47 protein-coding genes (1 of these 47 running past the window's edge) are annotated in these 57,671 nt (G+C 47.4%); 41 read left to right on the top strand and 6 right to left on the bottom strand.

Features of this window, described 5'->3' with window-relative positions; translation table 11 throughout:
• The 12 genes from ACKX2L_RS07910 to ACKX2L_RS07855 form a co-directional block, all read left to right on the top strand.
• A protein-coding gene (locus ACKX2L_RS07910; RefSeq protein WP_497550115.1) for an aminopeptidase crosses the window boundary here: on the top strand, positions 1–1,471 show its 3' portion. The gene continues 647 nt to the left of window position 1, outside the view; the window shows 1,471 of its 2,118 coding nt (coding positions 648–2,118); its start codon lies beyond the left edge, outside the window; the stop codon is at positions 1,469–1,471.
• Between the two features lie 72 nt (positions 1,472–1,543).
• Positions 1,544–2,062 carry a 5-(carboxyamino)imidazole ribonucleotide mutase gene (purE, locus tag ACKX2L_RS07905; RefSeq protein WP_497550114.1) on the top strand — a complete coding sequence of 173 codons (519 nt, stop codon included), beginning with the start codon at positions 1,544–1,546 and terminating at the stop codon, positions 2,060–2,062.
• Positions 2,063–2,142: 80 nt separating this feature from the next.
• Complete coding sequence (gene purM, locus ACKX2L_RS07900) at positions 2,143–3,168, top strand: phosphoribosylformylglycinamidine cyclo-ligase (RefSeq protein WP_497550113.1); 1,026 nt, start codon at positions 2,143–2,145, stop codon at positions 3,166–3,168.
• A complete protein-coding gene (gene purN, locus ACKX2L_RS07895; RefSeq protein WP_497550112.1) occupies positions 3,162–3,794 on the top strand; it encodes a phosphoribosylglycinamide formyltransferase in 633 nt (210 codons plus the stop codon). The genes purM and purN overlap by 7 nt, the downstream gene beginning before the upstream one ends.
• Before the next feature lie 13 nt (positions 3,795–3,807).
• A complete protein-coding gene (gene purD, locus ACKX2L_RS07890) occupies positions 3,808–5,079 on the top strand; it encodes a phosphoribosylamine--glycine ligase (RefSeq protein ID WP_497550111.1) in 1,272 nt (423 codons plus the stop codon).
• A 216-nt stretch (positions 5,080–5,295) separates the two neighbouring features.
• Positions 5,296–6,087 (top strand): uridine phosphorylase, encoded by a 792-nt coding sequence (udp, locus tag ACKX2L_RS07885; protein WP_497550110.1) that lies wholly within the window; start codon positions 5,296–5,298, stop codon positions 6,085–6,087.
• On the top strand, positions 6,080–6,514 hold the full coding sequence (locus ACKX2L_RS07880; RefSeq protein ID WP_497550109.1) for a cytidine deaminase: 435 nt from the start codon (positions 6,080–6,082) through the stop codon (positions 6,512–6,514). Before udp ends, ACKX2L_RS07880 begins: the two co-directional genes overlap by 8 nt.
• Before the next feature lie 66 nt (positions 6,515–6,580).
• Positions 6,581–7,771: a phosphopentomutase gene (locus tag ACKX2L_RS07875; RefSeq protein WP_497550108.1), complete on the top strand. Its 1,191-nt coding sequence runs from the start codon at positions 6,581–6,583 to the stop codon at positions 7,769–7,771.
• 13 nt (positions 7,772–7,784) lie between these two features.
• Positions 7,785–8,597 carry a purine-nucleoside phosphorylase gene (locus ACKX2L_RS07870; protein WP_497550107.1) on the top strand — a complete coding sequence of 271 codons (813 nt, stop codon included), beginning with the start codon at positions 7,785–7,787 and terminating at the stop codon, positions 8,595–8,597.
• Positions 8,598–9,037: 440 nt separating this feature from the next.
• A complete protein-coding gene (gene nrdD / locus ACKX2L_RS07865; protein ID WP_497550106.1) occupies positions 9,038–11,359 on the top strand; it encodes an anaerobic ribonucleoside-triphosphate reductase in 2,322 nt (773 codons plus the stop codon).
• 221 nt (positions 11,360–11,580) lie between these two features.
• Complete coding sequence (gene nrdG, locus ACKX2L_RS07860) at positions 11,581–12,138, top strand: anaerobic ribonucleoside-triphosphate reductase activating protein (RefSeq protein ID WP_497553011.1); 558 nt, start codon at positions 11,581–11,583, stop codon at positions 12,136–12,138.
• Between the two features lie 10 nt (positions 12,139–12,148).
• Complete coding sequence (locus tag ACKX2L_RS07855) at positions 12,149–13,285, top strand: cation diffusion facilitator family transporter (protein ID WP_497553010.1); 1,137 nt, start codon at positions 12,149–12,151, stop codon at positions 13,283–13,285.
• Positions 13,286–13,346: 61 nt separating this feature from the next.
• Here ACKX2L_RS07855 and tsaA read toward each other — a convergent pair whose 3' ends face one another.
• Entirely contained in the window at positions 13,347–14,153 is an 807-nt protein-coding gene (gene tsaA / locus ACKX2L_RS07850; RefSeq protein WP_497553009.1) for a tRNA (N6-threonylcarbamoyladenosine(37)-N6)-methyltransferase TrmO, read from the bottom strand.
• 428 nt (positions 14,154–14,581) lie between these two features.
• On the opposite strand from tsaA, the gene pta reads away from it, so the two are divergent.
• The 4 genes from pta to ACKX2L_RS07830 all read left to right on the top strand — a co-directional run bounded on the left by pta (position 14,582) and on the right by ACKX2L_RS07830 (position 20,003).
• On the top strand, positions 14,582–15,571 hold the full coding sequence (gene pta, locus ACKX2L_RS07845) for a phosphate acetyltransferase (RefSeq protein ID WP_497550102.1): 990 nt from the start codon (positions 14,582–14,584) through the stop codon (positions 15,569–15,571).
• Between the two features lie 170 nt (positions 15,572–15,741).
• Positions 15,742–16,869 (top strand): alpha/beta hydrolase family protein, encoded by a 1,128-nt coding sequence (locus tag ACKX2L_RS07840; RefSeq protein WP_497553008.1) that lies wholly within the window; start codon positions 15,742–15,744, stop codon positions 16,867–16,869.
• A 117-nt stretch (positions 16,870–16,986) separates the two neighbouring features.
• A complete protein-coding gene (recJ, locus tag ACKX2L_RS07835) occupies positions 16,987–18,777 on the top strand; it encodes a single-stranded-DNA-specific exonuclease RecJ (protein ID WP_497553007.1) in 1,791 nt (596 codons plus the stop codon).
• A 275-nt stretch (positions 18,778–19,052) separates the two neighbouring features.
• A complete protein-coding gene (locus tag ACKX2L_RS07830; RefSeq protein WP_497553006.1) occupies positions 19,053–20,003 on the top strand; it encodes an alpha/beta fold hydrolase in 951 nt (316 codons plus the stop codon).
• A gap of 149 nt (positions 20,004–20,152) precedes the next feature.
• Here the strand turns inward: ACKX2L_RS07830 and ACKX2L_RS07825 are convergent, their stop codons facing one another.
• Positions 20,153–21,196 carry a DUF6709 family protein gene (locus tag ACKX2L_RS07825; protein WP_497553005.1) on the bottom strand — a complete coding sequence of 348 codons (1,044 nt, stop codon included), beginning with the start codon at positions 21,194–21,196 and terminating at the stop codon, positions 20,153–20,155.
• A 235-nt stretch (positions 21,197–21,431) separates the two neighbouring features.
• On the opposite strand from ACKX2L_RS07825, the gene ACKX2L_RS07820 reads away from it, so the two are divergent.
• A complete protein-coding gene (locus ACKX2L_RS07820) occupies positions 21,432–21,740 on the top strand; it encodes a hypothetical protein (RefSeq protein WP_497553004.1) in 309 nt (102 codons plus the stop codon).
• A gap of 640 nt (positions 21,741–22,380) precedes the next feature.
• Positions 22,381–24,297 carry an NAD(+) synthase gene (locus ACKX2L_RS07815; RefSeq protein ID WP_497553053.1) on the top strand — a complete coding sequence of 639 codons (1,917 nt, stop codon included), beginning with the start codon at positions 22,381–22,383 and terminating at the stop codon, positions 24,295–24,297.
• 153 nt (positions 24,298–24,450) lie between these two features.
• Here ACKX2L_RS07815 and ACKX2L_RS07810 read toward each other — a convergent pair whose 3' ends face one another.
• Positions 24,451–25,173, bottom strand: coding sequence for a phosphatase PAP2 family protein (locus ACKX2L_RS07810; RefSeq protein ID WP_497553003.1), 723 nt, complete (start codon positions 25,171–25,173; stop codon positions 24,451–24,453).
• Between the two features lie 191 nt (positions 25,174–25,364).
• Here ACKX2L_RS07810 and ACKX2L_RS07805 point away from each other — a divergent pair, with 191 nt between their 5' ends.
• The 3 genes from ACKX2L_RS07805 (at position 25,365) to ACKX2L_RS07795 (ending at position 28,017) form a co-directional block, all read left to right on the top strand.
• Positions 25,365–27,122: a L,D-transpeptidase family protein gene (locus ACKX2L_RS07805; protein ID WP_497553002.1), complete on the top strand. Its 1,758-nt coding sequence runs from the start codon at positions 25,365–25,367 to the stop codon at positions 27,120–27,122.
• A gap of 83 nt (positions 27,123–27,205) precedes the next feature.
• Entirely contained in the window at positions 27,206–27,706 is a 501-nt protein-coding gene (locus ACKX2L_RS07800) for a COG2426 family protein (RefSeq protein WP_497550092.1), read from the top strand.
• A 116-nt stretch (positions 27,707–27,822) separates the two neighbouring features.
• Positions 27,823–28,017 carry a DUF6472 family protein gene (locus tag ACKX2L_RS07795; protein WP_497550091.1) on the top strand — a complete coding sequence of 65 codons (195 nt, stop codon included), beginning with the start codon at positions 27,823–27,825 and terminating at the stop codon, positions 28,015–28,017.
• Between the two features lie 106 nt (positions 28,018–28,123).
• Here the strand turns inward: ACKX2L_RS07795 and treR are convergent, their stop codons facing one another.
• Entirely contained in the window at positions 28,124–28,864 is a 741-nt protein-coding gene (treR, locus tag ACKX2L_RS07790) for a trehalose operon repressor (protein ID WP_497553001.1), read from the bottom strand.
• A gap of 887 nt (positions 28,865–29,751) precedes the next feature.
• Between treR and treP the strand changes: the two genes are divergently transcribed.
• The 9 genes from treP (at position 29,752) to ACKX2L_RS07745 (ending at position 41,996) form a co-directional block, all read left to right on the top strand.
• A complete protein-coding gene (treP, locus tag ACKX2L_RS07785) occupies positions 29,752–31,788 on the top strand; it encodes a PTS system trehalose-specific EIIBC component (protein WP_497553000.1) in 2,037 nt (678 codons plus the stop codon).
• Between the two features lie 34 nt (positions 31,789–31,822).
• Positions 31,823–33,643 carry an alpha,alpha-phosphotrehalase gene (locus ACKX2L_RS07780; protein ID WP_497552999.1) on the top strand — a complete coding sequence of 607 codons (1,821 nt, stop codon included), beginning with the start codon at positions 31,823–31,825 and terminating at the stop codon, positions 33,641–33,643.
• A 164-nt stretch (positions 33,644–33,807) separates the two neighbouring features.
• A complete protein-coding gene (locus ACKX2L_RS07775; protein WP_497552998.1) occupies positions 33,808–34,719 on the top strand; it encodes a LysR family transcriptional regulator in 912 nt (303 codons plus the stop codon).
• Positions 34,720–35,485: 766 nt separating this feature from the next.
• Complete coding sequence (gene cysK / locus ACKX2L_RS07770; protein ID WP_497551367.1) at positions 35,486–36,424, top strand: cysteine synthase A; 939 nt, start codon at positions 35,486–35,488, stop codon at positions 36,422–36,424.
• A 259-nt stretch (positions 36,425–36,683) separates the two neighbouring features.
• Entirely contained in the window at positions 36,684–37,127 is a 444-nt protein-coding gene (locus ACKX2L_RS07765) for an RrF2 family transcriptional regulator (RefSeq protein WP_497551368.1), read from the top strand.
• Positions 37,128–37,428: 301 nt separating this feature from the next.
• Positions 37,429–38,667, top strand: a complete 1,239-nt coding sequence (locus ACKX2L_RS07760; protein ID WP_497552997.1) for an IS256 family transposase — start codon at positions 37,429–37,431, stop codon at positions 38,665–38,667.
• 198 nt (positions 38,668–38,865) lie between these two features.
• Positions 38,866–39,165 (top strand): hypothetical protein, encoded by a 300-nt coding sequence (locus ACKX2L_RS07755; protein ID WP_497552996.1) that lies wholly within the window; start codon positions 38,866–38,868, stop codon positions 39,163–39,165.
• On the top strand, positions 39,149–40,453 hold the full coding sequence (locus tag ACKX2L_RS07750; protein WP_497552995.1) for an O-acetylhomoserine aminocarboxypropyltransferase/cysteine synthase family protein: 1,305 nt from the start codon (positions 39,149–39,151) through the stop codon (positions 40,451–40,453). Before ACKX2L_RS07755 ends, ACKX2L_RS07750 begins: the two co-directional genes overlap by 17 nt.
• A 238-nt stretch (positions 40,454–40,691) precedes the next feature.
• Positions 40,692–41,996 (top strand): PP-loop family protein, encoded by a 1,305-nt coding sequence (locus ACKX2L_RS07745; protein WP_497552994.1) that lies wholly within the window; start codon positions 40,692–40,694, stop codon positions 41,994–41,996.
• 22 nt (positions 41,997–42,018) lie between these two features.
• On the opposite strand, the gene ACKX2L_RS07740 is transcribed toward ACKX2L_RS07745, so the two are convergent.
• Together ACKX2L_RS07740 and ACKX2L_RS07735 are read right to left on the bottom strand one after the other, a co-directional pair.
• Positions 42,019–43,251, bottom strand: coding sequence for a DUF4317 domain-containing protein (locus ACKX2L_RS07740; RefSeq protein ID WP_497552993.1), 1,233 nt, complete (start codon positions 43,249–43,251; stop codon positions 42,019–42,021).
• Between the two features lie 100 nt (positions 43,252–43,351).
• Positions 43,352–43,876, bottom strand: coding sequence for a hypothetical protein (locus ACKX2L_RS07735; protein WP_497552992.1), 525 nt, complete (start codon positions 43,874–43,876; stop codon positions 43,352–43,354).
• Positions 43,877–44,193: 317 nt separating this feature from the next.
• Between ACKX2L_RS07735 and hcp the strand changes: the two genes are divergently transcribed.
• The 11 genes from hcp to ACKX2L_RS07680 all read left to right on the top strand — a co-directional run bounded on the left by hcp (position 44,194) and on the right by ACKX2L_RS07680 (position 57,339).
• Positions 44,194–45,837: a hydroxylamine reductase gene (gene hcp, locus ACKX2L_RS07730; RefSeq protein ID WP_497552991.1), complete on the top strand. Its 1,644-nt coding sequence runs from the start codon at positions 44,194–44,196 to the stop codon at positions 45,835–45,837.
• Positions 45,838–46,125: 288 nt separating this feature from the next.
• Positions 46,126–47,517 carry an asparagine--tRNA ligase gene (gene asnS / locus ACKX2L_RS07725; protein ID WP_497552990.1) on the top strand — a complete coding sequence of 464 codons (1,392 nt, stop codon included), beginning with the start codon at positions 46,126–46,128 and terminating at the stop codon, positions 47,515–47,517.
• 68 nt (positions 47,518–47,585) lie between these two features.
• Entirely contained in the window at positions 47,586–48,596 is a 1,011-nt protein-coding gene (gene asnA, locus ACKX2L_RS07720; protein ID WP_497551375.1) for an aspartate--ammonia ligase, read from the top strand.
• A 125-nt stretch (positions 48,597–48,721) separates the two neighbouring features.
• A complete protein-coding gene (locus ACKX2L_RS07715) occupies positions 48,722–49,015 on the top strand; it encodes a YerC/YecD family TrpR-related protein (protein WP_497551377.1) in 294 nt (97 codons plus the stop codon).
• A complete protein-coding gene (gene pcrA / locus ACKX2L_RS07710; RefSeq protein ID WP_497552989.1) occupies positions 49,012–51,309 on the top strand; it encodes a DNA helicase PcrA in 2,298 nt (765 codons plus the stop codon). The genes ACKX2L_RS07715 and pcrA overlap by 4 nt, the downstream gene beginning before the upstream one ends.
• 98 nt (positions 51,310–51,407) lie before the next feature.
• Positions 51,408–51,623, top strand: a complete 216-nt coding sequence (locus tag ACKX2L_RS07705) for a hypothetical protein (protein WP_497551379.1) — start codon at positions 51,408–51,410, stop codon at positions 51,621–51,623.
• A gap of 88 nt (positions 51,624–51,711) precedes the next feature.
• The gene (locus ACKX2L_RS07700) at positions 51,712–53,283 is read left to right on the top strand and encodes a class I SAM-dependent RNA methyltransferase (RefSeq protein WP_497551380.1); all 1,572 of its coding nucleotides are present in this window, start codon (positions 51,712–51,714) and stop codon (positions 53,281–53,283) included.
• Complete coding sequence (locus ACKX2L_RS07695; RefSeq protein WP_497551381.1) at positions 53,276–53,602, top strand: helix-turn-helix transcriptional regulator; 327 nt, start codon at positions 53,276–53,278, stop codon at positions 53,600–53,602. The genes ACKX2L_RS07700 and ACKX2L_RS07695 overlap by 8 nt, the downstream gene beginning before the upstream one ends.
• 78 nt (positions 53,603–53,680) lie before the next feature.
• On the top strand, positions 53,681–54,436 hold the full coding sequence (locus ACKX2L_RS07690) for a hypothetical protein (protein ID WP_497551382.1): 756 nt from the start codon (positions 53,681–53,683) through the stop codon (positions 54,434–54,436).
• Position 54,437: 1 nt separating this feature from the next.
• Positions 54,438–55,301 (top strand): KilA-N domain-containing protein, encoded by an 864-nt coding sequence (locus ACKX2L_RS07685; protein ID WP_497551383.1) that lies wholly within the window; start codon positions 54,438–54,440, stop codon positions 55,299–55,301.
• Between the two features lie 655 nt (positions 55,302–55,956).
• Positions 55,957–57,339: a replication-associated recombination protein A gene (locus tag ACKX2L_RS07680; RefSeq protein ID WP_497552988.1), complete on the top strand. Its 1,383-nt coding sequence runs from the start codon at positions 55,957–55,959 to the stop codon at positions 57,337–57,339.
• Positions 57,340–57,671 lie beyond the last annotated feature (332 nt).

Below are 57,671 nucleotides of genomic sequence, written 5' to 3'. Positions count from 1 at the left end.
CAAGGTCGGCTGGAATGAGATCCGGCTCTGGGAATACTTAAAAGATCTGTCCGAGGAAGAGATCCATTCCATGGCAGAGACCTATGTCAAGGGTTACATCGACGGATTTGCCATCACGGGCAGAGACATTTCCATTAAGAAAAGCGTCTCCATCGAGTTCCCGATCGGCTTAGAGCGGGTCATGCGGGAGGCCGTTCTCCTTTTTGAAGATGCCGGCCTGTCCGTCACTCTTCAGAGAGACGGTCTTCTTTCCTGTCAGCGCCGGGGCAGCCGTCGAAATCTCTATACGAATTCCATGAATATGCAGGCCTATTATGACCATAAGGACGATAAGGGATATTATTACGACAAGGCCTATGTCGGCCGGAAACTCGAGGTCGTGAAAACGGTCTATGAAAAGAACCGGAAGCTGGCCCATGAGTATGGCGGCCCGGCAGTCGTAGAGACTTTCGGCGAAGAAAAATTCACACCGATCAATAAAAAGGCGGCTGATCCCTTAACCAAGGCGCAGAGGAAGGCTTACGAAGAGCTGTCGGTTTATGATATGTCCGAACAGGGTCAGATCGTAAATGAATATATCCCGGGCGATGAGAGAAGTTTTACCATTATTTCCTATCCGCTGCCTTCGATCGGAGAAAAGTTCCGGGACATCTTCCGGGAGACGGTTTTAGTGAATACCCTGGACTCCGATCATTATCGGACCATGCAGCAGCATATGATTGATCTTTTAGACCAGGGATATGCGGTTCATGTCAGCGGTCGAAATGGAAACCGGACCGACATCACCGTTTCTCTGCATCCCCTGACCGATCCGTCGAAGGAAACGATCTTCGAAAACTGCGCAGCGGATGTCAATATCCCGGTCGGCGAGGTCTTCACCTCTCCTCAATTAGAGGGCACCAATGGCATTTTAAATGTAGGCCATGTCTATCTGGAGGGCTATTCCTTTCAGAATCTGACCTTGAAATTTGAAAATGGTATGGTGGTCGAAGCATCCTGCGACAATTTCGATTCTGAGGAAGAGAATAAGAATCTGATCGATGATCATATTCTATTTCATCACAAGACCCTGCCCTTAGGTGAATTTGCCATCGGCACCAATACGACGGCATATCGGATGGGAAGAAAATTTCATATTGAGGAAGCGCTTCCGATTCTGATCGCAGAAAAGACCGGTCCGCATTTCGCCGTAGGCGATACCTGTTATTCCCATGCCGAAGATGTGCCCATGCACAATCCGGATGGGAAGGAAGTCGTGGCCAGGGATAATTCTATTGTCCGTGCTTTCCGAGAGACAGATCCTTCCAAGGCTTATTTCAACTGCCATACGGATATCACCATTCCCTATGATGAGTTAGGAGCTATTACGGTCTTGAAAAAGGACGGAAGCGAAACCGATATCATAAGAGACGGCCGTTTTGTCGTTCCCGGGACGGAAGAATTGAATGATCCCCTGGATGAGATGGCGTAAAAGCCGGGAATAAATATATCCCTTGGATATATTTGTGATAGATAGAAGCATCAAAAAGAAGGAGAGCGTACTATGTCTGAAAAGAAACAAGTTGGCATCATTATGGGTTCGGACTCGGATCTTTCGGTTATGAGCCAGGCCATGAAGCTTTTGGATGAATTCGGCATCACTTATGATGTAGATGTGATCTCAGCCCACAGAGAACCGGCAGAACTCTTTGCCTGGGGAAAGGAAGCAGAAGAGAAGGGCTATCAGGTCATCATCGCCGGCGCCGGCAAGGCTGCCGCCCTTCCGGGCATGTGCGCTGCTCTCGTTCCGGTGCCTGTGATCGGTATTCCCATGAAGACTTCGGATCTGGGCGGCCAGGACTCTCTTTTTTCTATCGTTCAGATGCCGAGCGGCATTCCGGTTGCAACCGTTGCCATTAACGGGGCCAAGAATGCAGCCATTCTGGCAGCGAAAATCCTTGCGGTCGGGGATGAGAAGATCCGTCAGGAAGTGAAAGAATACGGTGAGAAACTGAAGGAAGAAGTGAAGACCAAAAATCAGAAACTTCACGAGATCGGCTGGAAAGCTTATCTGGACCAGTAAAGTACTTTTGATTTGCAGAAACGAAACGATTATTCAAGCATTCAATCAAGAAAACAAGCAAGAACAGCAGGAGGAGAAAAATGGATTACAAGAGTTCCGGTGTGGATATCGAGGCAGGCTACCGTTCCGTGGAGCTTATGAAACAATATGTCAAGGGAACCATGCGCCCCGAAGTTCTGGGCGGTCTGGGCGGATTTTCCGGTGCCTTTTCCCTGGCGAAGATCAAGGAAATGGAAGACCCGGTCCTTCTGTCCGGTACAGACGGTGTCGGAACCAAGATCAAGCTGGCTTTTCTTTTGGACCGTCATGATACCATCGGCATCGATGCCGTTGCTATGTGTGTCAATGATGTCGCATGTGCAGGCGGCGAACCTCTTTTCTTCCTGGACTATATCGCCTGCGGCAAGAATGTTCCGGAGAAGATTGCAAGCATCGTAAAGGGCGTTGCAGAGGGATGCAGGCAGTCCGACTGCGCCCTGATCGGCGGTGAGACGGCAGAACATCCGGGTCTGATGCCGGAAGAGGAATATGATGTTGCCGGATTTTCGGTTGGTGTTGTTGACAGAAAAGACATTATTGACGGCCATGAGATCGAAGACGGAGACCTTTTGATCGGCATGGCATCGACCGGTGTCCATTCCAATGGCTTCTCCCTGGTTCGAAAGATCTTCCCTATGACCAGAGAATCCCTGGAGACCTATTATGACGAGCTGGGTGAGACCTTGGGTGAGACCCTGCTTCGTCCGACCCGGATCTATGTTCATGCTTTGAAGGCTTTGAAAGAAACCGGTATCCGTGTCAGAGGCTGCAGCCATATCACAGGTGGCGGTTTCTATGAGAATGTACCGAGAATGCTTCCGGACGGAAAGAGAGCCATCATCGAGAAGAATTCCTATCCGATTCCGCCCATCTTCAAACTCATGGCAGAAAAGGGCCAGGTGGAAGAAAAGATGATGTATAACACTTATAATATGGGAATCGGCATGGTTCTGGCCATTCGTCCGGAGGACAAGGATGCGGCGATCGCTGCCATTACTGCCACCGGCGATACGCCTTATGTCATCGGTCATATTGAAAACGGAGAAAAGGGAGTGACCTTATGCTGAATGTAACGGTTCTGGTTTCCGGCGGAGGAACGAATCTTCAGGCCATTCTGGATGCGATCGATGCGGGAACGATAGAAAATGCAAAAGTCACTCATGTTCTTTCCAATAATCCCAATGCTTATGCCTTGGAAAGAGCAAGAAAGCATGGAGATATAGAAACAGAGGTCCTTTCCCCGAAGAGCTTCCCCTCTCGGGCGGACTTTAATCATGCCTTCTGTCAGAGATTGCAGGAAATTCAGCCGGATCTGATTGTCCTGGCTGGTTTTCTGGTGGTGATCCCGGAGGAAGTCGTCCGTGCCTTCCCGCATAAGATCATCAATATCCATCCCTCTCTGATCCCTTCTTTCTGCGGCAAGGGATATTTCGGTCTTCATGTCCATGAGAAGGCCCTGGCCCGTGGTGTCAAGGTGACGGGCGCCACCGTTCATTTTGTAGATGAAGGAACAGATACCGGCCCGATCATTCTTCAGAAGGCGGTCTCCATCCGGGAAGGAGATACGCCGGAAGTCCTGCAGAGAAGAGTCATGGAGGAAGCTGAGTGGAAGATCCTTCCCATGGCCATAAATTACATTGCTGCCGGTCGTGTTTCGGTCGGAGAGGATCGTATTGTCCATATTGCAAAATAAGGAGGTCTGAGTCATGAAAGTATTACTTGTTGGCGGCGGCGGAAGAGAGCATGCCATGCTCCATGCCATCCACAGAAGTCCGCGTGTAGATAAGATCTATGTGGCACCGGGCAATGCCGGTATGGCAGATATGGCGGAGCTTGTGCCGATCGGTGTCATGGAATTCGATAAGCTGATTGCTTTTGCCAAAGAGAAGGAGATCGATCTTACGGTCTGCTCCCAGGACGATCCCTTGTGCGCCGGCATTGTCGATGCCTTTGAGGCGGCTGGTCTGAAGATCTTCGGGACCAGAAAAAATGCGGCCATCATCGAGGGCAGTAAGGCTTTTTCCAAGGATCTGATGAAGAAATATGGGATCCCGACTGCCCGTTATGAAGTCTTTACCGATCCGGCAGAGGCCATTTCCTATTTGGAAACGCAGCCCATGCCAATCGTTCTGAAGGCTGACGGTCTTGCCCTGGGCAAGGGCGTTTTGATCTGTCAGACTCTGGAAGAAGCTAAGGCCGGAGTCAAGACCATCATGGAGGATAAGAAGTTCGGCAATGCCGGAAACGAGCTTGTCATCGAAGAGTTCATGACCGGCCGTGAAGTTTCTGCATTAGCCTTTGTGGATGGCAGTCATTATGCCCTGATGACATCATCTCAGGATCATAAGAGAGCAGGAGACGGCGATACCGGTCTTAATACCGGCGGTATGGGAACCTTCTCCCCCAGTCCTTTCTTTACGGAAGAGATCCGTAAGATCTGCGATAAAGAGATCTTCCAGCCTACGGTCGATGCCATGAAGAAGGAAGGCCGGGAATTCCGTGGTGTTCTGTATTTCGGCCTCATGCTGACGAAGGAAGGACCGAAAGTCGTGGAATATAATACCCGTTTCGGTGATCCGGAGACCCAGGTGGTCCTGCCCCGGATGAAGACGGATATCATTGATGTTTTCGAGGCCTGCATGAATGGAAGCTTAGATAAGATCCATCTGGAATTTTCCGACAATGCAGCCGTCTGCGTGGTTCTGGCATCGAAGGGATATCCCGTTTCCTATGAGAAGGGCTTTCCGATCAGCGGTCTGGACCGCTTTGACAATCAGAATTATTTCTGCTTCCATGCGGGAACCAAATTCGATGATCAAGGACAGATCGTCACCAATGGCGGCCGGGTTCTTGGCGTGACGGCTCTCGGAAAAGATCTGAAGGAAGCCCGCGCCAATGCCTATCAGGCGACGGAATGGGTGAATTTCGCCAATAAATATATGCGGCATGATATCGGAAAGGCCATTGATGAGGTCTGAAGTATGATAAAACCGGAAAAAGAGGCTCGAAAGAGCCTCTTTTTTTATGATAGAAACAATCAAAAAAATAAAATTTTCTCTTGCTGCTTTGGACATATTACATAAAATTGATTTGATATTATTGTTAAAATTGGATAAAATAACAAATATAACAAATAATAATTCGAAATGCTTTTGCTTGGTCTAATATGCGCATCATTCAGAAAGGATACAGCTATGATAGATTACACAGAAGGATCAGGAAAGGAATATCACCTCGGTGTCGGCAAGGGCGATGTAGGAAGATATGTCATTCTTCCGGGAGATCCGAAGCGATGCGAGAAGATCGCACAGTACTTTGCTGATCCGCATTTTGTCGCTGATAACAGGGAGTTTACGACCTATACGGGAACCCTTTTGGGAGAAAAGGTAAGTGTCACTTCGACAGGAATCGGCGGACCATCGGCGTCCATCGCTATGGAGGAACTGGTTCACTGCGGTGCGGATACTTTTATCCGTGTTGGCACCTGCGGTGGAATGCAGCGTGACGTTCAGGGCGGAGATCTTGTCATAGCGACCGGTGCGATCCGGATGGAAGGAACAAGTAAGGAATATGCTCCAATCGAGTTCCCTGCTGTAGCCGATTATCAAATTGTAGAGGCGCTTAAGAAGGCAGCAGATACTATGGACATGAGGAATCATGTCGGTGTTGTGGAAAGCAAGGATTCCTTTTATGGGCAGCATGAACCGGAAAAAAAGCCTGTCGGATATGAGCTCCTGAACAAATGGGATGCATGGCTGAAGCTTGGAACGCTGGCTTCTGAAATGGAGTCCGCAGCACTCTTTGTTGTGGCGGCTTCTCTTGGCGTCAGAGTGGGAGCTTGCTTCCTTACCCTGGCAAATCAGGAAAGAGCTAAGGCAGGGCTTGATAACAGGCAAAGTCATGATACGGATGGAGCGATCAGAACAGCAATTTCCGCGATCAAACTTTTGATCGAGGCTGATAGAAAAAGGGGCAGGAATGGTTAATCAAAAGTTAATGCAGAAGCTTGCAAAAATGGCTCTGAATATGAGAAAAATGGCCTATGTTCCATATTCTCATCACAGAGTTGGAGCGGCACTTCTCTGCAAAGATGGAAGGATCTATACAGGCTGTAATATCGAGAATGCAGCCTATACTCCTTCGAATTGTGCGGAACGAACTGCTTTCTTTAAAGCAGTCAGCGAAGGAGAGAAGGACTTTGTCTGCATAGCAATTGCCGGCGGATTAGAAGACAGAGAGGAACTGGACTACTGTCCGCCATGTGGAGTTTGCAGACAGGTGATGAGAGAATTTTGCTCACCAGGGGAATTTGATATTATTCTGGTGAAAGATATGGAACATATGAAAACCATGAAGCTTTCCGAACTGCTGCCGGAAAGCTTTGGACCGGAATTCTTGCAGGAGAAATCATAAAATCATATTAGATCACAAACTTTTCGATCATACACTTCTTAAGGCTTTTTCAGGAAAGGAACGACAATGGGAAAGTATAAAAGAATTTTCGTCGTAGTGCTGGATTCTTTTGGAATCGGGGCTATGCCGGATGCAGAAAGATTTGGGGATCGTGGAGTTGATACCTATGGGCATATCGTTGAAAAGATGCCTTATATCAATATTCCGCATTTAAGAGAACTTGGACTTGCAAATCTCCATCCGACAGATGCAGTCAAGCCGGTCGAACATCCGCTTGGGAAATTTATGGCTGTAAAAGAGGCATCAAACGGGAAAGACACGATGACAGGCCATTGGGAAATGATGGGCATCAAGACCGAAAAGCCCTTTAAGACATTTACCGAACATGGTTTTCCGCCGGAATTAATTGCAGAACTTGAAAAGAGATGTGGCAAGAAAGTTATCGGCAATAAGGCGGCAAGCGGTACAGCGATTCTGGATGAACTTGGGGAAGAAGAGATTCGTGATGGATCAATGATCGTATATACATCGGCAGATTCTGTCCTTCAGATCGCTGGAAATGAGGAAAGCTTTGATTTGAAGAATCTTTATCGCTGCTGCGAGATCGCAAGAGAACTCACCATGAAAGAAGAATGGCGCGTTGGCCGTGTGATAGCAAGACCATATATCGGAACAAAGAAGGGCCATTTTATCCGGACAGCGAACAGGCATGACTATGCCCTGAAGCCGACTGGCCTGACCGCTCTGAATGCGCTGAAGGACAGCGGCTTTGATGTTCTTTCGGTTGGTAAGATCAATGATATCTTCGTGGGAGAGGGAATCACGGAGTTTGTGCGTTCCAAGACTTCTGTTCATGGCATGGACCAGACCGTGGATTATGCAAAACGTCACGACTGGACAGGACTTTGCTTTACAAATCTGGTGGATTTTGATGCGCAATGGGGCCACAGAAGAAATCCGGTTGGATATGGTCAGGAACTGGAAAAATTCGATGTTGGTCTTGAAAATATGATGAGAGTTATGAAGGATGATGACCTTCTCATTCTTACAGCAGATCACGGAAACGACCCGACTTACACAGGAACGGATCATACCAGAGAAAAAGTTCCATTTATTGCGTGGTCTCCTTCTTACAAAGAGGGAGGAAGGCTTCCGGATGAAGATACTTTTGCCGTGATCGGAGCTAGTGTCTGTGATAATTTTGGCGTAAAGATGCCTGAGAATACAATTGGCCATTCGATTTTGGAAAAATTGTAGAAAGAGGAAGCGGATGTATGAAAAGCTTTTAAAAAGTCGTGCCTGCATCAGGCGTGTGACCGATTTTGAACCGGATATTGCAATCACTTTAGGCTCAGGACTGGGCGGATTGAAGGAAAAAGTGAAAGCTGTTGCTGAGGTAAGCTATCGTGATATCGATCATTTTCCTGTTTCAACGGTAGCGGGCCATGAGGGGAAGTTCATATTCGGGGAACTCGCAGGAAGAAAAGTCGTTGTGATGAGCGGGAGAGTTCATTACTATGAGGGGTATGATATGACTGATGTTGTTCTGCCCGTCCGGCTCATGGGATTGCTTGGTGCAAAAAAAGTTCTTCTGACCAATGCGGCAGGAGGAATCAACCCGGATTTCAAGCCGGGTGATCTTATGATGATCAAGGATCATATCTCCACATTTGTGAGGAGCCCTCTGATCGGAAGGAACATTGACGAACTTGGAAGCAGATTTCCTGACATGAGTCATGTATACAATGAAGAACTTCAGGAGAAAATAAGAGAGTCGGCAAAGCGGACGGGGGTCGCTATCCGGGAAGGAGTCTATGTCCAGCTGACCGGCCCCAATTATGAAACCCCTGCAGAGATCAGGATGTTAAGAATGCTTGGCGGAGATGCAGTAGGGATGAGTACCGTTGTGGAAGCCATAGCTGCCCATCATATGGGCCTTAAGGTTGCAGGAATTTCCTGCATAACCAATATGGCTGCAGGAATCCTGGATCAGCCTCTGAATCATAAAGAGGTTCAGGAAACAGCGGATCGGACAAAAGATGAGTTCGAGCGCCTGGTCATGGATCTTGTTTCTCATATGTAAGAATGGGTGGCAGAAGCATCTGCCACCCATTTGTGACTACGTGTCTTTTCACTGCTATGAAACTCCCACCGCTGCAATCAAAATATAGTAATATTATACAAAAAAAGCCCAAGATATGGAAAATATGAGGGGATCTTTGGCGGTATCAGAGCTTTGAATAAAAGTTCGACAATTCCACAAAGCCCCATATCCTGCGGTCTTATGATAAGGGAAAACCCAATTTTAAAAATTCGGCAATTTGTGTCCTTGTAATCCTCCCGGTTTTGCACTATATTAAGGCTTGTCACAAGATATAGTGTCGAAAAGAAATCAAACAAACTATATTTAGTTGTTTTTTGAAGATGTTTTCTGATAATTCCTGACAGGATCCAGGAAGAGGAAGAAAAATTCAAAGTGCCGGATAAAGATGGCCAATAATAGCAGGAGGAGAGAAGAGAAACATGGCAGAAGCAATGAAAAATGATGATGTAAAGACCCGGGTGATCAAGAGAAACGGTAATGAAGTCGATTTCGATATCAATAAGATCATCAATGCAATCAGTAAGGCCAATCATGAGATTGATGGCATCCATCAGATGAATGACTATCAGATCATGGCAGTTGCCGAGAATATTGCAAAACGAGTTGCTGCCTCTCCTCATGCGGTCAATGTCGAGGATATCCAGGACATGGTAGAGACCGGCATCATGGAAATGCGCTGTTATGAAGTTGCACAGAAGTATGTCCGCTATCGTTATAAGAGAGAGCTCTCCAGAAAGTCCAATACGACCGATGACGGCATCCTTTCTCTGATCGATCAGGCCAACGAAGAGGTAAAACAGGAGAATTCCAATAAGAACCCTGTCATCAATTCCACCCAGCGTGATTATATGGCCGGTGAAGTCAGTAAGGATCTGACCAATCGTGTGCTTCTCCCGGAGGATATTGTAAAGGCTCATAAGGAAGGAATCATCCATTTCCACGATGCAGACTATTTCGCTCAGAGAGAGCATAACTGTGATCTGATCAATCTTTCGGATATGCTGCAGAACGGAACCGTGATCTCGGAGACCATGATCGAGAAGCCGAAGAGTTTCTATACGGCCTGCAATATCACCACACAGATCGTCGCTCAGGTTGCCAGCAACCAGTACGGCGGACAGTCTTTCTCTCTGGCACATCTGGCACCTTTCGTTGATGTCAGCCGGCAGAAATTGAAGAAGCAGGTCATTGAGGAGCGGAAGGAGATCGGCGATGATCTGGATGAAGACAAGATCATGAAGATCGTGGATCACAGACTTCAGTCTGAGATCGAATCCGGTATTCAGACCATCCAGTATCAACTGGTCACTCTGATGACCACCAATGGACAGACACCTTTCGTTACCATGTTTATCTATCTGGATGAAGTACCGGAAGGACAGACAAGGGATGATCTGGCACGTCTGGCCAAGGAAGTCTTCCGTCAGAGAATTCAGGGCATCAAGAATGAGAAGGGTGTCTGGATTACACCGGCTTTCCCCAAGATCATCTATACTTTGGATGAGGACAATATCGAAGAGGGCAGCAAGTACTACGAACTGACAAAACTTGCTGCAAAATGTACTGCAAAGCGTATGGTCCCGGACTATATTTCCGCAAAGATCATGAAGCAATTGAAGGGTGATGTCTATACCTGTATGGGCTGCCGGTCCTTCTTGACACCGGACAATGAAGACCAGCCGGAAGGCCTTTGCAATGCCGGAAATAAGTCCCATGCCAAGGATTATAAGGAAGGGGCCCATAAGTATTACGGCCGTTTCAATCAGGGTGTTGTCACCATCAATCTGGTGGACGTTGCCTGCTCTGCCGTGAAGGAAGCCAAGGAGAAGGGAACCGACCGCTTTGATGAGTTCTGGCGGATCTTTGATGAGCGTCTGGAGCTTTGCCACAAGGCTCTCCGCTGCCGTCATGAGCGTCTCTTGGGTACCGTTTCGGATGTCGCTCCGATCCTCTGGCAGCATGGCGCCCTGGCCCGTCTGGGAAAGGGAGAGAAGATCGACAGCCTTCTCTTCGGAAACTATTCAACCATCAGCCTCGGTTATGCAGGTCTTTATGAGATGACGATGGAGATGACCGGAAAGAGCCATACCGACGAAGAGGCGAAGCCTTTTGCCCTTTCTGTTATGCAGCACTTGAATGATAAGTGCAGCGAGTGGAGAAAGGCCGAGAATATCAGTTATTCTCTCTATGGCACACCGATGGAGTCTACGACTTATAAGTTTGCCAAGTGTCTGCAGAAGCGTTTTGGAATCATTCCTCATGTGACGGACAAGAATTACATCACGAATTCTTATCATGTCCATGTCACAGAGAATATTGATGCTTTCCACAAGCTGAAGTTTGAGTCCGAGTTCCAGAAGCTGTCTCCGGGAGGAGCAATCAGCTATGTCGAGGTTCCCAATATGCAGAGCAACATCCCTGCGGTTCTGTCCATCATGAAGTATATCTATAACAATATCATGTATGCAGAGCTGAATACCAAGTCGGACTATTGTGAAGTCTGCGGATATGACGGAGAGATCAAAATCGTAAAGGATGATTCCGGAAAGCTTGTCTGGGAATGCCCCAACTGCGGAAACCGTGATCAGAGCAAGATGTCGGTTGCCAGAAGGACCTGCGGTTATATCGGAACCCAGTTCTGGAACCAGGGTCGTACCCAGGAGATCAAGGATCGTGTTCTGCATGTAGCCAATCCGGAATTCTCGGATGTGGATATGAATGTCAATGCGTCTGTGAAATAAGACTGCCTCCTCTTGGATCCCGGAGGATGCCATTCTGAAGGATCTGGCATTGAGAGTTCATACAAGAATTTTGTGAAAAGTCCCGGTCTTCCCAAGCGGAAGGCCGGGTTTTTCTGTCAAAAAAATTGTGCTATGATAAGAGAGATCATGAAATACAGACCTGGTTTTACGAGTAGCTTTCAGCTGCTTATTGAATGAAAAATGAAAGAAGAAATGACACCATGAATTTTGGTCAAATCTATTATGCAGATATTGCCAACGGACCGGGGGCAAGAACATCCTTTTTTGTTTCCGGCTGCCGCCATCATTGTAAGGGCTGCTTTAATGCAGAGACCTGGAATTTTTCCTATGGACATCCTTATACAAAAGCCATTGAGGATGAGCTTGTGGATTCTGTAAAGCCCGAATACATCGACGGCCTTACCATTCTGGGCGGCGAACCGATGGAACCGGAGAATCAGCCCGAGATCCGGAAACTTGTAGAAAGGATCCGCAGGGAAGTGCCGCATTCCAAGACCTGGATCTATTCCGGCTATACCTGGGAGGAACTCCATGATCCAAACAAGGTCTGTCGGACAGGGGACACGGATGCGATTCTTTCTAATATCGATGTCCTTGTGGATGGTGAATTCCATGAAGAAGAGAAGGATATCAGCTTGAATTTCCGGGGCTCAAAAAACCAGAGGATCATAAGGGTGCCGGAAAGCCTGGCATCCGGACAGATCGTCCTCTCGGAATACAATAACGAGGGCGGTATGACATCGAAAGAAAGCAGATAGGAGAATAGAGATGACTCATAATGAATCAGAACAGAGTCGTGACAAGGTCATTGTGAAGACTTCTGTCATCGGGATCCTGACAAATGCAGGCCTTGCCGCTTTTAAGGCCTTGATCGGCCTGATCACCCATTCCATTGCCATTACCATGGATGCTGTCAATAACCTCTCGGATGCCGGTTCTTCCCTGATCACGATCGTCGGAACCAAATTGGCAGCGAAGGAAGCGGATCGGAAGCATCCCTTCGGTTACGGCCGAATCGAATATCTGTCGGCTATGGTGATCTCTCTGATCGTCCTCTATGCCGGACTCACCTCGCTGGAGGAGTCGGTAAAGAGTATTCTTCATCCCAAAACTCCTTCTTATACGGCCATTTCTCTTGTCATTGTGGCAGCTGCAGTCTTTGTGAAGATCATTCTGGGAAGCTTTGTGAAGAAGACCGGTGAGAAGGCCCATTCGGAATCTCTCGTGAATTCGGGTAAGGATGCACTTCTGGACTCCGTGATCTCCGCATCCACCCTCATTGCCGCTCTGGTCTACATTTTGACGAAAGTCTCCCTGGAGGCCTGGCTCGGTGCCCTGATCTCCCTTGTGATCATTAAGTCCGGCATCGACATGCTGCGGGAGACCTTGTCCAAGATCCTGGGCGAGAATGCAGACCTTACTTTGATTCATAAGATCAAGAACGATGTCAAAAGCTTTCCTGAGGTGCAGGGAGTCTATGACCTGGTTTTGAATAACTATGGGCCGGATACCTTCAACGGATCCCTCCATATTGAAGTGGCAGACACGATGGATGCGAACGAGCTGGATGAACTCATTCGTCAGATCCAGTACAAGGTTTTGGCAGAGGATCATGTGATCCTGACGGCTGTCAGCGTTTATGCCATGAATACTCATGAGAACCGGGCCGCCGAGGTAGAACGGTCGGTGCGGACCGCCCTGAAGGATATGCCGGGCGTAAAGCAAATGCATGGATTTTACTTAAATGAAGAAAAAAAGACCATCCGTTTCGATCTTGTGATCTCCTTCTCGGTGGATGACCGTAAGGAGGCTTTCAATAACTGCATCCAAAAGATTCAGGCCATGTATCCGGATTACTCCATTCAGGCGGCCATGGATAGGGATCTGGATGAGTGCCTGGAGTAAGCGGACGAGTGCCTGGAGTAAGTGGACGAGTGCCTGGAGTAAGAGCTGTGACAGGCGCCTTTTATGGGCATTCTTCTGCACTTAGAACATGTAATTTACGGCCGATGACCCGAAAATGGACGTTGAAGCCCCTGTATTTCATGCCGTAGATCCTGTTCTCATCATGCTGGTAGGAGGGCCTCGGGTCTTCCGACAGGACACTTACCAGTTCCGGCAGGAGAGCATGGAAGAGTTGACACTTTCTCTCGACGGCTTCTTTTTCCGATACCGTAGAATCAGCCGGAAGGCTTGAAAGAGAAGGACCGGTCGAATCCTTCTGCCCTCCCAGGCTCTCCCAGAGGCTGTCATCGATAACGACATCCAGACGGTAACTTCCGCCGGAATAAGACTCTGTGAAACCGCCTCTGGCATCTGCGTGAGAGTCTGCATAGGGAATATAGGGCTTGATATCGTAGATCGGCGTACCGTCCATGAGATCGGCTCCCTTGACTGTGATGACAGGGGCATCGGCTCCTTTTGTGTCAATGGATAAAATGCGGACCGAGGACAGACCCAGCCCGTTGGGGCGGAAGGGAGACCTGGTTGCGAAGACGCCCATCCGGGTATTGCCGCCGAGACGGGGCGGCCGAACAGTCGGCTGGAAGCCGTCTTCTTTCCGGTTTTCTGAAAAGCCCCAGATCAACCAGAGATAATCGAAACCATCCATCCCCCGCAGACTGTCAATGGATCGATATTTCGGACAGAAATGGATTTCGGAAAGGTTATTGGCCAGTCCGCTTTGTCTCGGAATGCCGAATTTCTCCGGGAAGGGAGAATGAATATAAGCAATGGGGCGGATCAAAAGGGCATCCTTATCATTTTTTGTCATGGAAATCTCCTTTCTCTTTTTCCTTCCCCGGCACTTTCTTTGTAAATGGAAAATTCCCCGCACCTGTGGCAAAATGAAAAATTTAACTGTACAATTTCGACAAAATCAGACACATGATTTTCTACTTGCGTTAATTTATGAAAATTTTATAATACGAAACATGGGAACCAAAAAATAATTGGGGGTTTCTCATCGGAAAGATGCACGAGGTATGGCCGAGGCTAGAGGGGTCATACCCGCATCTTTTTTTGTTGGTGTTTTTATTATTATAACAGATATGAAAGGGATATGTCTTTTCCGCGGTACACGAGATGCCTCCCCTTGTTTTCTGATAAGCGGATGTTAAAATAATAAATTGGATCAAAGAGAAAATGCTGAGTGTATTTTCCGAGGATTCCAGGTTAAAAAATATAGAAAGAGGAATAATTATGTCAGAATTTGGATTTGGCGCAATGATCGAGAAATTGAAGAAGAACCCGAAGACCATCGTCTTCACAGAGGGTACCGATGATCGTATCCTGGAGGCCGCATCCCGGCTCCTTGCTGCCAACTTCTTAAGACCGATTTTGATCGGCAATCCCGATGAGGTTCATGCTGCTGCAGAGAAGAGCGGTTATAATATCCGCGGCGCAGAGATCATCGATCCTTTACATTATGACCGTATGGACGAAATGGTCGACATTTTCTGCGAGCTCCGTAAGAAGAAGGGAGTTACGCCCGATCAGGCCAGAGAGACACTGAAGGCAGCCAATTATTTCGGCACTATGCTGGTCAAGATGGGTGTTGCGGATGCCCTGCTTGGCGGAGCTACTTATTCCACTGCAGATACCGTTCGTCCGGCTTTGCAGCTCATTAAGACCAAGCCCGGCCATAATATCGTATCCTCCTGCTTCATCATGGTTCGTCCTTCTGCAACCGGTGACAATGAAGTCCTTGCCATGGGTGACTGTGCCATCAATATCAATCCTTCCGAGGATGATCTGGTTGAGATCTGCGGCGAGATGGCTCAGTGTGCCAAGATCTTCGGTATCGATCCGAAGGTTGCTTTCTTAAGCTATTCCACTTTAGGCTCCGGCAAGGGCGAAGATGTTGATAAGGTTCGGAATGCCTGCGCAAAGGCTAAGGCAAAGTTCCCGGATCTTCCAATCGATGGAGAGCTGCAGTTTGATGCAGCCGTTTCTCCGAGAGTTGCACAGACCAAGTGCCCGGGATCTAATGTTGCAGGTCATGCAAATACCTTCGTATTCCCTGACATCAATGCCGGAAATATCGGTTATAAGATTGCACAGCGTCTCGGCAATTTCGATGCATACGGCCCGGTTCTTCTTGGCCTGAATGCGCCGATCAATGATCTGTCTCGCGGCTGCAATGCTTTGGAAGTTTACTCCATGGCAATCATCACAGCAGCTCTGGCTTAAGCTTTTTCATTCAGACATTCAGAATTTCCATCAGAAATTCTGATCAATAAAAATGGGACTTCTGCAGGTTCTTGCAAAGGACAAAGCAGAGGTCCCTTTTCTTTTTGATGTGATCCCTTCTTAGATCATGACATCATTTGTTTCTATCAATCAGAGAGGAGAATTTTCGAATGACAGCGTTTCTTATTGTGATTATTCTTGTCATCCTATTGCTGCTTTGCCTTCTGCCATTTCTTGTCGCATGGCTTGTGCAGAGGCAGACCTTCCGGCCGATTCAGATCCATAAGTATTCTTCGCTCAAGCATTACAGTGATTATCAGGACCAATATGAGAGACAAGAGATCCATTTCCCATCCGGGAAGAATCAGCTGTTCGGTGCGATCTATCCGCCGAAGGCCGGTCTGGATCAGGCCCGTGGTCTGATTGTCTTCGCTCATGGCATCTGGTCCGGCCCCGAAGAGTATCTCATGCTTCTGCTTTGGCTTGTGGACAGGGGTTATGCGGTTTTTACCTATAATGCGACGTCCTACAATGGTTCCGAGGACAGCTGGGCCCGTGGCCTCTATCAGTCGCCCCTGGACCTGGATGCGGCACTGACCTATGTCGAAAAGGATCCGACATTATCCGGTCTTCCCCGCTATCTTATGGGCCATTCCTGGGGAGGATTCGCTGTGACGGCCGGTCTGCATTTCAACCATAAAGTCGATGGGGTCATCTCCCTGTCCGGCTTCGATCAGCCCATCAAAATGACCATGGCTGTCGCCCATCAGATGTTCGGAAAACTGGCATGGACCTTCTACCTGCCCCTTCTTTTCATCAACCGCTGTCTCTTCGGGAGAAATGTAGAGCTTACCGCAGTAAATGGGATCAATCAGACCCAGGCACCGGTCCTCTTGGTTCATGGAAAGGGCGATGATTTCATTGGATTTGATACGACGTCGATCATCTCCCAGAAGGATCGGATCACAAATCCGGCTTTGTCTACGATCGTCCTGGATCGGCCGGACTATTGCGGCCATAACAGCTATTTCCTGTCCAAAGAGTCAGAAACTTATTCAGAAGAGATCAATCAGAAATTTTCGGAAGAGGAGAAGAAGTGGAAGAAGGAGCATAGAACTGGCACGAAGAAGGAAAAAGAGAAGGAATTGGCAGATCTTAGGAAGTCTTATTATGAGAAAATAGATAAGAATAAGACCAATGTGCCGAATGAAGAACTCTATCAGAAACTCTATGCTTTTTTGGAAGACTGTGAAAAGAAAGAGGCTGTTACTAAGGAATCAGAACTTGGATCAAAGTAAGAAGGGGAGGAAGACCCGGCTATTGATCAGAAATCAAAACCCGGATCAAAGTAAGAAGGGGAGGAAGACCCGGCAAGGTGCAGGAAACTGGAAAGAAAATAAGAAGGAGAGGAAGACTTGGCTAGAGTAAAGAAACAATGGACCATCCGTCGACATAAGGAAGATTATAAGGCGATAGGACAGACTCTGGGCGTCGACCCCATCCTGGTCTGGATGATGAGGAACCGGGGAATCTCGAAGGAGGAGATGGAATCCTATCTCCATCCGAAGAAAAGCGATATCCTAGATCCTCATAGCTTAAAAGATGGCGGGAAGGCAGCGGATCTCCTCTTAGGGGCGATCCGGGATCAAAAGAAGATCCGGATCATGGGCGATTATGATATCGATGGTATCATGTCGACCTATATTCTCCACAGCGGACTCCTGGCTCTGGGGGCCGACTGTGACTATCGGATTCCCCATCGGGTCAAGGATGGCTATGGATTGAATCCGAAATTAGTAGAAGAAGCAAGACTGGATGGCAAGGATCTTTTGGTCACCTGTGACAATGGGATCTCGGCTTTTGAGGCCATTCGAGCTGCCAGGGAATGCGGAATGGATGTGATCGTGACGGATCACCATGCGATCGCCTCGGACGAAGAAGGGAAAGATCTTCTCCCTATGGCCAATGCCCTGATCAATCCTCACAGAAAGGATGATCCGACTCCCTATAAGGAGATCTGCGGGGCTGTTGTGGCATGGAAATTCCTGGCCCTGGTCTATGAAAAAGCAGGGAAACAGTGGGATGGCCAAGAGATCTGGAGCTTTCTCCCCTTTGCGGCCATTGCAACGGTTGGGGATGTCATGCCTTTGCAGGCAGAGAACCGGGCCATTGTAAAGCTGGGACTGGATGCCATGAAGGATATCGATCATATCGGCCTTCTGGCCCTGATTCAAGAAAAGAAACTGGACAAGAGGCATCTTACGGCCTTCCAGATTGGCTTTGTGCTTGGCCCCTGTCTCAATGCGGCCGGTCGTCTGGAAACGGCAAGTCAGGGCGTTGAACTATTGGAATGCAAGGACCAGCGTAAGGCAGCAGAGATCGCCTCGCATCTTTCGGAATTAAATGAAAAGCGAAAGCAGGAAACCGAACATGGCGTTGACGAGGCGGAATTCCTTCTGAAGGAAAAAGGCTGGGAGAAGGACCGGGTCCTTGTCATCTACGAGCCGGATGTTCCGGAAGCAGTGGTCGGCATTGTGGCAGGCCGTATCCGCGAGCGGACCAACAAACCGACCATTGTCCTGACGGACGGCCAGGACGAGGTCAAGGGAAGCGCCCGTTCCATCGAGAGCTACCACATGTATCAGTCTCTTCAGGAGGTCTCCGATCTCCTGGATAAATTCGGCGGTCATCCCATGGCGGCAGGCATGTCTCTGGCCCGGGAAAATGTAGGCCGCTTTCGGGAAGCCTTGAATGCCCATTGTCGGCTGACCGAAGAGGATCTGACTCAGAAATTGAAAATTGATGCAGATATGCCTTTTTATTATCTCTTGCAGCATCAGAATCTGATCCGGGAGCTGGATCTTCTGGAACCTTTTGGGAATTGTAATGACAAGCCGGTTTTTGCCGAATCCCATGTCAAAGTCTTGAAGATGAAGACGATCGGAAAGGAAGGCCAATATCTGAAATTTACTCTTCAAGGGAAAATGGATGCCAAAATCGATGGTCTATATTTCGGGGATTGTGAGGAGTTGAAGGCGGATCTGATTCGAAGCTATGGAGAAGATCAGGTCGAGGCGGCTATGTGGGGGCGGAAAAATGACCTGCGGCTGACGGTTGCCTATTATCCGACCATCAACAGTTTCCGGGGAATGGAGTCGACGGAGATCATTATCTCCGATTATCTGGTTCCCGGGAGGGGGGAGTGAGGATCTACTTGCAAAACGGAGTCGACGGAGATCGTTATTTCCGATTATCTGGTTCCCGGGAAGGGGAAATGAGGATTTACTTGCAAAACGGAGTCGACGGAGATCATTATCTGGTTCCCGGGAAGGGGAATGAGGATTTACTTGCAAAGATGCTGAAAATCATTACAATACAATAATAAGAAACCGAAATTAAAATTATGTTTTCTTTCGAAAAGATTTTTCGAAATACTTTCGATTGATTTCGGACTCATGTTCCATGTAAGGGGGGTAAAATTATGTGCGTGAAAGAAGAATATCGATTTGAATCAAGTGATGATGCAAAAACCGAGATCCATGGTGTCAAGTGGACTCCTACGGACGGAAAGGTCCGGGCTGTCCTGCAGATTTGTCATGGTATGCAGGAATATATAGAACGCTACCAGGAACTGGCAGAATTCCTGACAGCGCGTGGATTTGCAGTGGTAGGTCATGATCACATCGGTCACGGCAAAACGGCAAAGGATTCTAGTGAACTTGGCATCATGCATACCAATCAGCCTGCAGAGACCATGGTAGAAGATGCTTTCCGAAATTATGAGATCAATCGTGACCAGTTCAAGGGGATTCCCTATTTTATCCTTGGTCATTCCATGGGCTCTTACATCCTTCGCATGATGTTATCCGTGAAAAGTGAGGAATTAAAGGATCTGACCGGGGCCATCATCATGGGCACCGGCACAGAAAAGGACAGTGCCATTAAGGCAGGGCGTTTCATCGTAAATCTGGTTGGCGGTTTGCATGGTTGGAATTATAAGAGTAAATTTGTCGCCGGACTGATGTTCGGAAAGCCCTATAAGGGATATAACCTAGATGGAAGCGAGCCGGAGAAGAGCTGGCTGTCGAAGAACGTAGAAAATGTCAAAGCCTATTATCAGAATCCATTTGATAACTTTGCCTTTTCTGTTAATGGATACCGTCTCCTTCTGACAGCGACAGCATATGACAATGATATGAACCATATCCGAAAGATCCGGAAGGATCTGCCAATTTTCTTTATGTCCGGCGAAAAGGATCCGGTAGGAAATCTTGGAGAGGGCGTAAAAGAAGCCGCCCGACGTTTCCGGGAGGCCGGGATCTATGATGTGAATATGAAACTTTATGAGAATGACCGCCATGAGATCCTGAATGAGACAGACCGCGAGCAAGTGCAAAAAGATCTGCTTGGATGGATGGAAGAGCATATGTGAGGGTGAGAATCAGTTCGTAATTATCATCCTATGGGGTATTTCCCTGGAATCCGATAGTCAAATGCCAGATTGACTATCGGATTTTTGATATTCCCATGTATTACGATAAATGAGTCCAAAATCGGGTGATTTTGTGGCTCTCACTATCCTCAAACTTTCCGGCTCAGAAATCCCCAGATCTTCCGGAAAACTTCCAGGTCGCCCTGTATTTCCTCGACCTTGCGCCGGTTCTTCTCGTTGAATCCCACCAAGATCTTGTGATTTGCCTCAGCCAGATAGTCCATGATACCGTCGATGTCGGTCTTAGTGTTCTTCGGGCAGCGGATATAACGCCTTTTCTCACCGGTGATGTACATGGTGTAAGAAATGGCAAAATGATGCCAGAGGAATTTATGAAGGGTAGAATACTTATAGAGCCAGATGATCTTGTCAATTGGCATGATTGCGACGCCGTAATTCGATGTCTCAATGAAGTAATGCTCCGTGATGAACATATCATCCGTTGCAAGCTGGGGCAAGGTTTGGAGCTCTTCCTCGGCTTCCTCCAGCATTTTGGAAGGATTGCCATAGACCGAAAGCCGCCGGATGGGGTGTGAAAGAACCGGGAAAGCGATGCAGAGCAGACAATAAACGACGGTGAAGATACCATAGATCCAACCTACGATCAGAAGAAAGCGAAGAAAAACAGTCAAGTTTCCACTGCCCGCCGGTTCACTGATCATATAATCCGAAAATGCCTCTTCCATTCCTGCCTGGTTCCAGGACAGATCTCGTGCCAGATGACGTAAAAGCGTACTTTCGTCCACAGAGTTCTTACAAATTTCTGCAGAAATGTAGACCTTCTTGATATGTGACAGGCCCATCTCCGAGGTTGCCGGCTTCAGAAGAACGATAACACAGCTATCGTTCATCATGGTGTAATAATAATACCCCGTGGTCCGGCCGAAGGTAGACCTGGTGTATCCGGTGAAATAGAGGTCCCGAAAGGTGCCATTGATATAGCGTTGGTTCTTCTTATAGAAGCTTGCCGGGCTGAAATCCGATGTGATTTTTTTAGGGCTTAAAAGGGAAAAAAGTGAGAAAAACACGGATAGAATCAGGACACCAAGCAGAAATACGCCAGCCGCCGTGAGTTTCTTTGTATAATAAGCTCTAATGCTTTTTGTTATATGATTTTCAAGGCTTGTAGTCATAATTTCCATTCATTTCGAATTTATCAGTATTCACCATTCCCAGTATAAGTTTTACAATGGACTTAGGCAAGGAAAGAAACCCTGCAAAATGCGAATTTCTTTCATGCTTTATCGTAGAAAGGCAGTCCGCTGTCCTAAAGACAGCATGACACGAACTTAATCGTGTCGTTGGTAGCACCCGACATTAATCGGGTGAGGGTTCACTCAAAAGCTAGATAGAAAGCGAGTGATAATAATGAATAAAGAGATAAGAAGGGAATGGGCCCTTGCCAGAGATGAACTGGTAGCTGCAGTTGTCGAATTGGGCTTTCCGGCAGAACTGGGAGAAGCATGCGCCAGACAATTGAAAAGTCCCAAGGCAATGCATCGCCTGGTCTCCTATCTTTACCGAGTCGAACCGGATCGTCCGGAGCTTGTGGTGGATGAGATGCTTGCTATTTGTTCAGAAATAGATGCCTGGCGCGAAAAGAAAGCCAGCGAAGAAGCCAATGCAGCCTATAATATGATTATCAATGAAGGACTTCATCCAGATGACGAGTCATAAGATTTGTTATTTCTTTGGCGTTTTTACAGGAAAAACATGATTCAGGCTAGCACATGGAGCCGCCTCTCTTACAAATATCGTAGGAAAGTACAAATTTTAATATTACGATAGTAAGAGCCACAAAATCACCCGATTTTGGACCCATTTATCGTAATACAGGAGAATATCAAAAATCCGATAGTCAATCTGGCAGTTGACTATCGGATTTCAGAAAAGTTACCCGTATTACGATAACTGGTTCTCGCTCGAGCCCTCTCACTATCATCATTCAAGAAAGTTCCCCATATTACGATAAATGGTTCTCGCCCAAGCCCTCTCACTATCCTAATTCAAGAAAGTTACCCGTATTACGATAACAGGTTCTCGTCCAAGACCTCCCACTATCGTAATTCAAGCAAATACCTCGTATTACGATATTTTCCCCCTCGACCGCTCGCCCCATCCCCCATCAACCCTCGATCCCTCGCCCCCTCCCCCCTTCTCACCAGCACATTCTTCCCACACGCCCCCAAACTGTGCTATAGTTTTAATGTCTATTGAAAAAGCAAGCATTTTCAGCTGCTTTTTTGTGAAGACAATAGCATGATATTCATCACTTTTTACATTTTTTGCCGCAAGGGGCGGCGGAATGGAGTTTTTTATGAGAGACGGTTGGATACGAGCCGCAGCATGTACCTGTAAGGTAAGGGTCGCGGATACGATTGCAAATGGAGAGGCGATCCGGGAGATGATGCGGCAAGCATCGACAAATGGCTGCCGGATCGTAGTTTTCCCGGAACTTGCCATTACGGCATATACCTGCCAGGATTTGTTTTTCCAGGAGCCTCTGCTTCGAAGCGCTGAGGAAGAGCTTTCCTTGATCGTAAAAGAGTCAGAAGATCTGCCGGGCATTTTCTTTGTCGGTTTTCCTTTCTCATGGAAGGGAAAACTGTATAATACGGCGGCTGCCATCGCGGGCGGCAGGCTCTTAGGCCTGGTTCCTAAGCGGCACATTCCGAATTATCATGAATTTTATGAACGTCGCCAGTTTACCCCCGGTCCCCGAGAAGTCACAAATGTTCGCCTCCTGGGGCAGACCGTTCCCTTCGGAAGCCAGCTTCTTTTCCAATGCGAAGAGATGCCGACTCTGGTTATCGCCGCAGAGATCTGCGAAGATCTCTGGGTCCCGAATCCGCCAAGCAACAGCCATTGTATGCACGGAGCCACCATGATCGTGAACCTGTCCGCATCCAACGAGCTGACCGGCAAGAGCGACTATCGGCGGAGCCTGATTCAGAACCAGTCCGCCCGTCTCTATTGCGGCTATGTCTATGCGGCAGCCGGCCCCGGCGAGTCGACGGGGGACCTGGTCTTTTCCGGCGACAGCATCATCGCCGATGGGGGACGCCTGAAGGCGGAGAATACCTTGTATCGGGAGGGCTATATTTCCTCGGAGATCGATCTCTACGCCCTCTTAGCCTACCGCGAGGAGATGAGCACATTCCTTGTGGATCCGGATGACGACGGTTATGTCACGGTTCCTTTCCATCTGCCCCTTGAGGAGACAGCCCTGTCTGGAAATGTAGACCCTGCCCCTTTTGTGCCTTCGGATGCCGGAATGCTTGCACATCGTTGTCAGGAGATCCTTTCGATCCAGGCGATGGGCTTAAGAAAGCGGCTGGATCATACCCATGCCAAGACTGCAGTGATCGGTATTTCCGGCGGCCTGGATTCGACTTTGGCACTCCTTGTGACAGTAAAGGCTTTTGATTTATTAGGCTTGTCAAGAAAAGGAATCAAGGCGGTTACCATGCCGGGCTTTGGAACGACCGACCGGACCTATTCCAATGCTTTGGCACTGGTTCGGATCCTGGGAGCAGATCTTTTGGAAGTTCCAATCGGTCCCAGCGTTTTGCAGCATTTCAAGGATATCGGACAGGATCCGAAGAATCATGATGTGACCTATGAAAACGGTCAGGCCAGGGAGCGGACCCAGATCCTTATGGACATTGCCAATAAGGAGAACGGCCTGGTCATCGGAACAGGGGATCTGTCGGAACTGGCCCTTGGCTGGGCGACTTATAACGGAGACCACATGTCTATGTATGGCGTGAATGCTTCGGTACCAAAGACCTTGGTACGTTTTCTGGTTCGCCATGTGGCAGAAGAGTCTTCGGAGGATCTGAAAAAAGTGCTTCTTGATGTCCTTGATACACCGGTCAGTCCGGAACTTCTGCCGCCCAAAGATGGAGAGATCGCCCAGAAGACCGAGGATATCGTAGGTCCGTATGAGCTCCATGATTTCTTCCTTTATTATGTGATGCGTTTCGGTTTCTCACCGCGGAAGATCCTCCGACTGGCGGAAAATGCCTTTGCGGGAAGATATGATCGGGAGACCATTTTAAAATGGATGCGGAATTTCTATTGGAGATTTTTTGCCCAGCAGTTCAAGAGATCCTGCCTGCCAGACGGCCCCAAGGTCGGAAGTGTGGCACTTTCCCCTCGTGGTGACTGGCGGATGCCGAGCGATGCCGTCAGCCGGATCTGGATGGAAGAGGTGAAGGCTTTGCAGGAGTAGAGCCTTGTGTAGAGAAAAGCCCGACCGAATTGATATGTACCATCCTTACTGGTTTGTCCAGTACAGAGGGTACATATCAATTCGGTCGGGCTATTTCAGTAAAATTTTTCATTCATCCGTTAAGGAAAAGTGAAATTTAATCTTAATTTGATCTCATTGTCCAAACCATTCCAGATCATAGTCGGCAGTGAAATGTTTCCTGTCGACAAATTTCCGGAAGAAGCTATGAAGCGGCTTGGAAAGGGGCCCATATACGAAAGGATAGAGGGCCAGCTGAAGACCGATTCCAAAGAAGACATCAATGATGGAGTGCTGCTTTAAGAAAACGGTGGACAGGATAATGAAGACCATGATGATCCAGCAGCTGATCCGAATCTTTGGATGTTTTTGGATGGCATGCAGCTTATTTAAGGCCACCGTAACGCCGATGGAATTAAAGACATGGATGCTGGGAAGCACATTGGTCGGTGTGTCTGTTCGATAGAGGCCGGCGACGAGTTTACAGAAGATATTATCTCTGGGCATGACAGCAGGTCTCAAATCCAGACCATTTGGCCAGACCCAGGAAAAAATCAGAAAAAAGGTCATACCGAAGGCCATATCAAAAGCAAGGAGATAGAAATCCTGCCCCCTCTTTTGAAAAAGGGTGAAGACAATACCAACGAAGGAATAGACAAACCAAAAATAATATGGAATAATAAAATATTCACAGAAAGGGATCTTGTAATCAATTGGCAGAGTTACGATATGATAATCGACTTTTCTCTTCTCCAATAAGCAGAAACAGATCATATAAAAGGCTAAATAGGAGAAGATCAAAAGAAACCTTCTGCCATTGATATGCATAAAATGAAAAATCCTTTTTCTTAAACTCATAACCCGGGCTTTCCAATATCCATGCTGACAATTTTATCATTTCGCATTTCGCGCGTACTTCGTTCATTATAGCCAAGTGGGATAAAATTGACAAGATATTGGATTTTTCCATGGAAAGTGGTTTATAATAAAAAGAGCTGTGCGTGAAACCAAAAACATTGAATTACATTCAGTTAGGAGAGGATTATTTCATGTCGGAAAACATTGAAATGACAGAAGACACCGGGAAGAAAAGATTCAGACTTCATATCGGTAAGAAAGGGATGATCATCGGCGGGATCGTGATTGCTTCTCTTTTGGCTCTTTATCTTGGTATTTCCCTGTATTATGAGAATCATTTTTTCTATAAGAGTACGGTAAATGGAATTCCTTCCGGCAATGCGACTCCCAAAGAAGTAATGGCCAGTGCTGCCAAGAAAACAGATGGATTCCGCCTCGAAGTGAAGGAACAGTCCGGCAGTGAGGTTATTGAACCGGAAGAAGTCGGCCTGAAGATGGAAGATAATGTAGCGGGCTTTGAAAAACTTCTGAAAAAGCAGAATGGTTTTGCCTGGATTTCTTCTTTAAGGAAACCCAGCGCATATGAGAGTAAGGTCCTCATTTCCTATGATAAGGATAAGCTTGCCAGCCGTATACAGACATTGAAGGATGTTTCGAATCCGGAAATCAAAGAATCTGAAGATGCAAAGCTGGTTTACGAGAATGGCAGTTATTCCATTCAGCCTGAGGTCTATGGTAATCATGTAGATCTTGACAAGTTGACCAAACTCATGGGGGATGCTCTGACGAATTTAAAGACTTCCATAGATCTCGAAAAGAGCCAGTGCTACTATCTCCCTGCCTTGACGAAGGATGATGAGACGTTACAGAAGTCTGCAAAGAATCTCAATACGAAATTGCAGATGACCTATTCCTTTGTCGGCGATGGTGTGAATGAGACCATCCCAAAGGAAACTTTGGCTGGTTTTATGTCTGCCGATGAGAAGGGCAATATTACATATAGGGATGATGCGATCCGTGCTTTTGTCAAAGAAATGGCGGATAAATATAATACGGCCGGCAAGCCGGTGACCATCCAATCCAGCTGGGGCGGAACTGCCACAGTTCCCGGCGGATCTTATGGAATTAAGATCGATCAGGCAAAAGAAGTAGCCCAGATCAAATCGGATCTGGAGGCTGGCAAGAATGTAAGCCGTGATTTCAACTATTCTATGAAGGCAGAGAGAAATCCGTCTACTTATTTGGAAGTTAACCTTACGGCACAACATGTTTATTTCATCCAGAATGGCAATCAGGTCCTTTCTTCGGATGTCGTCACAGGAGATACTCCTAAGGGCAGAGGTACCGATCCGGGCGTCTGGTATATTACGAATAAGGGGAAAAATGTAACCCTTCGTGGACAGAACTACGCAACACCGGTTGCTTACTGGATGCATTTCTATAATGGAGAAGGCTTCCACGATGCGACATGGCAGCCCTCTTTCGGTGGAACCTATTATCTGGTGCGCGGTTCTCATGGCTGTGTCAATCTGCCGCTCAGCTTTGCAGCAAAGCTCTATGCAGCTGTACCGGTTGGCACTCCGGTCTATATTTATAACAAGCCGGGAACAGAGAATAATGCACCGAATGTCAAGGATGCAGAGAACATGACCAATGCGATCTCAGCTCTGACGGCCAATCCGATCACAACCGATAGCGAAAGCCAGATTGCAGCTCTGGAGAAGCAATATAAGAAGCTGACACCTCAGGCCAAGGGCATGGTTAATAATTATGCAGCACTTCAGAATGCGAGAGCACAGTTGGATGCATTAAAGTCGGGCGCTGCAGTTCCGGCAGCTCCGGCAGCACCGGCAGCACCGGCAACCCCGGCAGCACCGGCAGGACAGGATTCCCCAGCACAGGGAACGCAGGCGGGACAGAGCAATGAGGCGCAGGCCCCGACTGCATAAAAGTCAGATTGTAACGACAGTTTTCAGTAAGGACCAACCAGGCCGGATACGTGGTTAACAAGTTGAAAGTATAGAGGATTTTTATGGACTCTCTTGTAACGCTTTTTACCAATACACTGGGACAGCATGTGTCGAAAGAAGTAGTGGTTTTCATTATTTCTCTCCTGCCCATTCTGGAGTGCAGAGGAGGCCTTCTGGCAGCATCTCTTTTGAAACTGCCGCTTCTTCGGGCTATCCCCATCTGTGTGATTGGAAATATCATTCCGATTCCCTTTATTCTTCTTTTTATTAAGAAAATCCTTCACTGGCTCAGTCGTTTTAAGGTCTTCCGTCCCTTGGTAGAAAAGATTGAAGCCAGGGCCCAAAAGAAGAGCGGTTCGGTATCCGGAGCGGAATTTCTGGGACTTATGACCTTTGTCGGGATTCCTCTTCCGGGAACCGGTGCCTGGACCGGAAGCCTTGTTGCGGCATTTCTGGAGATGGATGTGAAAAAGGCAGTGCTTGCAGAGCTCCTTGGAGTAGCTATTGCCACAGTCATTATGTCGATCGTAAGTTACGGACTCCTGGGATTGATCATTCATTAATTGGGGTTTGGACAGCATGATTTTAGGATGGTCGATCGCCCATTTTTCGAGATTCGAATGGATGGATCTGCTTATCATGATGGATCAGAGGTCTCTGATCAGGGAAAGAGGTCTGTATGGAAAAGAAGAAACGCCCACTGGGGGATTGCAGTACATGTAATTATTACACCTATGATGATGAAGAAGAGGCATACTATTGTGACTTGAATCTGGATGAGGATGATTATTATCACTTCATGACACATTCTTACAAGAGCTGCCCCTACTATGTCAATGGGGATGAGTACAGGGTGGTTCGACATCAGATGTAGGGCCTTTCAACAAATTGCAGATTGACCAAAAGACCGGGCAAGATTCTTGCCCGGTCTTTTTTGTTGACTGTTTTGATGTTGACTACGCCCCATGACAATGTCATCGTCAGATATTAATTTCCGCAGCTGTTTTCCGGCTGGCCGTATCATAGAATTCGAAATAGTCCGGCCGGTGGCGGGACTGTGTCCATTCAAACATGACACCGCGGGAATTATAGGTATGGCTTGTAACGGCAGCAACAAAGTCATAATCCTTCAGATCTAAGAGCCTGGTATCCATTTCACTTGCCCGTTCTGCCGTGATTTTTCGTTTACTTGTTGTGATCTGCATATGCAGTTCATTTTCGAGATAGGCATAGATAGAGTGCCCGGCAATCTCTTCTGTCAGCCCCGGAACCTCCGATTTTAAGAAGATATTATTGTCGAGAATAACCGGCTTTTTATCGATCAGCCGGATCCTTTGGATATAGATCACCTTTTCACCGATGGGAAAAGAGGTCCTGTCAGATAAGTGTTCATCTACAGTCAGAGTAGTGAATTTAATGACCTTTGTCTGGGCCTGGAGCCGGTTTCTCTTGGCGGATTCGGTAAAACTCTCAATTCCGCCGATAATAAAATGCGCTTGCTTGACAGGCTGGTAAATAACCTGAACACCCTTTCCATGAATCGCTTGCACGTATCCCTGTCCGGCCAGTAAACTTAGGGCGCGGCGGATCGTGTTCCGCGAACAGCCATAGACTTCCTTTAATTGATTTTCCGATGGGAGAAAGGAACCGTGTTCGTACTCTTTATCTACAACTTTTTCTACCAGATCCTTATAAATCCCCTCAAATTTCGCTGCGGGCATGCAACAATTCCTCCCTGTAGTTTGTATATAGTCGAAGGCTTTAATCCTTCGCTAGTCGTTCAAGATCTTTGTGTTTGATTTGAAAGACCGCACATAAGTATACCACAGTTTCGATTCCTCGTAAGCAATCGGGAGATCGTTGTTCTGATTTTGTGAACAAGCATGTTTTCGGGTCAAATATTCGATATATGAAAACTTTTGGAAATGATGCGTGTTTTACGGAGTCGCCAGACATGTTTTCGGATCAAATATTCGATATATGAAAACTTTTGAAAATGATGCGTGTTTTACGGAGTCGCCAGGCATATTTTCGGGTCAAATATTCGATATATGAAAACTTTTTAAAATAATGCGTGTTTTTAGGGTGATTTCATAGCATGAAATTCAAAAGAATTTGTATATCGAATTTTTGGCTTGAAGAAGTACACTTTCCGGCATGAAAATACGCATCATTTTGAAAAGAATTTCTATATCGAATATGAAATGCGTATAGACAGGTCCTGCAATCCGACAGGAAGAAAGGTTGTCAGTTTTCTACAAAAAAGATAGGAAAGTCTTGGTTATTATTTTTGTCATCCCTGCTTGACTTGTCTATTTGTACGTGGCAAAATGAAACCATAGAGTTAACTTGTTCAAACAAGTAAGAGCGGTGTCGAGGAAATGCTATAACTATACCAAGATAGAATGATTCGAAGAAACGGGTTTCCACGAAACCAGAAGCCATAGCAATCACAAACCCAGGGAAGCAGATTGCCACGAAACCAGAAACCATAGCAATCACAAACCCCAGGGAAGCAGTCCCAAAGAAACCAGAAACCAGAAACCAAAGAACATATTAACCAAGCGTCAAAGGGAAGGTAACAATCAGTATTTGAAAGGAGAGTATGATGGGGAAGTACACAAAAGATGCAGAAGAGCTTTTGAAGCTCATCGGCGGGCAAAAGAACATTGGTGCAGTTTCACACTGCATGACTAGAATGCGTTTTGTTCTGAATGATCCAAAGAAGGCTGACATTAAGGCAATCGAGAAGATGCAGGTCGTAAAGGGAACCTTTACCCAGGCCGGTCAGTTCCAGGTGATCATCGGAAACACCGTCGCAGATTTCTATAATGACTTCATTGCTGTGGCCCATGTCGAGGGAGTCTCCAAGGATCAGGTCAAGAGCGCGGCCAAGCAGAATCAGAATATCCTGCAGAGAATGATGACCGCTCTGGCAGAGATCTTCGCACCGCTGATTCCTGCCATTATTGTCGGAGGCTTGATCTTAGGCTTCCGGAATGTCATTGATTCTATGCAGATCTTCAATGGAGCAACACTTGTCAGTCAGAGTGTCTTCTGGGCCGGAGCGGATAAGTTTCTATGGCTGATCGGCGAAGCGATCTTCCATACCGGAATTCCGGTTGGTATCTGCTGGTCCGTTCAGAAGAAGATGGGCGGAACGCCAATGCTCGGTATTGTTCTCGGCCTTACTTTGATTTCCGGTCAGCTGGTCAATGCCTATAGCGTTGCCGGAATGGCTGCCGCAGACTGGGCACCTGATCATGTCTGGGATTTCGGCTTTACTCAGGTCCGTATGATCGGTTATCAGGCTCAGGTTCTCCCGGCAATCATGGCGGCCTTCTGCCTGGCCTATCTGGAGCGGCTTTTCCGTAAAATCACGCCGGCTGTCGTTTCCATGATCGTCGTTCCCTTCTGTTCCCTGACTTTATCTGTTATGGCAGCCCACTTTATTCTCGGCCCGATCGGCTGGAAAATCGGAAATGTTATCGCAGCTGTTGTTCAAGCCGGTATTTCCGGTCCCGTCAGAGTCCTGTTCGGCGCCATTTTCGGTTTCATCTATGCACCGCTCGTTATTACAGGTCTCCATCATATGTCCAATGCCGTTGATCTGCAGCTCATTGCAGCCAATGAGGGAACCGCACATCCCGGCACCATGCTCTGGCCGATGATCGCCCTTTCCAATATTGCCCAGGGCTCCGCGGTTCTCGGTATGGCACTTCTTCAGAAGAAGGACGCCAAGGCGCAAGAGATCAACATTCCGTCTCTGATCTCCTGTTACCTCGGTGTAACCGAACCTGCCATGTTCGGTGTTAACTTAAAGTACGGTTTTCCTTTCATCTGCGGTATGATCGGCTCCTCCCTTTCCGCCATCGTCTGTACGGCAACATCGGTATCCGCAACGGCCATCGGAGTCGGCGGTCTGCCCGGCATTCTGTCCATCGTCCCGCGATTTATCGGCCAGTTTGCCATCTGCATGGCCATCGCCTTCTTCGTTCCCATCCTCCTGACCTACATTGTCGGTAAGAAAAAGGGCATCGATAAGGAAGCCGAGAAAGCAGGTCTTGCTTTTTCCATGGAGCAGGCAAATGTAGACCAGCCCCAGGCATCCCTTTCGAATGCTTCTTATGCAGATGCAGAAGACCAGAAGAAGGTATCTTCTAACGGTACGGCTCAGGCACCCATGAAGGAAGCTGTTGATTTAAAGGCTCCGGTAGACGGTAAGGTCATTTCACTGAAAGAGATCAATGACGGTGTTTTCTCCAGTGGCGCAATGGGCGATGGCATTGGGATCATCCCGGAGAGTGAAACGGTCGTTTCACCGGCACCGGCAAAGGTTACCGCATTAATTGAAGATTCCAAACATGCCGTCGGACTGACACTTTCGAATGGCATGGAAATTTTGATCCACGTCGGAATTGATACCGTAGCCATGCAGGGAGAAGGATTCAACTACCTGGTTCATGACGGCGATCTCGTGGATACCGGAACGCCTCTTATGACATTCCGGAAGGATACCATTCAAAAGGCAGGCCATCCGGATACCCTTGTTATGCTGGTGACTGAGCCGAATGGAATTACAAATATCAAGATGCATAGCGGCATTTCTGCCAAGGCCGGCCAGACAACGGTTACGGATTGGTAAGGAAGAAATGATCACGGACCTCGGAGGTGATGAGATGAATTTTCATGATAAAACAGTCTACCAGATCTATCCCAAGAGTTTTTGCGACAGTAACGGAGACGGAATCGGGGATCTGAAGGGAATTACATCGAAGCTTGATTATTTAAAACAACTGGGTGTGGATTATATCTGGTGTACCCCTTTTTTCAAGTCGCCTCAGAGAGACAATGGTTATGATGTCGCAGATTATTACTCCATTGATCCAACCTTTGGCAGCATGGAAGATGTCGAGGAACTGATCCATGAAGCAGACCGGCGGGGCATGGGTATCATGCTGGATATGGTTTTCAATCATACATCAACAGCTCATACATGGTTCAAGAAGGCCCTGTCCGGTGACAGGAAATATATGGATTATTACATTTTCCGGGATGGAGATCCCAAAACACCGCCGACCAACTGGGAATCCAAGTTTGGGGGCAATGCCTGGGCCTATGTTCCACATCTGAAAAAATGGTATCTGCATTTATTTGACAAAAGCCAGGCAGATCTGAACTGGGAGAATCCGGCGGTTCGTGAGGAATTGAAGAATGTCATCCGTTTCTGGAAAAAGAAGGGAGTCAAGGGCTTTCGCTTTGACGTTGTCAATCTGATCTCCAAACCGGAAATTTATCTGAATGATGAGGCAGGGGACGGCAGAAGATTCTATACCGATGGCCGTCATGTTCATGAATTCCTGCATGAACTGGTCAGAGATACCGGGATCTCTGATATGATCACCGTTGGAGAGATGTCTTCGACGACACTGGATCACTGTATCCGTTATTCCAATCCAAACCGTCAGGAACTGTCCATGGTCTTCAATTTTCATCATTTGAAGGTCGATTATAAGGACGGCAATAAGTGGGAACTCATGAAGCCGGATCTCCATCATCTGAAGGAACTCTTTCAGACCTGGCAGGAAGGTATGCAAGAAGGAAATGGCTGGAATGCTGTCTTCTGGGAAAATCACGACCAACCCCGAAGTGTGTCACGATTTGGCGATGAAGGTCGCTATTGGAAGGAATCTGCAAAAATGCTTGCTGCGGCGATTCATCTGATGAGGGGAACGCCTTACATTTATCAGGGCGAGGAACTCGGCATGATCAATGCGCATTTTCATCAGATCTCGGACTATCGGGATGTCGAATCGACCAATTACTACCGGATCCTTCTGGAGCAGGGGAAGTCAGAAGAAGAGGCCATCCATATCTTAGAGGAGCGCTCCAGGGATAATGGCCGGACACCCATGCAATGGACGGATGGGGCGAATGCCGGCTTTATGCCGGAGGGCATAAGCCGGTCGCCATGGATTGGGATCCCGACCGTAAAGCCGGAGGCAAATGCCAGGGCGGAAGTCGGGGATCCGGACTCTATTTTCAGCTTTTACCGATATCTGATCCTGCTTCGTAAGGCTTGTCCGCTGATTTCGGAAGGCAGGATCCGCTTTTTTGATCTGGATGACGATAAGGTTCTGGTTTATGAGCGGTACTTTGCAGAAGAACTGCCCGACGGAGGGACGAATCAGGAGAGACAAACCTCCGCATGGTCTGAAATGGAGGCAGAAAAGGATAGTGTTTCCGCTGCATGGTCCGGAAGGGAGGAAAAAAATGCAGGCAGAAACTTCCTTCTCGTATTCTGCAATCTGACAGGTGAAGAAGTCCATGCAGCCATTCCTTCCGACCGGGCAGAGGCTCTATCCAAGGCCATTCCAGAAGGACAAGCGCAGATTTTGGTCAATAACTACGGATGTTCCGATTTTTCAGCTGTGACAGGACAGGAGATCGTGCTTCGGCCTTACGAGGTTTATGGGATCCGGGTTGACCGGAAGCTGTGACAGGACAGGAGATTGTGCTTCGACCATACGAGGTTTATAGGATTCGGGTTGACCGGATATAGAAATAAGCTATACTGAAGGTAAGTTTGAAAGATCATCCTCTTGCAAGGGAGGAATGATATTCTTGAAGAAATCAAGAGATTTACGGCTTTCCGGAGGTTTTTATGACACTGACACAACTTCGATATGTAATAACTGTAGCTGACACCGGCTCCATGAATGCGGCGGCAAAGACACTCTTCGTGTCTCAGCCGTCGCTTTCGTCTGCTATTCGGGAACTGGAAGTAGAATTGGAGCTTACGATCTTCTTTCGGACCAACCGGGGAATTGTGCTGACGCCCCAGGGACAGGAGTTCATCGGCTATGCTCGCCAGGTCGTGGAACAGTACGAATTGATCGAGTCCCGATATATCTCAAAGAATCAAGTCAAGGCAAGATTCTCTGTCTCCATGCAGCACTATTCCTTTGCCGTCAGGGCCTTCGTAGATACTGTGAAAGAATTCGGACTGGATGAATATGAGTTTGCGGTAAATGAAGACCGAACCAGCGAAGTAATCAACGATGTAGCAGAATTTCGAAGCGAAATCGGAGTCCTCTATCTCAGCAGCTTTAATGAGAAGATCCTGCAGAGAATTTTCAAGGAACAGGGTCTGGAGTTCCATCCCCTCTTTGACTGTCATATTTTCGCATATATGTGGAAGGGACATCCCCTGGCAAAAAAGGATAAAGTGACCCTGGAGGAACTGGATCCCTATCCCATGTTGTCCTTCAATCAGGGAGCATATAACTCCTTCTACTTCTCAGAAGAAGTCTTAAGCACATACAATTACAAGAGGATCATCAAGGGTAACGATCGGGCTACATTTCTGAATCTGATGGTCGGATTGAATGGATATACCCTCTGTTCCGGCATTATCAGCGAGGATCTGAATGGTGAGGAATACTGCGCGGTTCCCCTGGATTCCGAAGAGGTCATGCACATCGGCTATCTGACCAAGAAGCAGGCGAAACTTTCTGAAATTGCTCTGCATTATATCGACCATCTGGCCAGATTCAAGGATCAGGTGATTGGGTGAATGAGAAGAAAAAAGGCATCTTTTGCCATTCCTATCATGAATGTGCTTTTACCATGGCTTTCTCATGGGCAGCCATAGCATCGAAAAGGTATTCATAGAACTCTGTCAGTATAGAATTCGATATATGAGATCTTTTCAAAATCATGCGTGTTTTATACGGGGAAATGGCTTTTTTTTAGCCATAATATTCAATATAGAAAATCTTTTGATTTTCATGCTATGAAAATGCCTAAAAAACACGCATGATTCTAAAATAAATTCATATATTGAATATTTGACCCTAAATCAGGTCAGGTGATCATAAGAAATACGCATCATATTCAAAAGATTTCATATATTGAATTTTCTATCCTAAAACCGGTCGGGCAGTTTATGAGGTCATCCATCATAAAAGGTAACCAGCAAATCCTCTATCCGAAAACCGGTCTGGCAGTTTGTGAGATCATCCATCACAATGGCAACCAGCAAATCCATTTCGACTTTGCAGTCCTAAAATTCACTGACTACAAGTTCCGACACCTTTTGGTGTGGGAATTTGTAGTCACTTATCAAGTTGCAACAAAAATTTATCAACAAAACACTAAAAACCTATTGACATAGTATGATTTGGGTGATATATTACCAGCATAGCAGTTAATCATACAAAACCTACTGAGAAAATAGGAAATGATATGAGACCGCAAGAAACATTACCCTAACAAGAACGTATGCATGACACTTGTAAACAAAACCTGAGAATGGCAGAGTAGGAAAAAGGAGAAAAGATATGGCAAGAAAAGCAGTAAACAGCACACTGGAACTCATCGGAGATACCCCTCTTCTGAAGGCATCCCGTTACGCAAAGAATGCCGGCGTTGAAGGAGCAGACATCGAAGTAAAGCTGGAATATTTCAATCCGGCCGGATCAGTGAAGGATCGTATCGCTCTGAATATGATCGAAGATGCCGAAAAGAAGGGCATCTTAAAGCCGGGCGCAACCATTATTGAGCCGACCTCCGGAAATACCGGTATCGGAATTGCCGCAGTTGCCGTAGCAAAGGGATATAAAGCAATCCTGACTCTGCCGGAAACTATGAGTGTGGAGCGCCGTAAGATCTTAAAGGCTTATGGTGCAGAGCTTGTTCTGACTGAGGGCGCCAAGGGTATGAAGGGCGCCATCGCTAAGGCAGAGGAGATCAAGGCAAACACACCCGGCGCCATTATCCTGGAGCAGTTTGATAACCCTGCAAATGCAGAGGCTCATTACAAGACGACCGGACCGGAAGTCTGGGAGCAGACCGAAGGCAAGGTTGACATTTTCGTTGCAGGTGTCGGCACTGGCGGAACCCTTACCGGAACCGGGAAGTATCTGAAAGAGCAGAATCCTAACGTCAAGGTTGTTGCGGTTGAGCCGGCAGGAAGCCCGGTTCTGTCCGAAGGAAAAGCCGGTGCACATAAGATTCAGGGCATTGGTGCCGGTTTCGTTCCGAAAGTCCTGGATACCAAGATCTATGACGAAGTCATCACCATTGAGAATGACGATGCATTTGAAGAAGGTCGTCGTTTCGGCCAGTCCGAGGGTGCTCTGGTCGGAATCTCTTCCGGTGCTGCTCTGAAGGCAGCTGTCATTCTGGCACAGCGGCCGGAAAACAAGGGCAAGAAGATCGTTGCTCTGCTTCCGGATTCCGGCGATCGTTATTATTCGACCGCACTGTTCAGCGAGTGATTGCTCTTGTAGGAAGAAAATGCTTGGATGTAGCAGGTCAGAAGAATCAAAAGATTTGGATCGTAATGGACATCCATATGATAACGGGTGGAGATGGAGACATCTTCGCCCGTTTTTTAAACTTAGACCAATTCCCTGAATGCAGATATGATATAATAAGTATAACATCAATGGTCTGCCACAAGGAATGCTTTGTGGCAAAAGCTGCTTTTGCTTTCGCAGAGATCAAAAGGAAACGACAAATACAGGAGGAAATTATTTGAAGATATCAACCAAGGGTCGTTATGCCCTCTTAATTATGCTGGATCTGGCTGTTTATAATACTGGGGAGCCGGTCAGCCTGCGAGATATTGCCAAGAGACAGGAGATCTCCGAGAAATATCTGGAGCAGATCATTTCTCTTTTGAATAAGGGAAGGCTGGTGCAGAGTGTCCGGGGTGCTCAGGGAGGTTATTTCCTTCGGAGAGATCCGAAGGACTATACGGTTGGTGAGATTCTTCGCCTGACAGAAGGCGACCTGGCACCGGTGGATTGTGTCGGAAATTCCGGCGTCGCCTGTGAACATAAGGCGGACTGTGTAACCGTAGAAGTTTTTGAGAAGATCAACGAAGCCGTGAATCAGGTCGTAGATCACATCACCCTCCAGGATCTCGTTGACCGTTATAACGAAAACGCTGCCAGCCAGGCAGCAATGCTGATCTGAAGACCGAAATCGTTATATCATCTATAACGAAAACGCTGCCAGCCAGGCAGCAATGCTGATCTGAAACCGGGATCGTTATATCATTACTGTGCCAAAAGGTGCTTTTGACACTCATTTTGAAATATAGACCAAACATTACTTTGTAATGGAGTATTTATAAAACCCTGCAGAATTTCTGATATTTACCCTCTTGGTAATGCCCTTATAATGGTGTAAATTCAATAATTCAAAAGAGCCAATGGCTCAGCCCTCAGGTATAATGAGAATCGCGACATTCAACATAGTACCGAAAGGAGAACCAATGGCTCAACTCAATATTACATTGAATCAGGACGAAATTCTACAATTACTTTCTGCCGACCGGGAGGATGCTTTCCGAACTCTCCTTCAGGAAAGCCTGAATTCGGTTCTTAAAGCCGAATCCCAGGAACAGCTCCAGGCAGCGCCATATGAGCGATCAGTTGGTCGTACAGACTCGAGAAACGGTTTCCGGACCAGAGATCTTAAGACACGGATCGGAACGATAACTTTAAATGTACCAAGGCACAGGAATCAGCCATTCCATACGATGGTCTTTGAGAACTACTCCCGCAGCGAAGCCGCTCTGGTTACAACCATGGCGGAAATGGTCGTGAGCGGTGTATCCACCAGGAAAGTTGCAAGGGTCGTAGAGACGCTCTGCGGTACATCAATCTCCAAATCCGCAGTTTCCGATGTCTGTAAGGATCTCGATCAGGAAGTCGAGGCCTTCCGCAACCGGCCGATCGAAGGTAATTACCCGTTCCTCACAGTCGATGCTACATATTTCAAGGTACGTGAGAACGGCCGGGTTGTATCGAAAGCGCTGATGATTGCCTATGGTACCGGTGACGATGGAAGGCGCGAAATCCTTGGCTTCTCGGCCTACCGGAATGAGTCCCGTGAGACATGGAAAGACTTCCTGACCGGGCTGAAAAAGCGCGGTCTGTGCGGTCTCATGATGATCACTTCCGATGCTCACGATGGCATCATCAATGCCGCCAGAGAGGTGTTTCCGGACGTTCCATGGCAGCGATGTCAGTTCCATTTTTCAAAGAACATCGCTGACAAAGCTCCGAAGAAAGAGCAGGCTGGGCTCCGTGCTGAGCTGCAGGAAATGTTCCACTGCAAAAAGATCGAGGATGCCAGACAAAAGCGGGATCAGATCCTCGCCGATTATCAAGAATCCGCCTCATCAGCAATGAAATGTCTCGATGAAGGCTTCGAGAGCGCTATGACCGTTATGACGCTCCCAGAAGGGATGCGTCGCTTCTTCCGGACATCCAACCATATCGAGCGGCTGAACCGGGAACTGAAGCGGCGTTCCGGCGTCATCGGAATATTCCCCAATGAGGCTTCGCTGATCCGGCTGATGGGATCTGTCCTGATCGAACAGAACAGCATCAGCCAAGCCAGAAAGGCCATCTTCAGTAAGGAATCCTATCAGAGGCTACTGAAATCGGATGTTCGAAATCACCTGCATCTGATTGCAGAAGAACAAGCTGCTCTTCTGGCAGCATAGTTATCAACACTTATACCTGAAGGCAATTTACACACAAATTTGGACTTGACTACCCTCTTTAATGAACAAACCAGTAAGGAGGGTACATATCATTCTGCAGGGCTTTTTTATTTCCAGGTCAGCAATTTGCTATAGATTTGCTATAGCTTACAACTATAACTAACTATATAATTCTAGACTTAGACAAGAACAAAATTGGTGTGTAATATAATAGCTGTAGCAAGCAAAAGGAATTCAAAAAAGCAATCGCTTGCAGAAAAACTAGAAAGAAAAATCATCAAAGCAGCGCTGCAGGAACAGGAAAAAGAAAAAAGGATCATTATCACAGACCAGGAAAAAGAAAAAAGAATCATTATCACAGACCAGGAAAAAGAAAAAAGAATCATTATTACAAATCGGGAAAAAGAAAAGGATCAAGATCACATTCCAGGAAAAAGAATCAAGATCTCAGACCAGGAAAAAGAAAAAGGAGAAAGATACTATGGCACATTTAAATGAGAGAAAACTTCATTTCGAGACAAAGGCAATTCATGTAGGACAGGAACAGGCAGATCCGGTAACAGACGCCAGAGCTGTACCGATCTACCTCACTTCCTCCTATGTCTTCCGTAACAGCCAGCATGCAGCAGACCGTTTCGGATTAAGAGATGCCGGTAATATTTACGGCCGTCTGACCAACCCGACCGAGGACATTTTCGAACAGAGGATCAACGCTTTGGAGGGCGGTGTTGCAGCCCTTGCTGTAGGATCCGGCGCAGCAGCAGTTACTTACGCAATTGAGGCTCTTGCAAAGGCCGGTGATCACGTTGTCGCAGCAAAGAATATCTACGGCGGCACCTATAATCTCCTGAAGCACACCCTGACGGATTACGGTGTGACAACAACCTTCGTTGATCCGGACAATCTCGACGAAGTCAACGCAGCCTTCCAGGATAACACCAAGCTTCTCTTTATCGAGACGCTTGGCAATCCGAACTCCGAGGTGGTCGATATCGAAGCTCTGGCAAATGTAGCCCACGCCCATAAGGTTCCCCTGGTGATCGACAACACCTTCGCGACACCTTATCTGGTTCGTCCGATCGAATATGGTGCAGACATTGTGGTTCATTCCGCAACCAAGTTCATCGGCGGACATGGAACAGCAATCGGCGGTGTCATCGTCGATGGCGGACATTTTGACTTCGCATCTTCAGACAAATATCCTTGGCTTACAGAGAAGAATCCTTCTTATCACGGAATCTCCTTTGCAAAGGATACAGCACCTGCTACTGTGGCGACCTACATTCGTGCCATTCTTCTGAGAGACACTGGTGCAACTCTTTCTCCGGTACATGCTTTTGTATTCCTTCAGGGACTTGAGACCCTGGCTCTCCGGGTAGAAAAGCAGGTTCAGAACTCTCTCAAAGTTGCAGAATACCTGAAGAAGAATCCTCAGGTAGAATCGGTATCTCATCCGGCTGTTACCGATGATCCTCGCCAGAAGGAACTCTATCAGAAGTATTATCCGAATGGTGGTGGCTCTATATTTACCTTCAATATCAAGGGAGATGCTGAGAAAGCGAAGAAGTTCATTGACAATCTGGAACTTTTCTCCCTTCTGGCAAATGTGGCCGATGTGAAGTCATTGGCGATCCATCCGGCTTCGACGACGCATTCCGAGGATAATGAGGAAGAGCTGAAGGAGCAGGGAATTGCACAGAACACCATCCGTCTCTCCATCGGAGCAGAAAATGTAGAGGACATCATTGAGGACCTTGATAACGCATTCAAGGCAGTAGCGGACTGAGGATTCAGAAGGTCTGGAGTGTGAATTCAGAGGCATTTCAGAGAAAAGCAGAAAGAATCCTCTGACTTGGGAGTGAATCCCTGGTCTAAAGAGGATCGGATCATCAAATAAAGATTTTTGAGCGAGCATTGTAGTGATACAAGGCTCGCTTTTTTTACGCTTTGCTATAAAAGTCATTCACAAGATTGTAGAAGATATGCTATATTAAATTGTTGACAAATTTTAAAGGAGATACTGTATGGATTACAGAAAAACGATAGAGGAAATGGAGAATGATTCGCGTAACATCGGCATCATCGATGTGCGTTCGGATAGAGACTACCAGGCGGATACCTTGCCGGGAGCCAGAAATTGCTTTTGGATGGATTTTCCGACCGATGAGATGGAAGCACGAGAGCTGATCGGCGGCTTCGGCTATGCCGGCGAACCGATTTATCTCGTCTGCTATACCGGCGACAAGAGCGACGCGATTGCGGAGCGCCTGCAAGAGTGGGGCATCGAAGCCTATTCCCTCGACGGCGGTTATACTTCTTATCTTCGCCTGGCCATGAAGCGTCTTCTCGCCGAGGAGTTTCCGGAACATGCAGAAAAGACAGAGGATCACTTGCCGGAGGATCACTTGCAAAATGCCATCCAGAAAGGTCAGGATCAGGAACCTACGAATCAAAAGAAGAGAAAGCCCCTGACCTTCGCACAGAATGCCGAGCGTTCCATTCAGAAGAAATTCCGCAAGGAAATCTGGCGCCAGTTTACCCGCGCCATTCGGGAGTATGACCTGATTCAGGACGGCGACAAGATCGCGGTCTGCATTTCCGGCGGAAAGGATTCCATGCTGATGGCCAAGCTTTTCCAGGAGCTTCATAAGCACGGAAAGCACAATTTCGAAGTCGAATACCTGTGTATGAATCCGGGCTACAATGATATCAATTTCGAGACGGTGCAGAACAATGCCAAACTTTTGAATATTCCGATCAAGGTCTTCACTTCGGATATCTATGATGTGGTTGCCGGAGATGCCGGCTATGACGGTTCCGGTTCGCCCTGCTATCTCTGTGCCCGCATGCGGCGTGGTCATCTCTATGCAGAGGCGAAGAAGCTGGGCTGCAATAAGATCGCCCTGGGTCATCATTTCGATGATGTTATCGAGACCAGTCTCATGGGCATGCTTTACGGCGCCCAGATCCAGACCATGGTGCCGAAACTTCATTCCACGAATTTCCCCGGTATGGAGCTGATCCGTCCCCTTTACTATATCCGTGAGCGGGACATCGTCCACTGGAGAGATTACAATCATCTTCATTTTATCAACTGCGCCTGCCGTCTGACCGAATCCTGCACGGCTTTGTCCTGTACCGGAACGGCCCAGGGCTCCAAGCGGGGTGAGATCAAGCGGCTCATCCATTCTCTGGAAGAGAAGGACCCGGTCATTGCCATGAATATCTTCCGGTCCATGGAGAATGTCACGCTGCCTATGGTTTTAGGATATAAGGATGATGAAGGCAAGCATCACAGCTTTCTGGAGCGGTATCCCAATCTTCGATAAGGTGGTAGATTATCCCCGGCACTCACAGGCTCTTCTTATGCCCGTTGACCGTTGTCTCCTCATCCCCGTCCAGAGGAATGACCAGGCAGCGGCGTCCATCTACGAAGGTCGCAGTGACTTCTTCTTCCTTGTCTTCCGGGACTTTAACGACAATGCGATGGTCATCCTTGGATTTATCATCCAGACCGGCATCGCGGAGCTTCTGATTCAGCTCTACGACCTGCTCCTGGAGCTCATTCTTTTCGATCCTAAGATCATTGTCCTTTAAGGCTTTGGTGTCGATGACCTCATCTGCAGTCGGGAAATCCTCTTCGAAGAAGGAATCGTATTTCTCGGCGATGGCCTTTACAGCGGGCTCCTCAATGCCGGAATTCTCAAGGATAGGAGTCAGATCCTCCTTGGCCAGGCGGATGGGCTCATCCTTTTCGAGAATTTCCTTCTGCTGCTCGACATAGGTGTTCAGGTTGGACTGGACATCGAGTACGGTATCGATGACGTCATCATCCTCGGGATCACCCAGGCTTTCGGTCACAATGTTATTGAAGGCAGCCTTCTTCTGGGTCGCGGTATAGACGGCCTTGCAGCCGAGTACCTGCTCCCAGAGCTCGGTATGGGGCAGCTTGGCGTCTTTGGTATAGCACATGACGGCATGGAGATCGGTTGACCGGTCGGTGAAGCAGGGGAAGGTAAAGGCGGATTCGGTAGCGCCGACCACCCAGTTTCTCGGAACTGCTCCGATCCGATTAGTTTCCTCCTGATAGCCAAGACCGGGCTTGCTGAGATCGACCGGGCAGATGGCGCAGATAATGTATTCATAGACCTCTTCCGAGTCATCCAGGGCAATATTGTCCTTGGTCTTCACAGGGATATCATAGGCATCGTGGAAGAGAAGAATCAGATAGTTCTCCGGCTTGTCATAGGATTCGATGACCCGGTCATAGAAACGATTCAGGGCGTCATCATCCTCGAGTCTGGTCTTCCGAAGCTCCATCAGAAGAGCCTGGGCGCCGCCTTCCTCCTCGGCTTCCAGAGGGAAGGGCAGTTCGATCAGGTTGTTTCCGGGCTTTCCGGACAGGGCCTTATTGGCAATCTCCAGATATTTATAGAATTCGTCATCGTCCAGATTTAAAAAGGTATTACGAAAGCATGTGACCTTGGCTTTCTGGGAATTGACGTAGCAGCCGGCCATCTTGGTAAAGGTACAGCTTTCCTTTTTGAAACGGCGCTTGATTTCAGCAATTTCACGTTTATTCATAATAAAACCTCCGGTTTATATTTCTTAATCCAAATCAATAGTCTATCATTTTTTGCCCGGTTGGGAAATATAAACCAATATGAAATAAGCGCTTGGGAGTTCACTCCAGCTTTTGATGAAAACGTATTGTTGTCAGTAATTCGCTCAGCATAAATAGTGCATTCAGATAGGATTTGTACGGAGCATTATTATGTAAGGCATATTCCGGGTCAATACCACGGCAGACTTCAATCGCTAACTGAAAAAAGGAGGAGTTGGAGATAAATAAATCCTCTTTTGGTTGGAAGAAGAGAACTATTTTGGGCGTCTTGTTTACGCAGACATAATGCGAATAAAATTCATTATAAAATGACGAAGAGCTTTTTTTATAGGGAAGTATCCAGATGGGTTCTCCGTGGAATTCCTGCATAGTAGAAATCATACTATATGTAATAGAATCAAGATGATTGATGTTGGACTCAACTATGGAATACTCTTTTTTGAGGCTGTCCATCATTTCGTTACTGTTCTTTTTTGGCATAATGATGTCATTGTGATAAAAGGTTTCCAGCTTTTGCAGGAAATCAGGTTCGCACGCATCTATGCCACTCACAGTTTTGAATTTAGCGAGATATTGTATCATCAAGTTCGCCCATCCTTATCCAATAATCTCTATTATAAAAATATGCCTGTAAGCCTTAAGATTTATGCTTTTGTACATCCAGGCTTACATCCGGTCTGCTCCTTAAAATCAAAAACATGACTATTAAAACAAATATTATCAGACTATATATTAGTATGCAACGCTGAATTATGAAAATTTTGCAAGCTAAGTTTGTTGCTTTTCCAACGGAAAAATAACTCACGAAAGATTATGCTCTTACATGTTGAATGATATGAGCGACCTGCGACAAGGAGCAGGCAGTAATTGGAAACAGCATGGAAACTGTTAAGGAGGTTTCAATGGAGAACAAGATGTTTTGTTATCAGTGTCAGGAAACAGCAGGCTGCAAGGGATGTACCATCTCCGGTGTCTGCGGAAAGAAGCCGGAAGTCGCAGCAATGCAGGACCTTCTGATCTATGTGACAAAGGGACTTTCTGCCGTAACCACAGAACTGCGTGCAGAAGGAAAGCCGGTTGATAAGAAGATCAACCATCTTGTAACCGTAAACCTCTTTACAACCATCACCAATGCAAATTTCGACCGTGAAGTCATCATCCGGGACATCGAAAAGACCCTTTCTGCGAAGGCAGAGCTTTTGAAGGAAGTCTCCAATCAGGATCAGCTTCCGGAAGCTGCTTTCTGGAATGGGGAAAGAGAAGAGTTCGATGCCAAGGCTGCCAAGGTGGGCGTCCTTGCTACCAAGGATGAGGATATCCGTTCCCTTCGCGAACTGATCACTTACGGTCTGAAAGGTCTTGCTGCTTATTCCAAGCATGCCAATGCTCTGCTTCAGGATAATGAAGAAGTCGATGCTTTTATCCAGAAGGCTTTGTCTAAAACACTGGATGATTCCTTAACAGTTGACGATCTGGTTGCTCTGACTCTTGAAACCGGTAAGTACGGTGTAGACGGCATGGCTCTTCTGGACAAGGCTAATACCGAAGCCTATGGCAATCCGGAAGTAACGACTGTCGATATCGGTGTCCGTAAGAATCCCGGAATTCTGATTTCCGGCCATGATCTGAAGGATCTGGAAATGCTTCTGGAACAGACGCAGGGTACCGGTGTAGATGTATATACACATTCCGAGATGCTGCCGGCTCACTATTATCCGGCATTCAAGAAGTATCCGAACTTTGCAGGCAACTATGGTAATGCATGGTGGAAGCAGAAGGAAGAGTTCGAGAAGTTCAACGGACCGATCCTTATGACCACAAACTGTGTTGTTCCTCCTGCAGCAAGTTACAAAGATCGTCTCTGGACCACCGGCGCAGCAGGCGTTCCCGGATGCAAGCATATCTCCGGCGAGTATGGTGAGACCAAGGATTTCTCCGCTATTATCGAGCAGGCGAAGTCTTGCCCGGCCCCGACAGAAATCGAGACCGGAAGCATCGTAGGCGGTTTCGCTCATGAGCAGGTATTTGCACTTGCAGATCAGGTTGTTGATGCAGTAAAGACCGGTGCAATCCGTAAGTTCGTTGTTATGGCAGGCTGCGATGGCAGACAGAGATCTCGTGAATACTATACCGAGTTCGCCAAGAGACTTCCCAAGGATGTTGTTATCCTGACAGCCGGCTGTGCAAAGTATAAATACAATAAGCTGAACCTTGGCGATATCAATGGAATTCCCAGGGTACTCGATGCAGGTCAGTGCAATGACTCTTACTCCCTGGCTCTGATCGCTCTGAAGCTGAAGGAGATCTTCCAGCTGGATGATATTAATGACCTTCCGATTGCTTTCAATATTGCATGGTATGAGCAGAAAGCAGTGATTGTCCTTCTGGCTCTCCTTTACCTCGGTGTCAAGAATATTCACCTTGGACCGACTCTTCCTGCATTCCTTTCCCCGAATGTAGCAAAGGTTCTGGTAGATAACTTCGGTATTGCCGGCATCGGCACCGTAGATGATGACCTGAAGCTTTTCTTCGGTGAAGAAGCCTGAGTCAGCCTGGTAACAGCTTCATACAATTTTATAAGTCAAATAGCTTTTATGCTGCCAGCATAAACAGTTGGGCAGAGACGTCCGGATCGCTTCCGAAGGAAGCGGCCGGGCGTCTTTTTTTCAGTTCATGAGCCGGTCAACTTCCTCTTGAATTCAATCATTTCATGTATTACACTTTAAAACGTGTATACGCTTTCATACTGCATTACGTGAAAGTAGAGCAAATTTGGCTTTATACTTATCATATGATATGAAAGCAGGAAATGAATCAGAACTGGAGGAAGTAAGATGGATTTAGTGGAGATCAGATCTCTCTACAGAGAGACAGAGAAGTATGCAGATCAGACAATCACGGTAGGCGGCTGGGTTCGAAATAACCGTGACTCCAAGAATTTCGGTTTTCTGAATCTGTCTGACGGAACCTTCTTTAAGATGCTGCAGGTCGTCTATCATGATGAGATGGAAAATTTCGACCGTATCGCTCATCTGAATATCGGCGCCGCAGTGATCGTCAAAGGAAAGCTGGTCCTGACACCGGAAGCCAAGCAGCCTTTTGAGATCCAGGCAGAGAAGATCGACGTGGAAGGAGACTCCACACCGGACTATCCGATTCAGAACAAGCGTCATACGATGGAATACTTAAGAACGATTCCGCATTTAAGAAACCGGACCAACACCTTCCAGGCCGTATTCCGTGTACGGTCTCTGGCAGCTTATGCCATTCATAAATTTTTCCAGGAGAGAGACTTTATTTATGTCCACACTCCGATTATTACCGGCTCGGATGCAGAAGGCGCCGGCGAGATGTTCCAGGTGACCTCCATGCCACTCGATAACATTCCGAAGACCGAAGATGGTCGGGTGGACTACAGTCAGGATTTCTTCGGAAAAATGACAAATCTTACCGTATCCGGTCAGCTCCAGGGAGAGACCTTTGCCCAGGCATTTGGCAAGATCTATACCTTCGGTCCGACGTTCCGTGCAGAAAATTCCAATACGACAAGACATGCAGCAGAGTTCTGGATGATCGAGCCGGAGATTGCTTTCGCCGATCTCGAGGATGACATGGAACTTGCTGAGGACATGCTGAAATACGTGATCAACTATGTATTAGAGAATGCTCCGGAAGAAATGGAATTCTTTAACAAGTTTATTGATAAGGGCCTTCTGGACCGCCTGCAGCATGTTGCTTCTTCCGATTTCGGCCGCATCACTTATACCGATGCTGTCAAGGAGCTCGAGAAGCATAATGACAAATTTGACTATAAGGTTTTCTGGGGCTGTGACCTTCAGACCGAGCATGAGCGTTATCTGACCGAGCAGATCTTCAAGCGTCCGGTCTTCGTTACCGATTATCCGAAGGAAATCAAGGCCTTCTATATGAAATTGAACCCGGACAATAAGACCGTTGCAGCAATGGATTGTCTGGTTCCGGGTATTGGAGAGATCATCGGTGGCTCCCAGCGTGAAGACGACTATGACAAGCTTTTGAACCGGATCCATGAACTGGGTATGAAGGAAGAGACCTATGATTATTATCTGGATCTTCGGAAATATGGATCGACCAGACATGCAGGCTTCGGTCTCGGCTTTGAAAGAGCAGTCATGTATCTGACCGGAATGGGTAATATCAGAGATGTCCTTCCTTTCCCGAGAACTGTGGGAACTTGCGAACTCTGATCCGATTTTAAAAATCTTACGTGAAAGAAAATGTCCAAGAGAAGATCGCATTAGAAAGAAGGAAGAACATGGCAGATATCGTAATCCCTGAGGGCTATCAGTCGGCCCTCAATCTGAAGGAAACACAGATCGCTATCAAGGCAGTGAAGGATTTCTTCCAGCAGGTTCTGGCAACCGAACTGAACCTTCATCGGGTGACGGCACCGCTTTTCGTTGCGCCGGAATCCGGATTGAATGACAACTTAAACGGCGTGGAACGCCCGGTTTCCTTCGGCGTCAAGGAGCAGAATGACCGCCATTTGGAGATCGTGCATTCTCTGGCCAAGTGGAAGCGATATGCCCTGGGCCGCTACGGTTTCCATATCGGCGAAGGCCTCTATACAGATATGAATGCCATCCGCAGAGACGAGGACACGGACAATATCCATTCCATCTATGTCGATCAGTGGGACTGGGAGAAGGTCATTTCCAAGGAAATGCGGACCAAGGCCACATTCCGAGAGACAGTCAAGAGTGTCTATGAAGCGATACGACTGACCGAAAAGCATATGTCCAATCTCTATACCTATATTCAATGCATCCTGCCGGAGACGATCTACTTCATTACTTCCCAGGAGCTTTTGGATCTCTATCCGGACAAGACCGCGAAGGAGAGAGAGTATGAGATCGTCAAGGCCAAGGGTGCCGTCTGCATCGAGGAAATCGGCGATAAGCTGTCTTCCGGTGAACCCCATGACGGCAGAGCACCGGACTATGATGACTGGAAATTAAATGGCGATATCCTGGTCTATGATCCCGTACTTGATATTGCTCTGGAGCTTTCTTCCATGGGTATCCGTGTAGACGAGAATTCGATTCAGGAACAGTTGGACAAGGCCGGCTGCCCGGAGAGGAAGGAATTACCTTTCCAGAAGGCAGTTATTGAGAAACGGCTTCCTTATACGATTGGCGGAGGCATCGGCCAGTCCCGTCTCTGCATGTTCTTCCTTCGTAAGGCCCATATCGGGGAGGTTCAAGTTTCCGTATGGCCGAAAGAAGTCATAGCCTATGCGGAAAGTAAAGGCGTGACGATCCTTTGATTTATGCGCCGGTCAGATCCATGACCGGCCTTCCTTTTGCCGGTCGGAAATCAGCGGATGGAAATCGACGGATGGAAATCAGCGGATGGAAATCGACGGTCGGAAATCAAGAAGTGAGGAATTGAGTGAGTAAAACGATCAGAAATGAGGAGACGGACCGTCTCATGGACGGGATCATCCTTTTAAAGACAAGAGAAGAAGCATATCGTTTTTTTGAAGATCTCTGCACGATCAATGAGATCGAGTCTCTGACCCAGCGTTTCCAGGTGGCGGGAATGCTGAAAAAAGATCAGACCTATCATGATATCGCCGAGAAAACAGGCGCTTCAACTGCAACCATCAGCCGGGTCAACCGGGCCTTGAATTATGGCGATGATGGTTATCAACTGGTATTAGATCGCCTGGAGGGCGAGAAATGAGTCAGGATTTATTTCAGGGATTAAATGAAGAACAGAAGATTGGAGTCAGCACCACAGAAGGACCGGTTCTGATCCTGGCTGGAGCCGGATCCGGAAAGACAAGAGTCCTGACGCACAGGGTAGCCCATCTGATCGGAGATCTGGGTGTTCCGCCCTACCGGATCATGGCTATCACTTTCACCAATAAGGCTGCAAGAGAGATGCGGGAGCGAATCGATAGCCTGGTCGGTTACGGTTCGGACCAGGTCTGGGTCTCGACCTTCCATTCCGCCTGTGTTCGGATTCTTCGGCAGTTTATTGATCGGATCGGCTATGATCGACATTTCACCATCTATGATACCGACGACCAGAAGTCTCTGATGAAATCGATCTGTAAGGACATGGAGATTGACACCAAGCGCTTCAAGGAAAAGAGCTTCTTAAATAAGATCTCCTCCGCCAAGGACGAGCTCATCAATGCCGAGGCCTATATGAATCAGGCCCAGGGCGACTTTGTCAAAGTCCGGGAGGCCCAGGTCTATCGGGAATACCAGTCCCGCCTTCGCCAGAACAATGCCCTGGACTTCGACGATATCCTGATGCTGACGGTCGAGCTTTTTCAGACATCGCCGGATGTCCTGAAGTATTACCAGGACCGGATCCAGTATCTCATGGTCGATGAGTATCAGGATACCAATACGGCCCAGTTCGAATTCGTCCGTCTCCTGGCAGGCAGCCGCAAGAACCTCTGCGTCGTCGGTGACGATGACCAGTCCATCTATAAGTTCCGCGGCGCCAATATCTATAATATTCTGAACTTCGAGAAGTATTATCCAAACGCCAAGGTCATAAAGCTTGAGCAGAATTACCGGTCGACCCAGGTGATACTGGATGCGGCCAATGCTGTAATCGCAAATAACCGCGGGCGGAAAGACAAGGCCCTCTGGACAGAGAACCCCAAGGGCGAGAAGATCGCTTTTCGTGAATTCGACAGCGGCTATGAGGAAGCTCAGTTTATCGCACTGGATATCGCCGGCAGGGTTTACCGGAAGGAGTGTAATTACGGCGATTGCGCCGTCCTCTACAGGACCAATGCCCAGTCCCGTATGATCGAGGAAAAACTGGTCAGTGAGAATATTCCTTACCGGATCGTCGGCGGCGTCAATTTCTACCAGAGACAGGAGATCAAGGACCTGATCGCCTATCTCAAAACGGTAGACAATGCCATGGATGAAGTGGCCGTCCGCCGGATCATCAATATTCCAAAGCGGGGCATCGGTGCCGCCAGCCTGCAGAAGGTCGCAGTCTTCGCCCAGGCCAACGGACTGAGTTTTTATGAAGCATTGGAAAAGTCAGACCATATCCCGACTCTGGGACGGACTGCCGGGAAGATCCTCGACTTTACGGCCTTTATTCAGGAACTGAGAGCGGACGTCGGCCAAATGTCGGTGCCTTCTCTATTGAAGACGGTCATCGAAAAGACCGGATATGCAGATGGACTCCAGGCAGAAAATACGGAGGAAAGTAAGGCCAGACTTTTGAATATCGATGAGTTGATTAATAAGGCAGTCACTTATCAGAACAGTGCAGAAGAGCCGACTTTGTCCGGCTTTCTGGAGGAAGTGGCTTTGGTTGCCGATATCGATAGTCTGGAAGAAACGACGGATTATGTGGTTCTCATGACCTTACATAGTGCAAAGGGTCTGGAATTCCCTTATGTCTATATGGCAGGTATGGAGGACGGCCTTTTCCCAAGCTATATGTCTCTGACCTCGGAGAACAGCGATTCCGAGATGGAAGAAGAGCGGCGGCTCTGCTATGTCGGTATCACCCGGGCCAAGAAGAAACTGACCATGACCATGGCCAGGATGCGGATGGTTCGTGGCGAGATGCAATACGGGGCTGTTTCGGAATTTGTTCGTGAGATCCCGAAGGAACTTCTCGATGGTGAGGTCTATATTCCGAAGAAAACGGATCCCTTCTCCTTCGATCCCGAGAAGGATGCCGTCAATGGGAAGAGCATGGGTCAGGCGGAACGCGCGATCCGGACTCAGCAGAGAGAAGCCATGGCTTACCGCAAAACCACGAGAAAACCGGTTTCCGCTCTGTCTTACGGGAAGAAGACCATGGGAACAAAGATCGAGAAGAAAGCTCTGAGTTATGGGATCGGCGACCGCGTCTGCCATCAGAAATTCGGTGAGGGTACCGTCGAAGCAATTTCAGACGGTGGCCGGGACTATGAGGTAACGGTGGATTTCGACCGGGTCGGCGTGAAAAAAATGTTTGCAAGCTTCGCAAAGCTGGAGAAAATCTAATCAATATGCTATAATCTCGGTATCTAAAAAATACAGGAAGGTCTTACTATCGGACGTCCTAATGTCGGAAGGTAATGTTTTTTCAGGAGGATGTTACTATGAAGAAAAAGAATACGCTTGCTAAGATTCTGATTGTTATTGGGGTAATTGCAGCAATCTGTGCAGCAGCCTATGCGATCTACCGGTATTTCCGTCCGGATCTGGAGGACGAATATACGGATGATCTGGATGAGGCCTTCGGAACCGCAGAGGATGACGAAGAAGATAATGAAGACGAGTTCGAGGATGAGGACTCCGATGAGAGCATGGACTAAAGCTTGACACGATAATCAGAGGAAATAGAAATCCCATGGGATCATTGCGTTATCTCATGGGATTTTTTTGTGAATGAAAGGGCATAAAATGAAAAAAGGACAACTTGTAACCGTCATCGCAGAGGGACTCAAATTCCCCAATCGGGCGATCTGCCGGGTCGTAGAGGGGACAGAGCCGAAGGATTATGGCAAGTTGATCCGGGTGAAGAATGCGATCCCCGGTCAGACCCTTTTCGTCCGCATTGCCAAGATGCGGCATGGAAATCCGGAGGCTTCGATCGTCGAGGTTCTAAAGCAGGGGACAGAGGAGTATCCCTTCACGGATGCAAAAAATGTCTGTCAGGCCTATCCTGCCTGCGGCGGCTGCATGTATCAGACCCTTCCCTATGAGAAGCAATTGAAACTGAAAGAAGGCATGCTGATGGATCTCTTCGCCCCGGTTCTTGGAGAAGACCGCTTTCAGAAGCTTTTCGAAGGCATCCTGCCGAGCCCCGATCAGACGGAATATCGGAACAAGATGGAGTTCTCCTTTGGGGACAGCGTAAAGGATGGTCCTTTGGAACTTGGCATGCATAAGAGGGGCAGTTTCTATGACATTGTCGATGCTTCTGACTGCCGGATCGTAGACAGTGATTTCCGCCAGGCCCTGCAGCTGACCCGGGATTATTTCCGAAAGACGGGGCTTCCTTTCTTCCACCGAAACAGCCATGAGGGCTATCTCCGTCATCTTCTGGTGCGAAAAGCTGCAAAAACCGGCCAGATCCTGATCGATCTCGTTACGACCAGCCAGATCACGGAAGGGGAAGAGGCCCTTCTGACCGGTTGGAAAGACCTCCTGCTAGAGGCTTCCTGGGCCGGCAGTCTGACCGGGATCCTGCACACGAAAAACGACCGGATTTCCGATGTGGTCATTGATGAGGGGACTGACATCTTGTACGGACAGGGCTATTTCGAAGAAGAACTGCTTGGTCTGCATTTCAAGATCACGCCCTTCTCCTTCTTCCAGACCAATTCCCGCGGGGCAGAGGAGCTCTACCGCCTGGCCAGGACCTATATCCTGCATGGTGGGGTGGCTGGTAAGGGGGAAACCGGTCAGGATGACACTCTTGAAAAGCAGGCAACTGCAGGAGCGGATGTTCTTACCAATAAGACGGTCTATGATCTCTACAGCGGAACCGGAACCATCGCCCAGATCCTGTCTCCCAGCGCCGGAAAGGTCGTCGGCGTTGAGATCGTCCCGGAGGCAGTGGAGGCGGCAAAGGCCAATGCCAGGGAAAATGGCATCGAAAACTGTCGTTTCCTCTGCGGAGACGTCCTGAAAGTCCTGGACACGATCGAAGAAAAACCGGATATGATCGTCCTGGATCCGCCCAGAGATGGCGTTCATCCCAAGGCTCTGACAAAGATCCTGGATTATGGCGTGGAGGAGATCCTCTATATCTCCTGCAAGCCGACCAGTCTGGTCAGAGATCTTCCGATCATGGAAGAGGCCGGCTATCATCCGGTTCGGATGGCAGCAGTGGATCTTTTTCCTTCGACACCAAATGTAGAAAGCTGTGTGCTTTTGCAGAGGGTGAGCAACACCCGTCCGAAAGCCATTACTCTGGATGTTGAGATGGAGGATTACTACAGAATAAAAGGGGCCAGGACGAATGATTGAAAGTAAAACTTTAATTGATATGGAGAAGACCGGAAACAATCTCCGAAAATATGCATATGAAAATGGATATAGCGTAAAGGATATCCAGCAGTATCTTGGATTATCATGCCCGCAACCGGTGTATAGATGGTTTAAGGGAACAATACTGCCTTCAGTTGATAATCTTCTTCGCCTTAGTGAATTGTTCCATGTTCATGTGGAGGATCTGTTAGTAAAACAATACTCAAAGTGGGCTTATGAATACTGTCCGACCGTAGAAGTAAATTCAATTCGTTTCACAAAACGAATGCAGGCTTATTATTCGCTACTTGCTGCATAGCCGGGATTTTGTACTATCCGTCCAATGACATGATATCACGCATCTCATACGATAAAAGAAAAACATCGGAGGTGCATGATGACAAGAGGAAAGATTATTTACATTGACTGGGACGGAAAGATTTTCTCGTCAGTAGAATTTAATGGAGATATGTATCCGGATGGGAATGCTGATAGAATTCTGGAAATGTTCGAAGCAGGATTGTTTTCGAACTACAGTAACTATGAGAGTTTTGTGATCCGGTTTAATAAGTCTCATTACGGTTACGAGGAAGAACTGATCCATCCGCTTGCCTGCAAGGAGGAGAGGGTAATTGACATTACGGAGAATTGTACGGATTACCTGTATATCATCAATAATTCCGATTGTGAATGGATCATAAAAGATAAAAACGGCACATCTTTCTTAGATAAGAGAACATTGGGAATCGTACGATTTCAGCAAGTCGAGGGGGTGATTTACAGGGTATTACATGAAAATGCCAAAGAATTCTGTGCAAGTATCAGTAAAGAAGAATTTGTGGAGATACTGAATCGATTAAGGGACTCATCGGATTTGGTAAGAAAGGTAAATAGTCTATTCCGTAATAGCAGGGATAACGTTGAGTGTGATTTTTGCAATGGGGCGGCACTTCAGATCTCACATGAGAGCACCGTGGTATTTTTGCTTCGGAAACTGTTGAAGGATGCAGTTGAGAACATCGACTATTATATTTATGAATTGGATTATGGACGAAAGTATGAGCCAGGCATGATTACAGATGAGAATGGCCATGATATAGACTTCAGTTCTGCTGAAAAACTATATGATTATCTGACCGGGGAGGTGAAATAATATGCCTAAGACGATAAAAAAGGAAACTATACATGCCGCTGGGATTGATATCGGTATTTATACGACGGATTTCAAAAATGAATTCATCTCCTTGACAGATATTGCACGATATAGAAGTATTGATCCAAGAATCACGATACATAACTGGCTAAGAGGAAGGGACGTTGTAGAATTCCTTGGATTATGGGAAATATTGCATAACCCGGATTTTAAACGTATCGAATTCGATACGTTTAAGGAAGAAGCCGGAACAAATGCTTTTGTGTTTTCTATCAAGGATTGGACAGATAAACTTGGGGCAATAGGGCTATTTACGAAATCCGGACGATACGGTGGTGGTATTTATGCTCATATTGATATAGCGTTCGAATTTGCTTCGTGGATTTCTCCGGAGTTTAAGCTATATATTATAAAGGACTATCAGCGTCTTAAATCAGATGAAAACAGCCGCCTGTCTCTTAATTGGAACCTGAACCGCGAGATAGCCAAACTTAATTATCGTATTCATACCGATGCAATAAGGGATCACTTGATACCGCCAGAACTTACACAGGATCAGATCTTTTTCAAATATGCAAATGAGGCGGATATGCTTAATGTGGTATTGTTTGGTATGACTGCAAAACAGTGGAGAGATGCTAATCCGGGTAAGAAAGGAAATATCAGAGATGATGCCAACCTCAATCAGCTTCTCGTGCTGGCAAACATGGAAAGCTATAATGCAATCCTGATCGGACAGGGCAAAACTATGTCTGAAAGGATAGTGCTGCTTAGAAAACTCGCTGTTAAGCAGATGGAGACTCTGTCCATGGTCAGTATGGATGGTATAAAACAACTGCCGGGCGGCGATTCTGAGAAAGAATGATGAAAATGTCGGAACTCTGATACGATGTATAACAAAAGTAGCAAAACGCAACCAATGGCTGATGTATCTTAGCAATGAGAAATTGTATATTGGCCTTGGAAGTTACTGGTGTCTGGATCCGGTATTCTGGCTCTGTCCATGGAGCAAATATCATAATATGGATTCATTTTCAAAAATACGATAGTACAAGTCCAGAAATCTGTGGATTTTGTCGTCATTTATCGTCATACAGGAGCAATCTAATAAAAAAGATAGTGAATGCAGGAATTCACTATCTTTTTTTGAAAAAAGGCTTGCCATACGATATTCGATGCCTGATAGAGCCATGTATGGAATTGAGACTATCGGTTCTGGAAAAAAGGCTTGAATTACGATATTTGATGCCTGAAAGAGCCATGTATAGGATTGAAACTATCGTTTTTGGAACAAAAGGCGTGTCATACGACATTTGATTCCTGCAAGAGGCTTGTAGCGGCTGGCTGTTCAATCATTATGGTCCAGCACCGGCAATTACGGCAAAGCTGTAACTCTTTTGGAGAAGAGTAGAAGTCAAATAGAATCTTTTATTCTGCATAAATCTCTGCATAAATCATTGAAGGAAGGAAACCGGGCTTGTAAAATGGAGTCAGAATTCCATGTTAAGGAGACGAAGCATATGGACCTTTTTGAATATGCAGCCGCAAATCGGAAAGAAAATGAAACTCCCCTTGCCGCCAGAATGCGTCCACAGACGCTGGACGAAGTGGTTGGCCAGGAGGACATCATCGGGAAAGACAAGCTCCTCTATCGTGCCATCAAGGCAGACCGGATCAGCTCTCTCATCTTCTACGGACCTCCCGGAGTCGGAAAAACGACCCTTGCCCGCGTGATCGCCGCCACGACATCTGCTGATTTCCACCAGGTGAATGCAACGATTGCGGGAAAGAAAGACCTCGAGGAAGTTGTTGCAAAAGCGAAAGAAAATCTTGGCGGTTTTGGCAGAAAGACGATCCTCTTTATCGATGAGATCCACCGCTTCAATAAGGCACAGCAGGACTATCTCCTTCCTTATGTGGAAGACGGCACGGTGATCCTGATCGGCGCGACGACTGAGAATCCCTATTTCGAAGTCAATGGAGCGCTCCTTTCGAGGTCTAGGATCTTCGAACTGAAGCCATTGTCGAAGGAGAATATTCTTACTCTGATTCACCGAGCATTCACTTCTGACAGGGGAGTAAAACCTTATCATGCAGAGATCACGGAAGAGGCAGCCGATTTCCTCGCGGACGTGTCGGATGGAGATGCCCGTGCTGCATTGAATGCCATAGAACTGGCGGTATTGACCACAGAACCGGCAAGTGACGGGAAGATCCACGTCACATTGAAAGTGGCGGAGCAATGCATACAGAAGAAGGCCATCCGCTATGACAAGACCGGTGATAATCACTACGACACCATCGCAGCCTTTATTGAGTCCATGTGCGGTTCCGATCCGGATGCTGCGCTTTATTATCTCGCCCGTATGCTGGAAGCCGGAGAAGATGTGAAGTATATTGCACGAAGGATGCTGGTGGCAGCATCGGAAGAAGTTGGAAATGCAGACCCCATGGCCATCTGTGTCGCAGCCTCGGCCGCCATTGGCGTCGAGCGGGTCGGTATGCCGGAAGGAAGGATCATACTGGCTCAGGCCGCATCTTATATCGCATCGGCACCGAAATCCAACTCTGCCTATCTCGGCATAGAGAAGGCAATCTCCCTGGTACGAAAGACCGGAAATCTGCCCATCCCATCCTACCTTCAGGACTCGAGCTATAAAGGGGCCAAGAAATTGGGCCGGGGCATAGGATATAAGTACGCGCACAACTATCCGAATCACTGGGTAGACCAGCAGTATCTGCCCGATGAGATCCGCGAGGAAAAGATCTATGAGCCGAATGACATCGGTTACGAGGAAGAGATCAAGGCATACTTCAGAAAAATCGGAAAAGACCCGGCGCGTTACAGCTATGTCGATCCGTCACATTCCGGGAGACCCGAGAAACCCTGGGAAGACAAGTGATATTTCAGAAGAAATATAGACCGAAGCCGGATCATCATTCGTTTATAGTTGCATAAATCCTAAGTGCATAAAAAGGCTGGATCCATGAGGGAGGTATGAGTTTAGGAAGGCATGCGTTAAGAAATGTCCAGAGAATGAGACAGGGGTAATTCTGAGAATGAGGGGAATGAGAAAACGATATGCTATGAGAAAGCGAGATGATAATAACTAACTAAAACTTCCCACACCGAAAAGGTGTGTTGAACCTTGAAAATTCAATAAAAACAGGCAATAAAAAGGCACAGTCACCTGGGCCTTGGTATAATTGAGTTGACGAGAAACAAATACACACA

It is taken from the genome of Porcibacter vitabionis (assembly GCF_046263795.1).
Taxonomy (GTDB): domain Bacteria; phylum Bacillota; class Clostridia; order Lachnospirales; family Lachnospiraceae; genus Lachnocurva.
This window is presented reverse-complemented; position numbering and strand designations above follow the sequence as displayed.

What these genes read in the sequence shown, in the direction of transcription:
- ACKX2L_RS07830 (WP_497553006.1), top strand. Translation starts at nt 19,053, where the DNA reads ATGTGCGTGAAAGAAGAATATCGATTTGAATCAAGTGATGATGCAAAA.
- treP (WP_497553000.1), top strand. Translation starts at nt 29,752, where the DNA reads ATGGGGAAGTACACAAAAGATGCAGAAGAGCTTTTGAAGCTCATCGGC.
- nrdD (WP_497550106.1), top strand. Translation starts at nt 9,038, where the DNA reads ATGGCAGAAGCAATGAAAAATGATGATGTAAAGACCCGGGTGATCAAG.
- asnA (WP_497551375.1), top strand. Translation starts at nt 47,586, where the DNA reads ATGGCAGATATCGTAATCCCTGAGGGCTATCAGTCGGCCCTCAATCTG.
- ACKX2L_RS07875 (WP_497550108.1), top strand. Translation starts at nt 6,581, where the DNA reads ATGGGAAAGTATAAAAGAATTTTCGTCGTAGTGCTGGATTCTTTTGGA.
- purN (WP_497550112.1), top strand. Translation starts at nt 3,162, where the DNA reads ATGCTGAATGTAACGGTTCTGGTTTCCGGCGGAGGAACGAATCTTCAG.
- pcrA (WP_497552989.1), top strand. Translation starts at nt 49,012, where the DNA reads ATGAGTCAGGATTTATTTCAGGGATTAAATGAAGAACAGAAGATTGGA.
- tsaA (WP_497553009.1), bottom strand. Translation starts at nt 14,153, where the DNA reads ATGACAAAAAATGATAAGGATGCCCTTTTGATCCGCCCCATTGCTTAT.
- udp (WP_497550110.1), top strand. Translation starts at nt 5,296, where the DNA reads ATGATAGATTACACAGAAGGATCAGGAAAGGAATATCACCTCGGTGTC.
- ACKX2L_RS07750 (WP_497552995.1), top strand. Translation starts at nt 39,149, where the DNA reads ATGGCACATTTAAATGAGAGAAAACTTCATTTCGAGACAAAGGCAATT.
- pta (WP_497550102.1), top strand. Translation starts at nt 14,582, where the DNA reads ATGTCAGAATTTGGATTTGGCGCAATGATCGAGAAATTGAAGAAGAAC.
- ACKX2L_RS07690 (WP_497551382.1), top strand. Translation starts at nt 53,681, where the DNA reads ATGACAAGAGGAAAGATTATTTACATTGACTGGGACGGAAAGATTTTC.
- ACKX2L_RS07825 (WP_497553005.1), bottom strand. Translation starts at nt 21,196, where the DNA reads ATGACTACAAGCCTTGAAAATCATATAACAAAAAGCATTAGAGCTTAT.
- ACKX2L_RS07745 (WP_497552994.1), top strand. Translation starts at nt 40,692, where the DNA reads ATGGATTACAGAAAAACGATAGAGGAAATGGAGAATGATTCGCGTAAC.
- ACKX2L_RS07795 (WP_497550091.1), top strand. Translation starts at nt 27,823, where the DNA reads ATGGAAAAGAAGAAACGCCCACTGGGGGATTGCAGTACATGTAATTAT.
- ACKX2L_RS07840 (WP_497553008.1), top strand. Translation starts at nt 15,742, where the DNA reads ATGACAGCGTTTCTTATTGTGATTATTCTTGTCATCCTATTGCTGCTT.
- ACKX2L_RS07880 (WP_497550109.1), top strand. Translation starts at nt 6,080, where the DNA reads ATGGTTAATCAAAAGTTAATGCAGAAGCTTGCAAAAATGGCTCTGAAT.
- hcp (WP_497552991.1), top strand. Translation starts at nt 44,194, where the DNA reads ATGGAGAACAAGATGTTTTGTTATCAGTGTCAGGAAACAGCAGGCTGC.
- ACKX2L_RS07805 (WP_497553002.1), top strand. Translation starts at nt 25,365, where the DNA reads ATGTCGGAAAACATTGAAATGACAGAAGACACCGGGAAGAAAAGATTC.
- ACKX2L_RS07870 (WP_497550107.1), top strand. Translation starts at nt 7,785, where the DNA reads ATGTATGAAAAGCTTTTAAAAAGTCGTGCCTGCATCAGGCGTGTGACC.
- ACKX2L_RS07740 (WP_497552993.1), bottom strand. Translation starts at nt 43,251, where the DNA reads ATGAATAAACGTGAAATTGCTGAAATCAAGCGCCGTTTCAAAAAGGAA.
- ACKX2L_RS07815 (WP_497553053.1), top strand. Translation starts at nt 22,381, where the DNA reads ATGAGAGACGGTTGGATACGAGCCGCAGCATGTACCTGTAAGGTAAGG.
- ACKX2L_RS07775 (WP_497552998.1), top strand. Translation starts at nt 33,808, where the DNA reads ATGACACTGACACAACTTCGATATGTAATAACTGTAGCTGACACCGGC.
- ACKX2L_RS07680 (WP_497552988.1), top strand. Translation starts at nt 55,957, where the DNA reads ATGGACCTTTTTGAATATGCAGCCGCAAATCGGAAAGAAAATGAAACT.
- ACKX2L_RS07705 (WP_497551379.1), top strand. Translation starts at nt 51,408, where the DNA reads ATGAAGAAAAAGAATACGCTTGCTAAGATTCTGATTGTTATTGGGGTA.
- ACKX2L_RS07820 (WP_497553004.1), top strand. Translation starts at nt 21,432, where the DNA reads ATGAATAAAGAGATAAGAAGGGAATGGGCCCTTGCCAGAGATGAACTG.
- nrdG (WP_497553011.1), top strand. Translation starts at nt 11,581, where the DNA reads ATGAATTTTGGTCAAATCTATTATGCAGATATTGCCAACGGACCGGGG.
- ACKX2L_RS07855 (WP_497553010.1), top strand. Translation starts at nt 12,149, where the DNA reads ATGACTCATAATGAATCAGAACAGAGTCGTGACAAGGTCATTGTGAAG.
- ACKX2L_RS07760 (WP_497552997.1), top strand. Translation starts at nt 37,429, where the DNA reads ATGGCTCAACTCAATATTACATTGAATCAGGACGAAATTCTACAATTA.
- treR (WP_497553001.1), bottom strand. Translation starts at nt 28,864, where the DNA reads ATGCCCGCAGCGAAATTTGAGGGGATTTATAAGGATCTGGTAGAAAAA.
- asnS (WP_497552990.1), top strand. Translation starts at nt 46,126, where the DNA reads ATGGATTTAGTGGAGATCAGATCTCTCTACAGAGAGACAGAGAAGTAT.
- ACKX2L_RS07700 (WP_497551380.1), top strand. Translation starts at nt 51,712, where the DNA reads ATGAAAAAAGGACAACTTGTAACCGTCATCGCAGAGGGACTCAAATTC.
- ACKX2L_RS07810 (WP_497553003.1), bottom strand. Translation starts at nt 25,173, where the DNA reads ATGAGTTTAAGAAAAAGGATTTTTCATTTTATGCATATCAATGGCAGA.
- cysK (WP_497551367.1), top strand. Translation starts at nt 35,486, where the DNA reads ATGGCAAGAAAAGCAGTAAACAGCACACTGGAACTCATCGGAGATACC.
- purM (WP_497550113.1), top strand. Translation starts at nt 2,143, where the DNA reads ATGGATTACAAGAGTTCCGGTGTGGATATCGAGGCAGGCTACCGTTCC.
- ACKX2L_RS07780 (WP_497552999.1), top strand. Translation starts at nt 31,823, where the DNA reads ATGAATTTTCATGATAAAACAGTCTACCAGATCTATCCCAAGAGTTTT.
- purD (WP_497550111.1), top strand. Translation starts at nt 3,808, where the DNA reads ATGAAAGTATTACTTGTTGGCGGCGGCGGAAGAGAGCATGCCATGCTC.
- purE (WP_497550114.1), top strand. Translation starts at nt 1,544, where the DNA reads ATGTCTGAAAAGAAACAAGTTGGCATCATTATGGGTTCGGACTCGGAT.
- ACKX2L_RS07800 (WP_497550092.1), top strand. Translation starts at nt 27,206, where the DNA reads ATGGACTCTCTTGTAACGCTTTTTACCAATACACTGGGACAGCATGTG.
- ACKX2L_RS07685 (WP_497551383.1), top strand. Translation starts at nt 54,438, where the DNA reads ATGCCTAAGACGATAAAAAAGGAAACTATACATGCCGCTGGGATTGAT.
- ACKX2L_RS07695 (WP_497551381.1), top strand. Translation starts at nt 53,276, where the DNA reads ATGATTGAAAGTAAAACTTTAATTGATATGGAGAAGACCGGAAACAAT.